Annotated in this window: 44 protein-coding genes and 3 tRNA genes; 17 read left to right on the forward strand and 30 right to left on the reverse strand. The window is 58.0% G+C overall.

The features are described from left to right. Positions 1 to 226: 226 nt before the first annotated feature. On the forward strand, positions 227 to 649 hold the full coding sequence (gene fliS, locus ABWQ00_RS13085; protein ID WP_353239118.1) for a flagellar export chaperone FliS: 423 nt from the start codon (positions 227 to 229) through the stop codon (positions 647 to 649). A 64-nt stretch (positions 650 to 713) separates the two neighbouring features. Here fliS and ABWQ00_RS13090 read toward each other — a convergent pair. The 13 genes from ABWQ00_RS13090 to lpxK all read right to left on the reverse strand — a co-directional run bounded on the left by ABWQ00_RS13090 (position 714) and on the right by lpxK (position 11913). Next, positions 714 to 790 (reverse strand) — tRNA-Arg (locus tag ABWQ00_RS13090). A 75-nt stretch (positions 791 to 865) separates the two neighbouring features. Further along, a tRNA-Pro gene (locus ABWQ00_RS13095) sits at positions 866 to 942 on the reverse strand. A gap of 112 nt (positions 943 to 1054) precedes the next feature. Further along, on the reverse strand, positions 1055 to 2314 hold the full coding sequence (locus ABWQ00_RS13100; RefSeq protein ID WP_353239119.1) for an acyl-CoA dehydrogenase family protein: 1260 nt from the start codon (positions 2312 to 2314) through the stop codon (positions 1055 to 1057). 42 nt (positions 2315 to 2356) lie between these two features. Then, a complete protein-coding gene (locus tag ABWQ00_RS13105) occupies positions 2357 to 3442 on the reverse strand; it encodes a phosphotransferase (RefSeq protein WP_353239120.1) in 1086 nt (361 codons plus the stop codon). A 64-nt stretch (positions 3443 to 3506) separates the two neighbouring features. Next, positions 3507 to 4226, reverse strand: a complete 720-nt coding sequence (locus ABWQ00_RS13110; protein WP_353239121.1) for a Crp/Fnr family transcriptional regulator — start codon at positions 4224 to 4226, stop codon at positions 3507 to 3509. A 57-nt stretch (positions 4227 to 4283) separates the two neighbouring features. Continuing rightward, entirely contained in the window at positions 4284 to 5063 is a 780-nt protein-coding gene (locus ABWQ00_RS13115; RefSeq protein ID WP_353239122.1) for an oxepin-CoA hydrolase, alternative type, read from the reverse strand. 45 nt (positions 5064 to 5108) lie between these two features. Beyond that, positions 5109 to 6632: a 3-hydroxyacyl-CoA dehydrogenase gene (locus ABWQ00_RS13120; RefSeq protein ID WP_353239123.1), complete on the reverse strand. Its 1524-nt coding sequence runs from the start codon at positions 6630 to 6632 to the stop codon at positions 5109 to 5111. Positions 6633 to 6739: 107 nt separating this feature from the next. Further along, positions 6740 to 7747, reverse strand: coding sequence for a D-2-hydroxyacid dehydrogenase family protein (locus ABWQ00_RS13125; RefSeq protein WP_353239124.1), 1008 nt, complete (start codon positions 7745 to 7747; stop codon positions 6740 to 6742). Positions 7748 to 8251: 504 nt separating this feature from the next. After that, positions 8252 to 8923: a transcriptional repressor LexA gene (gene lexA / locus ABWQ00_RS13130; RefSeq protein ID WP_353239125.1), complete on the reverse strand. Its 672-nt coding sequence runs from the start codon at positions 8921 to 8923 to the stop codon at positions 8252 to 8254. A gap of 188 nt (positions 8924 to 9111) precedes the next feature. Then, on the reverse strand, positions 9112 to 9768 hold the full coding sequence (gene adk / locus ABWQ00_RS13135) for an adenylate kinase (RefSeq protein WP_353239126.1): 657 nt from the start codon (positions 9766 to 9768) through the stop codon (positions 9112 to 9114). A 136-nt stretch (positions 9769 to 9904) separates the two neighbouring features. Continuing rightward, positions 9905 to 10681 carry a 3-deoxy-manno-octulosonate cytidylyltransferase gene (kdsB, locus tag ABWQ00_RS13140; protein WP_353239127.1) on the reverse strand — a complete coding sequence of 259 codons (777 nt, stop codon included), beginning with the start codon at positions 10679 to 10681 and terminating at the stop codon, positions 9905 to 9907. A 9-nt stretch (positions 10682 to 10690) separates the two neighbouring features. Then, complete coding sequence (locus tag ABWQ00_RS13145) at positions 10691 to 10897, reverse strand: Trm112 family protein (RefSeq protein ID WP_353239128.1); 207 nt, start codon at positions 10895 to 10897, stop codon at positions 10691 to 10693. A gap of 23 nt (positions 10898 to 10920) precedes the next feature. Beyond that, positions 10921 to 11913 (reverse strand): tetraacyldisaccharide 4'-kinase, encoded by a 993-nt coding sequence (gene lpxK / locus ABWQ00_RS13150; protein ID WP_353239129.1) that lies wholly within the window; start codon positions 11911 to 11913, stop codon positions 10921 to 10923. 410 nt (positions 11914 to 12323) lie between these two features. Between lpxK and xseA the strand changes: the two genes are divergently transcribed. Both xseA and ABWQ00_RS13160 read left to right on the forward strand, forming a co-directional pair. Further along, on the forward strand, positions 12324 to 13679 hold the full coding sequence (xseA, locus tag ABWQ00_RS13155) for an exodeoxyribonuclease VII large subunit (RefSeq protein WP_353239130.1): 1356 nt from the start codon (positions 12324 to 12326) through the stop codon (positions 13677 to 13679). A 221-nt stretch (positions 13680 to 13900) separates the two neighbouring features. Continuing rightward, positions 13901 to 14482 (forward strand): superoxide dismutase, encoded by a 582-nt coding sequence (locus ABWQ00_RS13160; protein WP_353239131.1) that lies wholly within the window; start codon positions 13901 to 13903, stop codon positions 14480 to 14482. A 243-nt stretch (positions 14483 to 14725) separates the two neighbouring features. Here the strand turns inward: ABWQ00_RS13160 and ABWQ00_RS13165 are convergent, their stop codons facing one another. Then, a complete protein-coding gene (locus tag ABWQ00_RS13165; RefSeq protein ID WP_353239132.1) occupies positions 14726 to 15487 on the reverse strand; it encodes an SDR family NAD(P)-dependent oxidoreductase in 762 nt (253 codons plus the stop codon). Positions 15488 to 15650: 163 nt separating this feature from the next. On the opposite strand from ABWQ00_RS13165, the gene ABWQ00_RS13170 reads away from it, so the two are divergent. After that, positions 15651 to 16736, forward strand: coding sequence for an NAD(P)/FAD-dependent oxidoreductase (locus ABWQ00_RS13170; protein WP_353239158.1), 1086 nt, complete (start codon positions 15651 to 15653; stop codon positions 16734 to 16736). Between the two features lie 61 nt (positions 16737 to 16797). On the opposite strand, the gene ABWQ00_RS13175 is transcribed toward ABWQ00_RS13170, so the two are convergent. Continuing rightward, positions 16798 to 17256, reverse strand: coding sequence for a RidA family protein (locus ABWQ00_RS13175; protein WP_353239133.1), 459 nt, complete (start codon positions 17254 to 17256; stop codon positions 16798 to 16800). A gap of 115 nt (positions 17257 to 17371) precedes the next feature. After that, complete coding sequence (locus ABWQ00_RS13180; RefSeq protein ID WP_353239134.1) at positions 17372 to 18148, reverse strand: ferritin-like domain-containing protein; 777 nt, start codon at positions 18146 to 18148, stop codon at positions 17372 to 17374. Positions 18149 to 18234: 86 nt separating this feature from the next. On the opposite strand from ABWQ00_RS13180, the gene ABWQ00_RS13185 reads away from it, so the two are divergent. Together ABWQ00_RS13185 and hslO are read left to right on the forward strand one after the other, a co-directional pair. After that, the gene (locus tag ABWQ00_RS13185) at positions 18235 to 18759 is read left to right on the forward strand and encodes a gamma carbonic anhydrase family protein (protein ID WP_353239135.1); all 525 of its coding nucleotides are present in this window, start codon (positions 18235 to 18237) and stop codon (positions 18757 to 18759) included. Positions 18760 to 18836: 77 nt separating this feature from the next. Next, positions 18837 to 19823: an Hsp33 family molecular chaperone HslO gene (gene hslO / locus ABWQ00_RS13190; RefSeq protein ID WP_353239136.1), complete on the forward strand. Its 987-nt coding sequence runs from the start codon at positions 18837 to 18839 to the stop codon at positions 19821 to 19823. Between the two features lie 9 nt (positions 19824 to 19832). Here hslO and ABWQ00_RS13195 read toward each other — a convergent pair whose 3' ends face one another. From ABWQ00_RS13195 to pyrG, 6 genes are read right to left on the reverse strand one after another with little or no spacing between them, the layout of a single operon-like run. Next, positions 19833 to 20366, reverse strand: coding sequence for a helicase HerA domain-containing protein (locus tag ABWQ00_RS13195; protein ID WP_353239137.1), 534 nt, complete (start codon positions 20364 to 20366; stop codon positions 19833 to 19835). A 34-nt stretch (positions 20367 to 20400) separates the two neighbouring features. After that, complete coding sequence (locus ABWQ00_RS13200; protein WP_353239138.1) at positions 20401 to 20676, reverse strand: septum formation initiator family protein; 276 nt, start codon at positions 20674 to 20676, stop codon at positions 20401 to 20403. A 12-nt stretch (positions 20677 to 20688) separates the two neighbouring features. Then, a complete protein-coding gene (eno, locus tag ABWQ00_RS13205; protein WP_353239139.1) occupies positions 20689 to 21975 on the reverse strand; it encodes a phosphopyruvate hydratase in 1287 nt (428 codons plus the stop codon). Between the two features lie 46 nt (positions 21976 to 22021). Continuing rightward, positions 22022 to 22309 carry a DUF1330 domain-containing protein gene (locus ABWQ00_RS13210; protein WP_353239140.1) on the reverse strand — a complete coding sequence of 96 codons (288 nt, stop codon included), beginning with the start codon at positions 22307 to 22309 and terminating at the stop codon, positions 22022 to 22024. Next, a complete protein-coding gene (gene kdsA / locus ABWQ00_RS13215) occupies positions 22306 to 23160 on the reverse strand; it encodes a 3-deoxy-8-phosphooctulonate synthase (RefSeq protein ID WP_353239141.1) in 855 nt (284 codons plus the stop codon). Before kdsA ends, ABWQ00_RS13210 begins: the two co-directional genes overlap by 4 nt. A 29-nt stretch (positions 23161 to 23189) precedes the next feature. Then, on the reverse strand, positions 23190 to 24836 hold the full coding sequence (gene pyrG / locus ABWQ00_RS13220; protein WP_353239142.1) for a CTP synthase: 1647 nt from the start codon (positions 24834 to 24836) through the stop codon (positions 23190 to 23192). 77 nt (positions 24837 to 24913) lie between these two features. Between pyrG and coaBC the strand changes: the two genes are divergently transcribed. Continuing rightward, positions 24914 to 26137: a bifunctional phosphopantothenoylcysteine decarboxylase/phosphopantothenate--cysteine ligase CoaBC gene (gene coaBC, locus ABWQ00_RS13225; protein WP_353239143.1), complete on the forward strand. Its 1224-nt coding sequence runs from the start codon at positions 24914 to 24916 to the stop codon at positions 26135 to 26137. Between the two features lie 2 nt (positions 26138 to 26139). Next, positions 26140 to 26589 carry a dUTP diphosphatase gene (gene dut, locus ABWQ00_RS13230; protein ID WP_353239159.1) on the forward strand — a complete coding sequence of 150 codons (450 nt, stop codon included), beginning with the start codon at positions 26140 to 26142 and terminating at the stop codon, positions 26587 to 26589. Between the two features lie 27 nt (positions 26590 to 26616). On the opposite strand, the gene ABWQ00_RS13235 is transcribed toward dut, so the two are convergent. Further along, complete coding sequence (locus ABWQ00_RS13235) at positions 26617 to 27150, reverse strand: FKBP-type peptidyl-prolyl cis-trans isomerase (protein WP_353239144.1); 534 nt, start codon at positions 27148 to 27150, stop codon at positions 26617 to 26619. Between the two features lie 85 nt (positions 27151 to 27235). Here ABWQ00_RS13235 and ABWQ00_RS13240 point away from each other — a divergent pair, with 85 nt between their 5' ends. Together ABWQ00_RS13240 and ABWQ00_RS16330 are read left to right on the forward strand one after the other, a co-directional pair. Beyond that, complete coding sequence (locus ABWQ00_RS13240) at positions 27236 to 28357, forward strand: JmjC domain-containing protein (protein ID WP_353239145.1); 1122 nt, start codon at positions 27236 to 27238, stop codon at positions 28355 to 28357. 193 nt (positions 28358 to 28550) lie between these two features. Further along, a complete protein-coding gene (locus tag ABWQ00_RS16330) occupies positions 28551 to 28784 on the forward strand; it encodes a hypothetical protein (RefSeq protein WP_502908136.1) in 234 nt (77 codons plus the stop codon). 80 nt (positions 28785 to 28864) lie between these two features. Here the strand turns inward: ABWQ00_RS16330 and bamC are convergent, their stop codons facing one another. The 7 genes from bamC to earP all read right to left on the reverse strand — a co-directional run bounded on the left by bamC (position 28865) and on the right by earP (position 35774). Then, positions 28865 to 29992 carry an NlpB/DapX family lipoprotein gene (gene bamC, locus ABWQ00_RS13250; protein WP_353239146.1) on the reverse strand — a complete coding sequence of 376 codons (1128 nt, stop codon included), beginning with the start codon at positions 29990 to 29992 and terminating at the stop codon, positions 28865 to 28867. Between the two features lie 12 nt (positions 29993 to 30004). After that, a complete protein-coding gene (dapA, locus tag ABWQ00_RS13255) occupies positions 30005 to 30901 on the reverse strand; it encodes a 4-hydroxy-tetrahydrodipicolinate synthase (RefSeq protein ID WP_353239147.1) in 897 nt (298 codons plus the stop codon). Positions 30902 to 31025: 124 nt separating this feature from the next. Continuing rightward, positions 31026 to 31571: a class I SAM-dependent methyltransferase gene (locus tag ABWQ00_RS13260; RefSeq protein ID WP_353239148.1), complete on the reverse strand. Its 546-nt coding sequence runs from the start codon at positions 31569 to 31571 to the stop codon at positions 31026 to 31028. A gap of 134 nt (positions 31572 to 31705) precedes the next feature. Continuing rightward, complete coding sequence (locus ABWQ00_RS13265) at positions 31706 to 32917, reverse strand: MFS transporter (RefSeq protein ID WP_353239149.1); 1212 nt, start codon at positions 32915 to 32917, stop codon at positions 31706 to 31708. 35 nt (positions 32918 to 32952) lie between these two features. Beyond that, a complete protein-coding gene (locus tag ABWQ00_RS13270; protein ID WP_353239150.1) occupies positions 32953 to 33828 on the reverse strand; it encodes an LOG family protein in 876 nt (291 codons plus the stop codon). 88 nt (positions 33829 to 33916) lie between these two features. After that, positions 33917 to 34471 carry an elongation factor P gene (gene efp / locus ABWQ00_RS13275; RefSeq protein WP_353239151.1) on the reverse strand — a complete coding sequence of 185 codons (555 nt, stop codon included), beginning with the start codon at positions 34469 to 34471 and terminating at the stop codon, positions 33917 to 33919. Positions 34472 to 34631: 160 nt separating this feature from the next. After that, positions 34632 to 35774, reverse strand: coding sequence for an elongation factor P maturation arginine rhamnosyltransferase EarP (gene earP / locus ABWQ00_RS13280; RefSeq protein ID WP_353239152.1), 1143 nt, complete (start codon positions 35772 to 35774; stop codon positions 34632 to 34634). Between earP and uvrC the strand changes: the two genes are divergently transcribed. The 7 genes from uvrC to ABWQ00_RS13315 form a co-directional block, all read left to right on the forward strand. Then, positions 35773 to 37704 carry an excinuclease ABC subunit UvrC gene (gene uvrC, locus ABWQ00_RS13285; protein WP_353239153.1) on the forward strand — a complete coding sequence of 644 codons (1932 nt, stop codon included), beginning with the start codon at positions 35773 to 35775 and terminating at the stop codon, positions 37702 to 37704. The two genes, earP and uvrC, sit on opposite strands and share 2 nt — an antisense overlap. 52 nt (positions 37705 to 37756) lie before the next feature. Further along, positions 37757 to 38326 carry a CDP-diacylglycerol--glycerol-3-phosphate 3-phosphatidyltransferase gene (gene pgsA, locus ABWQ00_RS13290; protein ID WP_353239154.1) on the forward strand — a complete coding sequence of 190 codons (570 nt, stop codon included), beginning with the start codon at positions 37757 to 37759 and terminating at the stop codon, positions 38324 to 38326. Further along, positions 38323 to 39243 (forward strand): DMT family transporter, encoded by a 921-nt coding sequence (locus ABWQ00_RS13295; protein ID WP_353239155.1) that lies wholly within the window; start codon positions 38323 to 38325, stop codon positions 39241 to 39243. The genes pgsA and ABWQ00_RS13295 overlap by 4 nt, the downstream gene beginning before the upstream one ends. A gap of 55 nt (positions 39244 to 39298) precedes the next feature. Continuing rightward, positions 39299 to 40384 carry a tartrate dehydrogenase gene (locus ABWQ00_RS13300; protein ID WP_353239156.1) on the forward strand — a complete coding sequence of 362 codons (1086 nt, stop codon included), beginning with the start codon at positions 39299 to 39301 and terminating at the stop codon, positions 40382 to 40384. Between the two features lie 246 nt (positions 40385 to 40630). Further along, on the forward strand, positions 40631 to 40903 hold the full coding sequence (locus tag ABWQ00_RS13305) for an HU family DNA-binding protein (RefSeq protein WP_019428312.1): 273 nt from the start codon (positions 40631 to 40633) through the stop codon (positions 40901 to 40903). A 13-nt stretch (positions 40904 to 40916) separates the two neighbouring features. Beyond that, a tRNA-Val gene (locus ABWQ00_RS13310) sits at positions 40917 to 40992 on the forward strand. 61 nt (positions 40993 to 41053) lie between these two features. Beyond that, positions 41054 to 41257: SurA N-terminal domain-containing protein (locus tag ABWQ00_RS13315; protein ID WP_353239157.1), on the forward strand; the 204-nt coding region annotated here is incomplete at its 3' end.

Here is a 41257-nt window from a genome sequence, read left to right on the forward strand (position 1 = left end):
GCCTGGGGGAATTTGGGGTGGCCACGGGTGGGGGAATTTGAAGTGGCCATCGGGGTTGGGAACCGACTTGGATGTCAAAGGGCTCGATTCTGTGTAAGGTTTCGGTGTCTTCTGCCCTGATCGTCGTGCACGGTATGATGCTTTTGTTCTTTTGACCCTTTTAGCCTCAAGTTTCCTCAGCAAGTTCCGATTCCTTTATCACTGAAGTTGTAAAGGGGTTTTCTTCATGCGTGCCTATTCCAAGTTTGCCGAGAGTTACGGGTCTGTTCAAGTGGTCACGGGCGTTGCCACTGCTGACAACATCCAGCTGATCCAAATGCTTTTTGATGGCTTGACCGAGAGCCTGTCTTCAGCCAAAGGGCATATTCAAAATCATGCCATTGAAGAAAAGTCCAAAGCTCTGTCTCGGGCAGGCCGCATCGTGGTGGGTTTGCAAGGTGCTCTCGATTTTGAACGTGGTGGGGAGTTGGCTCAAAACCTCAACGAGCTCTATGCCTACGTGACCCGTCGCTTGTTCCATGTCAATGCCTACAACGACTTGGTGGTCTTAGTAGAAGTGCAAAGCTTGATTCAGGACATCGCCCAAGCCTGGAAAACATTGCCCAGTTTGCTCAATCAAACCCAACCCGTTCAGCGCTACGCCAACTGATATCCGACTGATGACAATCTGAAAAGCCTCTTTGTGAGGCTTTTTTGACATGTTGATTTCAAAATGGTCTGCCCGACAGGGATCGAACCTGTGACCCACAGCTTAGAAGGCTGTTGCTCTATCCAACTGAGCTACGGGCAGTGAAAACACAAAAGGCCCTGAAATGGGCCTTTGTTGTTTGGAATAAACCAACGCTCTGGAGATGCGCTGAAAAAATGGTCGGAGCGGCGGGATTCGAACTCGCGACCCTCTGCTCCCAAAGCAGATGCGCTACCAGGCTGCGCTACGCTCCGACTGTCCTTATTCTAACCGTCAAATGTGGAATTTTCAGGCCCCATGTGGCAAAAAATGTCTGGCCGGAGCGCTCGAAACGACTTGTTGTCCTTCCGGCGCTTGCCAAGGTGGTCAGCTGCCGCGGGTGATGGGCATGCCCATGTCACCGGGAAGGGCCAGTTGCTTGGCCAGTTCAAGTTTGGCCAAGGAGTTGCGGTGGACTTCATCCGGACCGTCCGCCAAGCGCAAAGTGCGCTGGTGGGCGTAGGCATAGGCCAGAGGGAAGTCTTGCGACACACCACCACCGCCATGGGCCTGAATGGCCCAGTCGATGATCTGGCAGGCCATGTTGGGCGCCACAATTTTGATCATCGCGATTTCGGCCTTCGCCACCTTGTTCCCCACGGTGTCCATCATGTAAGCGGCCTTGAGGGTCAGCAGGCGGGCTTGCTCGATCATGCAGCGCGACTCGGCGATGCGCTCTTGCCACACGGTCTGGCGCGCCACTTCGCGGCCAAAGGCGACGCGTTCGTTCAGGCGTTTGCACATCAACTCGAGGGCACGCTCGGCAATACCGATGGTACGCATGCAGTGGTGGATGCGGCCTGGCCCCAAGCGGCCTTGCGCGATTTCAAAGCCGCGGCCTTCGCCCAGCAAGATGTTCTCGGCCGGCACACGCACGTTCTTGAGCACAACTTCCATGTGACCGTGTGGCGCATCGTCGTAACCGAACACCGACAAAGCGCGGACCACTGTGATGCCTTTGCTGTTGGCTGGCACCACGATCATGGACTGTTGCTCGTGGCGGCCGGCGTCGGGATTGGTTTTACCCATGACGATGTACACCGCGCAACGTGGGTCACCTGCGCCAGACGACCACCATTTGCGGCCATTGATGACGTACTCATTGCCTTCACGGCGGATATCGCATTCGATGTTGGTGGCGTCTGACGACGCCACATCGGGTTCGGTCATCAAAAAGGCCGAGCGGATTTCGCCGCGCAGCAGGGGCTCAAGCCAGGTGTCCTTGAGGCTCTCGCTGGCGTAACGCTCGAGAGTTTCCATGTTGCCGGTGTCTGGGGCTGAACAGTTGAACACTTCTGCTGCAAAGGGCACGCGGCCCATGATTTCGCACAGCGGGGCGTATTCGAGGTTGGACAAACCTTGCGGAGCGCGGGTCGACTTGGGTAGAAAAAGATTCCATAAACCGGCAGCCCGTGCCTTGGGCTTGAGTTCTTCGACGATTTGGGTCGGGACCCAAGCATTGCCTTTGGCGCGGTTATCAGCGATTTCAGCGAAAAAGCGGGCTTCATTGGGGTAAATGTGCTCATCCATGAAGGCCAGCAAGCGCGCTTGCATGTCTTTGACCTTGGGGGTGTATTCGAAATCCATGGTCTCTCTCCTGAGGGTTGGGTTGTGGTTTTGTAAAAGGGATCAGGCTTGGCAGGCAAAACGCCAGGCCAACTCGGCCATGGGGCGGGCACCCGCTCCGGAAGTTTTGGCTTGCTCGCTGGATGCAGTGCCGTCTTCGACGCGCTTGGCGATGCCTTGCAGGATGGCCGCGATGCGGAACATGTTGTAGGCGAGGTAAAAGTTCCAGTCTTTGGCCAAGGCTTCAGGGGTCGTGAAGCCGGTGCGCTCGCAGTAGCGGCGGATGTATTCGGCTTCAGATGGAATGCCCAAAGCGGCCAAATCGAGTCCGCCAATGCCTCGGAAAGTACCCGGCGTGATGTGCCATGCCATGCAGTGGTAACTGAAGTCGGCCAGCGGGTGGCCGAGCGTGGACAGCTCCCAGTCGAGCACGGCCAGCACGCGGGCCTCGGTGGGGTGAAACATCAGGTTGTCCAAACGGTAGTCGCCGTGCACGATGCCGACAAGTGACTCGTCTTTGGCGCTGGCTGGGATGTTTTTCGGCAGCCATTCGATCAGCTGGTCCATTTCGGGAATGGGCTGTGTGATGGAGGCGGCGTACTGTTTGCTCCAGCGGCCAATTTGGCGTTCGATGTAATTGCCGGGTTTGCCATAGCTCGCTAGGCCTTGTTTGGCCACATCGACCTTGTGCAGCGCTGCCAGCACGCGGTTCATTTCGTCGTAAATGGCGCCGCGCTCGGCAGGTGTCATGCCCGGCAGGGACTGATCCCAGAGCACGCGGCCTTGCACGAACTCCATCACATAGAAGGCACGGCCAATGACAGACTCGTCGTCGCACAGCACATGCATTTGGGCCACAGGCACTTCTGTGCCGTGCAGACCTTGCATGACAGCAAATTCGCGCTCGATGGCGTGGGCCGAGGGCAGCAACTTGGCCACTGGGCCGGGCTTGGCCCGCATCACGTATTGGCGCGATGGGGTGATGAGCTTGTAGGTCGGGTTGGACTGACCGCCCTTGAACATTTCCACGCCCAAGGGACCCGCAAAGCCGGGCAGTCTGGTGCTGAGCCAGTTTTCCAAGGCGGGGATGTCGAAGGCATGGGTGCCGGTCACAGGCCGGGTCCCCACAAAATGGTCAAAAGCACTCATGGGTTGACCCGTTCTAAGTCTGGTGCCGCAGTTCGGCGCGAAAATGTTGAAAAGTCTGACGTCCTCAATGGTCTGCGTTCACGATCAGCAGGAGTGCGTCGCGGTCCAGCACCACCAAGCCACCGGGCTCGATGCGGATGATCTGCTCGCGTTCCATTTGCTTGAGTTCTTGGTTCACGCGTTGGCGCGATGCACCCAACAGTTGGGCCAGTTCCTCTTGCGCCAGCTGCAAGCTGATGCGGATGGCTTTCGCGTCCGACAAACTGGGCACGCCGTAGCTGCGCAACAGATGGTTGAGCTGTTTGGCCAGCCGCGCACGCAGCGGCAATGTGTTGAGGTCCTCCACCAAGCCGTAGAGTTGGCGAATGCGGCGTGCATGCAGTCTCAGCATGGCGTCGTAAAACTCGACGTGCTGCGAGAGGATTTTTTTGAAGTCGGCCTTGGCCACGTTCAGCGTGGTGGTGTCGCCGTGTGCGTAGCAGTCGTGCGTGCGCCGATCTCCGTCGAAGATCGACACATCGCCAAACCAGATCCCCGGCTCCACATAGGTCAAGGTGATTTGTTTTCCCGAGACCGAGGTCGAGCTCACGCGCACCGCACCCTTCGCGCAGGCGATCCACTGCTCCGGCGGGTCCCCCCGTGCCGCGAGCATGTCGCCGTCTTTGTGGCGTTTGACGTAAGCGCATCGAAGTATGTCGTGACGAAGTGAAGGAGAAAGGGTTGAGAACCAGCGACCACCATTGATAGCTTCTCTTTCCTCCATTGTCAGAATCGGTTCGTCCATGCTCTGTCCTTTGAGTGACTGGTGATTGGTTTTTTGTCGCCTGGGGGACCAGTCGACTCAGTTGTAACTTGGCTTTTGCTTGTTCAAAAAAGCTGAAATGCCGATGCCTGCGTTGGCATGGTGCAAATTTTTGACAAAGTGATCGCGCTCTCGTGCCAGTTGTGCATTCAAGTTGCTGGTATCTGCGTCGCTGAGCAATTCCTTGATGCTGGTCAGAGCGTTGGGTGCGCGTGCGTTGATTTGCTCACACAGTTCCAAAGCTTGTCGCAGTGCTTGGCCGGCATCGGCCAAGCGGTTGACGACGCCCAGTTGTTGAAGTCGCTCGGCACCGATGCGTTCGCCGCACATCAGCAGTTCAGTGGCCAATTGGCGGGGCAAAGCGCGTGACAGGCTCCAGCTGCCGCCGCCATCGGGCGACAAAGCAATCGAGCTGTAGGCCATCACGAACACGCTGTTGCGTGCAGCCACGATCATGTCGCATGCCAGGGCCAAAGAGAAACCGGCACCGGCTGCAGGGCCTTCCACGGCCGCGATCACGGGCTTGGGGAAGGTGCGGATCGCTTCGATCCAGTTGTGCAGGCCTTCGATGCTTTGGGCTTGGTGCTCGGGGGGCAGCTGCCGGTTGCTTTGCAGGCGCTGCAAATTGCCACCCGCGCAAAAGATGCCATTGGCCCCGGTGATGATCACGCTGCGCACATCGGCGCTGGACTCGGCCACGCTCAGGGCCTCGACCCCGGCGGCGTAGATCTCGGGCCCAAGGGCGTTTCGAAACTCCGGATTGCTGAGGGTCAAGACCAGGGTCAGGCCTTCGCTGGTGCTGAGGAGTTGGGCGGTCATATTTTTAAGCAGTTGGGGACAGATCTAAAGATCTGTCACGTGAAGTCATTTTTCCTCGGTGTGCATCAGCGACAGGCCAATCGCACCCCGGCGGCGCAACCAGGGGCTGGGGCGATAACGGGGGTCGCCATAAACCGTTTGCAGGTTGAACAACACCTCGAGGATGCTGTCGGGCCCCAATCGGTTGCCCATGGCCAAGGGGCCCATGGGATAGGCCAGGCCCAGCGTGACCGCTGTTTCCAGGTCTTGCGGGCTGCAGATGCGCTGCTGGCAAATGTCGGAAGCGATGTTGACGATGGTGGCCACCACCCGCTGCGTCACAAAGCCGCCGCTGTCGCGTATGACCGAGACCGCTTTGCCGTCGCGTGCAAACAAGGCATGTGCGGCATCGCGCATGTCGGCACGGGTGGCTGGGTTGGTGGCAAGCACGCGGCGCTTGGTGGCGCCATCCTCAAAGAGCATGTCGATGCCCACGGTGCGGGCCGGGTCCAGGCGCTCGACCACGGCCACCGTGGTGATGTCAAAGCCCAAGGGCGCCACGATGGTCAATGCTTCGGGGGAAGGTGAGGCACCCGTTTCGATTTTGGCGCCCAAGTTTTTCAGGACTTGCAGCAGATCCATGCGGCGTGCAGCACGGGGTGAGACCCAAACCGGTGGCAGGTTGTCCACCACGGGCACCGGTGGTTCGGCGGGCACTTGCGCTGTGCCATCGACATATTTGTAAAAGCCTTCGCCCACTTTTTTGCCGACCACGCCACCAGCCAAGCGCTGGGCGGTGATCACATTGGGGCGGTAGCGCGGCTCTTCGTAATACTGGTGGTAGATCGCTTCGATCACATGGTGGGAAACATCAAGTGCTGTCAAATCAAACAACTCGAAAGGTCCCAATTTGAAGCCGACCTGGTCGCGCAAGATGCGGTCAATCGTCGCGAAATCAGCCACACCCTCGCTCACGATGCGCAAAGCTTCTGTGCCGTAACCGCGTCCGGCATGGTTGACGATGAAGCCAGGTGTGTCTTGCGCTTGCACCGGCGTGTGGCCCATTTGACGTGCAAACTCGGTCAAGCGCTCACAAACGGAGGGATCGGTTTTGAGGCCAGCGATCACCTCGACCACCTTCATGAGTGGCACGGGGTTGAAGAAGTGGTAGCCCGCAAACAAAGCTGGGCGCTGCAAGGCCGCTGCAATGGCCGTGACCGAGAGCGATGAGGTGTTGGTGACCAGCACGGCCGTTTTGGCCAGTACTTTTTCCAATTCAGTGAACAGGCTTTTCTTGACGTCGATTTTTTCGACGATGGCCTCGACCACCAGTTCGCAGTCGGCCAAGTCTTTGAGTGCAGTGGCACCCAGCAGGCGGCTTTTGTGGCCGGCCACGGCTTCGGCCGATAGGCGGCCCTTATCTTGCAGCTTGTCCCACTGTTGAAACACCGCTTCACGGGCTTTGGCAATGGCTTCGGATTGGGTGTCGTAAAGCCAAACCTGGCTGCCGGCTTGGGCTGCAATTTGGGCAATGCCCCGGCCCATGGCACCGGCGCCGATCACGGCGACTTTTTGAAATGAAACGGTCATTTGGATGGCTGGGCTCAAAGCCCTTGGCAGGATCGTTGAAAAAAAGAAAAGTTGGTCAGTCTGCGCTGTCAGTCGAAACTCACAAAGCATCAATTATGGAGCGGCTTTCAGCGACGAACTTGCAAGGCACCCGGGTTCACAATGTTGGTGGGCGTGCCTTTGATGTAGTTCACAACATTGTCAAAAGCTGTGCCGAAGTACAGCTCGTAACTGTCTTTTTCCACATAACCGATGTGAGGCGTGCAGATGCAGTTTTCCAGTCGAAGTAGGGCCGAACCCTGCAAGATGGGCTCTGACTCAAAAACATCGATGGCGGCTAAGCCTGGACGCCCGCGGTTCAAGGCACCGATCAGTGCATTGGGTTCGATCAGTTCGGCACGTGAGGTGTTGACCAAAAGAGCCGTTGGCTTCATGAGGCCTAAGTCATCACCCGTCACGATGCCTGTCGTCACCTCGTTCAAACGCAAGTGCAAGGACAGGACGTCGGCAGTTTCAAAAAATGATTCTCTGCTGGGAGCAGCAGTCAAACCGTCTTTGACTGCGCGAACACGAGACTCATCGCTGCCCCAAATCAGAACATTCATGCCAAAAGCGCGGCCATAGCCTGCCACCATTTGGCCAATTTTCCCGTAACCCCAGATGCCCAGGGTCTTGCCCTTTAAAACTGTGCCCAAACCGAAGTTGGTCGGCATGGCGCTGGATTTGAGGCCTGACTGTTGCCAAGCACCGTGTTTCAAGTTGCTGATGTACTGAGGGAGCCTGCGGGCAGCTGCCATGATCAGTGCCCAAGTCAATTCAGCTGGCGCCACAGGTGAGCCGATGCCCTCTGCCACCGCGATGCCACGCTCTGTACAGGCTGCCAAGTCGATGTGCCCCCCCACGCGTCCAGTTTGGGCGATCAGTTTGAGGCGTGGCAACTTCTCAATCACCGCCTTGTTCAAGGCCGTTCGCTCGCGGATCAGGACAATGACATCGGCATCTTTCAGTCTGACAGACAGTTGTCCGATGCCTTTGATCGTGTTGGTGTACACCTTGGCTGAATAGTTCTCGAGTTTGGAGGCGCAATCAAGTTTGCGGACGACATCTTGGTAGTCGTCAAGGATCACAATGTTCATGCCCGACATTGTGCCCTGTGAATGAAGGGCTTTGGGCGGGGTGGCCAGACCAAGTACACCCTTTTTGTATGGTGGGTCAATGCCTCAGGTGCTGCATTTCGAGTGCAGCCAGCCTGTCCAGTTCAGCGCAGACGTCCGCCATGCGACCTGAGATGACCATTCTTCCCGACGCATGTGGGCCATCAGCCGAATCGCGGACCCTCAAAACTTTGAGGCAAGGAATCTTGGGCAAAGAGGGCTTGTTTTTTTGAGCGTTTGTTGTGCCAGCGCGCGTCCTTGTGGCCCAGCTGGGGTGAAGACGAGTAGGTGTGCGAGGCGGGGCCGAGATTTTTGGGTTTTGTGACCCAGAGAAAGTCTTGAAAAAACCAGAAAGAGCAAGCAGTGCGATTCCCATGTGAAACCTTTCAAAAGCATGGAGGTTGGACATAGACAGGATTGCAAAAGACAGTCAATGCGTTCAGGGCTGATGAACAGCGCCCGCCACCTGTACGCAAGACGAATGCTTCACATCAAGGTGCTGTTGCGGATCAAACCCACTGCCAAACCCTCGATGTCAAAGGGTTCTCCAGGGTGAACCTGTATCGTCGGGTAATCGGGGTTTTCAGGCAGAAGTTCAATGCCGCTGGCAGTTTTGTGAAGGCGTTTGACTGTGACTTCATCCCCGAGCCTGGCGACCACAATTTGCCCGTTTCTGACCTCTTTGGTGGACTTAACGGCCAGAAGATCGCCATCCATGATGCCGGCATCGCGCATGGACATGCCGCGAACGCGCAACAAGTAGTCGGGCTGCATGGTGAACAAACTGCTTTCGACTTGGTAAGTGCGGTCAACGTGCTCTTGGGCCAAGATGGGGGAGCCAGCTGCGACACGTCCCACCAAGGGCAAACACAGTTGACCCAAACCGGGCAGACTCATGCTGAAAAGATCGCTGCTGGCTCTTTGGCTGCTGCGTTGGCTGCCTTTGAGGCGAATACCGCGTGAAGTGCCGCTGACCAGTTCAATGGCGCCTTTTCTGGCCAATGCCTTGAGGTGCTCTTCAGCGGCGTTGGCTGACTTAAAACCCAAGACGTTGGCGATTTCAGCACGCGTAGGAGGTGCACCGGTGTTGGCGATGGTGTTCTGGATGAGTTCCAGAATTTCTTGTTGTCGCGCGGTCAGTTTGGGGTTATCGGTCATGCTGACTCCTTGATAGGCTGTTTTTTCATCCAGTGACTGTATTTTTAACCAGCTTTTTGATTTGTGCAAGCAATTTCACGAAAAAAATGCATGGTTTGATAAAACAGGGTGTGCAAAAGCAGCAAAGCCCCTGAATGGGGCTTTGAGATCAAGGCGCTGCAAAGCGGCAGCGAATGGTCAAGAACGGCTCAGGCTGCCAGCGCCTGAAAAGCACGAGCGGTGATGTCCTCAACACTGCCGGTGCCACTGATGGCTCGGTATTTCGGGGCCACGGTGGCGTCGGTGCGTGCCCAAGAGGCGTAGTAATCGACCAATGGGCGGGTTTGGGCGCTGTAAACGTCCAGGCGTTTTTTGACGGTTTCTTCTTGGTCATCAGCACGTTGGACCAAGGGTTCACCTGTCACATCGTCCATGCCCGCTACTTTGGGCGGGTTGAACTTGACATGGTAGGTGCGACCGGATGCGGGGTGCGAGCGCCGTCCGCTCATGCGCTCAATGATGGCGTCAAAAGGGACATCGATTTCCAGCACATAGTCGAGTTTGACGCCGGCAGCCTTCATGGCGTCGGCCTGAGGGATGGTACGGGGGAAGCCGTCAAACAAAAAACCATTGGCGCAATCGCTTTGAGCGATGCGTTCTTTGACCAAATTGATGATCAAGTCATCGCTCACCAAGCCACCTGATTCCATCACGGCTTTGGCTTGCAGACCCAAAGGCGTTCCCGCTTTAACGGCGGCCCTGAGCATGTCACCGGTCGAAATTTGGGGAATGTTGAATTTTTGGCAGATGAAAGTGGCCTGTGTCCCTTTGCCGGCACCGGGTGCACCCAACAGAATCAGTCTCATGGTGATGTCCTTGTCGTTTGTGATCGTTTTGGTCGGTCCGGCCAAAAGACCAGATGCATCTGTATTTTAAGAATAGCATGCCATACTCAAAGTTGGCTTACGGGCCGGATTCAGGGCCCATCAATTGACGCGTTGTTCAGTCCAGTAATTGTCTGACGCGCTCGAGATCTTCGGGGGTGTCGACGCCGGGGCCGGGGGCCAGCTCGGTCACATGCACCGCGATACGGTGGCCGTGCCAGAGGACGCGTAGTTGTTCAAGCGACTCCATGCTTTCCAAGGGCGCAGGCGGTAAATGGGGAAAGTCTGACAGGAATGCTGCTCGGTAACCGTAAATCCCGATGTGCCGCAGCGGGGCAGGGGTAGGCAGAGTGCGCAACGATCCGTTGGACTGGCCATCTCGCCACCAAGGAATCGGCGCTCTGCTGAAATAGAGCGCCGATTGGCGAGCGTCCATGACCAACTTCACCACGTTCGGGTTCATGAATTCTTCGAGTGAACCGATGGCATGCGCTGCGGTGCTCATGCTGGCTTCAGGCCTTTGGGCCAACAGCAGTGCCACATTGTTGATCAGTTGCGGAAGGATCAAAGGTTCATCGCCTTGCACATTGACCACCACGTCATCCGCTTCAAGTCCCAAAAGCTGAGATGCCTCGGCCAATCTATCGGTTCCACTGAGGTGGTCTTGGCGAGTCAATAAGGCGGTCACGCCGTGTGACCGGCAGGCTTGTACGATGCGCGCATCGTCTGCAGCCACCACCACTTGCCGAGCATTGGATTGAGACGCACGCTGAGCCACGCGAACCACCATGGGCAAGCCACCAATGTCGGCCAAGGGTTTGTTGGGTAGGCGGCTCGAAGCCATGCGGGCCGGGATCACCACCGTGAATTCCCGCTCGGAAGCGCTGATTTGCATGCTGAGGCCTTAGAGCGGTGGACGCAATGCTGCGAGTTTTTCGATTTCTTCGTCGCTCAGCGAGCGAGCTTCGTTTTCCAGCAAGATGGGAATGCCTTGACGAATCGGATAAGCGAGGCGGGCGCTGCGTGAAAGCAGTTCCTGACGCTCGCGGTCAAAATTGAGCGGGCCTTTTGTAACTGGGCAAACCAGTAATTCGAGCAATTTGATGTCCATGGCGCAATGATAACGGGCGCTTGTCAGCGGGTAGGAAGCGCCAAAACCAGGCGGTCTAGAGCCTGCCAAAAGGCGGGCTCTGGTGTCAGCCTCAAAGGCACTGCCAAGGCCAGGGGTTGGTGTTGCCAAAGTTTGGCGGCGTCTTTTTCGGTGCAAAGCAGAGGGCGTGTCAAGGGCGAGTTTGACCATGTGACGAAGTCAAAGTGGTCGGGTAGCGGTGTGGTTTGGTGCAGAGTCAAACCTTTTTCGCGGAGCAAATTGAAAAATCCTGCGGGTCTGGCGAGACCGGCCAAGGCATCAACGGGTTGACCTATCAGGCTGTCCAGCGCCACACGACGACCCAGACCATCTTGGGCCCAGTCCTCCAGCTCGCGCTGGGCTTGAAATCCACCGCCTATTGAATTGACACCGGTGTGCAGCAAGAGGTCGACCTTTTTGGGCCATGCTTCTCTCAAGGGGCCTGCAGGCAACAGCCATCCGTTGCCGATGCCACGTTCGTCCATCACGCAAATCTCGAGGTCCCGGGCCAAAGCCCAATGCTGTAAACCGTCGTCACAAATCAGGATGTCGGTTTCGGGCTGTGTTGCAAGCAAGCCGAGCCCTGCACCGGATCGTTTTGACCCGACCCAAACGGGCACGCCTGTCTTTAGGTGAATCAGCAGGGGCTCATCGCCCACATCGGCAGGGTCGCTGTCCATTTGAACCGCGCGGATGTCCCTCGTTTGTCTGCCGTGCCCCCGGGATATGACGCCGGGGTGCCAACCTTGGGCCAAAAGATGCTGCACGATGGCGATGGTCAACGGGGTCTTTCCTGCGCCGCCGGCCACCACATTGCCGACCACCAGCACAGGCACCGGCAAACGGACGTTTGGCATCACGCCACTGCGGTATAGACCCTTTCGGGCCGCAACCAGACCGCCGAAAAGCATGGAAAAAGGGGTGAGTATTCTGGCCAAGCCGTTGCGCGATTGCCAGGCCATGGGCAAGCACTGATTCAACCAATTCTTCAGTGGCATGTCACCCCCAGCGCTTTGGGGTTCATAAAATCTGACAAGTCAGAGACATGAAAAGGGCCCTTTGGCGAGATTTTGGAGGGTGTAAGAGGCATGTTGGGAACCGATTATCGGTGAAGCCAATCCATGAGGTCCCTGTTTCCCCATGGGGCTTGGCTTTCTGTGGATAACTTTGTGAAAAACTTTTTTCTGGTACTTTGATTTGAATACTCTGGTATGGAGATTTGTACTGAAATTTGCACTCTAAAATTTAATATTTTTAATGAAATCAATGGTTAACGAGTATCGCAGGGTCTGTATTTTAAAAAGTGCCCCCCAACAACACAAATGGCGGGGCTTGTGGAGTACTCTGTTGCGTCGCGCGTGGTTTTGCGATCAAAACGTCTCTCAAACCCCCATACTTGCTCAAGCCCATGTCTGAACTTAACGATTTGAAGCCGCGCGCCTGGACAGTTTCAGCGCTGTGCCGCGCCGTTGCTGATGCCTTGGATGGGCAATTCAACCCTGTCAACGTGCAGGGCGAGATTTCGAGCTTCTCGCGCGCAGCCAGTGGACATTGCTATTTTTCGATCAAAGACGCCACGGGGCAGATTCGCTGCGCCATGTTTCGACGTGCCGCCACTTTGATGGACTTTGCACCTCGCGATGGCGAATTGGTGGAGGTCAGGGGCCGCTTGGGTGTGTACGAGGCTCGGGGAGACTTGCAGTTGATCGTCGAGTCCATGGAGCGGGCCGGGCAGGGTGCCTTGTTTGAGCAATTTTTGCGGCTCAAAGCCAAACTCGAAGCCGAGGGCATGTTTGACCCGGCGCACAAACGGGCTGTGCCTGCTCAGCCCCGAGCGATTGGCGTGGTGACGTCTTTGGGTGCCGCCGCATGGCACGACGTGATGACCGCCTTGCAGCGGCGTGTGCCTCACATCCCCGTGTTGATGGCGCCGGCCTTGGTGCAAGGTGGCGGTGCAGCGGCGACCTTGGCGCAAGCCCTGAAAAGCCTGTATGCCTTCAGTGCCGAAGACAACCCTCTCAGCCCGCCTGTGGATGTGATCCTTTTGGTGCGAGGTGGCGGTTCGATGGAAGACCTGTGGGCTTTCAACGATGAAAATCTGGCCCGCGTGATGGCCCAAAGCCCCGTGCCGCTCATTTGCGGCGTGGGTCACGAGACCGACTTCACCATCGCAGACTTTGTGGCCGATGTGCGCGCCCCAACGCCCACAGCGGCTGCCGAGATGGCTGCGACCGACCGCGGTGTGGGGCTGGAGTCCTTGAGCGTGCTGGAACACCGATTGAACCGAGGGCTGCTGCGCCAGCAAGACCGACAGGCCCAAGCTTTGGACAGTGTGGCTGTTCGTTTGGGCCTGGGGCTGGCGCGCCAGCAAGACCGCCAAGCTCAGCGCCTGAGTGCCATTGCCACCCGTTTGAGCCGCCCGCAAGCCTTGCTGGGCCAGCATAGCCAGTGGCTGGAGCGGTTGGCGCACCGTTTGCATGCAGGCGTCCAAGGCCAATTGACAGGCCAAACGCACCAGTTGGAGCGGCTGAGCGACCGTTTGAGTTTTAACCGGGCTCAGCAGGTACCGCAACGCGCCCAGCGTCTGGAGCGTGCCGCTTTGCGTTTGTCTTCGGTCGACCCGCACCGGGTGCTGGAGCGTGGTTACGCCTGGTTGAGTGATGACCAGGGGCAGGCCTTGACCCACGCCGGGCAGTTTCAAGCCGGTCAGAGCGTGCAGGCCACTTTGTCCGATGGCGTGGTGCCATTGACGGTGTCGCGTTGATTCGGCTTTTTGGGTAAGCCTTGGCAGGGCCAGGGCGGGGCCAGGGCTCCTCATGAGGGAGTCCCCAAAATCGTCGCCCTGGCCCCACCCCGCCAAGGCGATGCCTTTCAGATCACCATCCTGACATTGCCCATGAGTGACCCTGAATACGGTAAGGGGCATCGCACTCCCCTAAAATGCGACTAACCATTTTTCAACCCTCTACAACAAAAGGAACCCTCATGGAACACACCTTGCCCGCACTGCCTTATGCGATTGACGCTTTGGCCCCTCACTACAGCCAGGAAACTTTGGAGTTTCATCATGGCAAGCACCACAACGCTTATGTCGTGAACCTGAACAACCTGCAAAAAGGCACCGAATTCGAGAGCATGTCCCTCGAAGAGATCATCAAAAAGTCCAGCGGCGGCGTGTACAACAACTCGGCCCAGATCTGGAACCACACTTTCTTCTGGAACTGCATGAAGCCCAATGGCGGTGGTGAGCCCACAGGCGCTTTGGCCGCGGCCATCAACGCCAAGTTCGGCAGCTATGCCACCTTCAAAGAAGCCTTCGTCAAGAGCGCCGTGGGCAACTTCGGCTCTGGCTGGACATGGCTGGTCAAAAAAGCCGACGGCTCGGTCGATATCGTCAACATGGGCGCTGCAGGCACCCCCTTGACCACTGGCGACACCGCCTTGTTGACGGTGGACGTGTGGGAGCACGCCTACTACATCGACTACCGCAACATGCGCCCCAAATTCGTCGAGACTTTCCTCGACAAACTGGTGAACTGGTCGTTTGCTGAGAAGAACTTCGGCTGATCTACGTCTTTTCCAACGCAAAAAGCCCGCTGATGCGGGCTTTTTGCTTTCTGACCGAAGGTAAATGGGGCCCTTGGATAAGTCTCTGCTTTCGAAATGTCCTTTGAGTGTCCTGCGATAGACCAGTGAGCTGAGCATGGGCTGGGGCCGGGCACCGATTTTGGGTACCCCCTCATGAGGTGCCCGGCCCCAGCCCATGTTCAGCGATGCCTGCAGTACAACGCACCATCCATCAACAGCGAATCAGCGAATCATCATCCCGCCATCGGCCACAATGGTCTGCCCGGTCACGTAACGCCCCGCAGCACTCGCCAAAAACACCGCGATGCCACCGATATCATCCGGTTCCCCCATGCGGCGCAGAGGCGTCTCGTTGTTGTACTTGGCACTCAGCACCGGGTCCTCATGCAGGGCTTTGGCAAAGTCGGTCTTGATCAAGCCCGGTGCAATGCAATTGATGCGGATATTGTCTGGCCCCCATTCCACCGCCAAGTTGCGCGCCAGTTGCATATCGGCCGCCTTGGACAGGTTATAGGCTCCGATCACGGATGAACCATGTAAACCACCGATCGATGACACGATCACTATGGCACCGTCTTTTTGGGCCTTCATGTCCGGGTAGACCAGGTTGCACAGCCAAGCATTTGACAGCACGTTGTTGCGCATCACCTTGTCAAACACCTCGTCACTCATGCCCATGGCCGGACCGTAATAAGGGTTGGTGGCTGCATTGCATACCAAAATGTCCACGGGTCCCCAGGTTTCACGGGTTTTGGCGATGAGGTGTTGCAGTTGTTCTTTGTTCGAAATGCTGGCCGCAACCGCCATGGCCTTACCACCTGCGGCCTGAATCTCTTGAACCACCACCTCACAAGCGTCGAGCTTGCGGCTCGACACCACGACCTTGGCGCCCGCTTTAGCCAGTTGGTGTGCGATGGACCGGCCAATGCCCCGGCTGGAGCCCGTCACCACCGCCACTTTGCCTTGCAAATTGAACAATGACATGTCTGTTTCTCCTTGTTGGTATGGCCTGCAGTCTGCACGGGGGCGCTGCAGCTGTCTGTCTTGCGGGCGTCAGCCCTGACGCTGTGAGGATGAATAGGCTGCGCCACAATCGTCTTTTTCAAATACTTTTGAGGTCCAAGTGGAACAAGTCGATGCAGTCGTGATGGGTGCCGGTGTGGTGGGCTTGGCTGTCGCGCGATCTCTGGCTTTGGCGGGCCAAGAGGTCATGGTGCTCGAATCGGAGAATGCGATCGGCACCGGAACCAGTGCACGCAACAGCGAGGTCATCCACGCGGGCATTTATTACCCAGCAGGTTCGCTCAAAGCGCGTTTGTGTGTACAGGGCAAGCAGATGCTGTACGCCTATTGTGCCGAGCGGGGCGTCTCGCATCGGCAACTGGGCAAATTGATCGTGGCCACCAGCCCCGAGCAAGTTCAGGCGCTGGATGGCATCTTGCGCAAGGCCGAAGCCAATGGCGTGCATGACCTGAGACAGCTCAGTGCCGCTGAGGCGATGGCCATGGAACCTGCTTTGGCCTGCGAGTCCGCCTTGCTTTCGCCCAGCTCCGGGGTGGTGGACAGCCACGGCTTGATGTTGGCCTTGCAAGGCGATATGGAAAATGCAGGTGGCTTGCTGGCGCTGCTCTCGCCAGTTCAGCACATTGGCCTGCAGCAAGGCACGACCAGCCACCCGATGCGGGTGCAAACGCAGGACGGCACTGAACTGGCTTGCCGAGTGCTGGTCAATGCGGCGGGCTTGCAGGCCGTGGCGATGGCTCGGGGCATGCAAGGGCTGAACCCCGATCTCTTGCCCCAAGCCCATTACGCCAAAGGCAACTACTTCACCTTGGCGGGCAAAGCACCGTTTTCACGCTTGATCTACCCCGTGCCTGAGGCTGCTGGGCTGGGTGTGCACCTCACGCTCGACTTGGGTGGGCAGGCCAAATTAGGGCCGGATGTGCAATGGGTGACGGACCCGACCGATCTCCAGGTCGACCCTAGCCGGGGGGATGCGTTTTATGCCGAAGTTCGCAAATACTGGCCTGGATTGGCCGATGGCGCTTTGCTGCCTGGCTATGCAGGCATTCGTCCCAAAATCAGCGGCCCAGGCGAGGCGTCGGCCGATTTTCTGATCCAAGGGCCCGCTGAACACGGTGTGCCCGGTCTGGTGAACTTGCTGGGCATCGAGTCACCCGGCTTGACGAGTTCTCTGGCGATTGCGGCCGAAGTCAGCCGTCGCCTGGCTTGAGCTCGCCCAAGAGTCTCAGGCCACCCAGCTCAAGCCACGGCCCTCGGGTGTTCTCCAAGAGTTAACCGATTTCAGCAATGAGTTCGATTTCGACGCAGGCCCCGAGCGGGATTTGAGCCACCCCGAAGGCGCTGCGGGCGTGGGCGCCGACTTGTGGACCAAACACTTGACCCAGCAATTCGCTGCAGCCGTTGGTGACCAGGTGTTGTTCGGTGAAATCACCCGTGGAGTTGACCAAGCTCATGACTTTGACAATTCGGGTGACCTTGTTCAGATCGCCCACCGCTGCGTGCAGCGTGCCCATCAGGTCAATGGCCACAGCGCGTGCGGCCTGCTGGCCTTCGGCCGTGCTGATGTTTTTGCCCAGCTGGCCAGCCCAGACTTGGCCTTCTTTTTTGGCAATATGACCGGACAAGAACACCAAGTTTCCCGTTTGTACATAAGGCACATAGGCCGCAGCGGGCACAGCCACGGGGGGCAATTCGATGTTCAGAGATTTCAGTTGGTCGTAAACGTTCATGGTGGTCTTTCTGGAGGGTTGATCTGAAGGGTGAGCTTCGTTGGGGGAGGGTGTGTTTGGAGGGTGAAAAGGCGGCCATTGTTCAGCCCATGCAAAGGCTTGCTGAGGCTAGGGTTTAGTCCAAGGCCGCCAATTCGGCCTCTTCAAACCCAGCCAAACGACGCGCCGCCATGTTGTAGGGCGGGCGCAGTTTGGGGGCATCGTATTGCGCAATCAATTCGGCATAGGTGCTGACCGGGTCCAGGCCGCGCCCCTGGCACAGGTGGCGGTACCAACGGTTGCCTGCGGCCACGTGGCCGATTTCATCTTCCAAAATGATGTCGAGGATCTCGCCCGCGCGGTGGTCGCCCACGCTGACCAGTTTGTTTTTGACGCCGGGTGAGGCGTCCAGGCCCCGCGCTTCCATGGTGCGCGGCACGATGCCGATGCGCGCGAGGATGTCGTCCTTCGTGCGCTCGGCCATGTCCCACAAGGTGTTGTGGGCCGGAAAGTCGCCGTAGTCAAAGCCCAAGTTCAGCAAATGCTGGCGTAGCAGGCTGAAGTGCTTGGCCTCTTCCTGGGCGATGTGTACCCAGTCGGTGTAAAAAGCCTCGGGCATGCCCGCAAAGCGCCAGACCACATCCAGCGCCAAGTCGATGGCGTTGAGCTCGATGTGGGCGATCGAGTGCACCAGCATAGCCCGGCCTTCGGGTGTGGCCATGGACTTGGCTTTGAGCTGGGTGTGCGGCACCAGCAGCGGACGGGCAGCGCGGCCGGGGCCAGCAGAGGGGGCGCTCAGGCTGTCCAGCGCGCCCACGGGCAGGCTTAGGTCCAGCGCCAAAGTGGCCTGGGCTTTCAGGTTCGGGTCGGTTTGCGCCCAAGGGAGCAGGGCGGCGGAGCGCAGGGTGTGCATGGTGATCGTTGGCAGCGCCCACGCAAGGGTGTGGGCATCCCTACAATTGTAGGTTTTCAAGAAAACCCAACCGACAGGAGACCGCCTTGGCCATTTACCAATTGGATGATCAAACCCCCGATGTGGCCGACAGCGCTTGGGTGGCTGACAACGCGCAAGTCATGGGCGCCGTCAAAATTGCAGCTGACGCCAGCATCTGGTTCGGCGTGACGGTGCGTGGCGACACCGAGACGATTGAGATCGGCGAGGGCAGCAATATCCAGGATGGCAGTGTGATGCACGCCGACCACGGTAAACCGATCAAGCTGGGCAAGCACGTGACGGTGGGCCACATGGTCATGCTGCACGGCTGCACCATTGGCGACGAGTCGCTGATCGGCATAGGCGCTGTGGTACTCAACGGCGCCAAAATCGGCAAAAACTGCCTGGTGGGTGCAGGCTCTTTGGTGACCGAGGGCAAGGAGTTCCCCGATGGCTCCATGATCTTGGGTACCCCCGCCAAGGTGGTGCGTGAACTCAGCCCCGAGCAGATTGAAGGCCTGCGTCAAAGCGCCCACCATTACGTGGAAAACGCCCGCCGCTTCAAGTTGGGCCTGAAAAAAATCAGCTGACATGGGGGACGATGTTTTGGCCAGCCCGACGCTGTTTAACTTTTAAGGATCGGCCCCCTGGGGCTGTTGATTGCACTTTGTCCGAACTCCATAAATTTATTTTCGAAGGCCTGCCTGTGCGCGGCATGCTGGTGCGCCTGACCGATGCCTGGCAAGGCATCCTAGCGCGCCGCGCTGCCAACTCCGAAACCGGTGCCTACCCTGCGCCCGTGCGCCAGTTGCTGGGTGAGATGGCGGCTGCGGGTGTTCTGATGCAAGGCAACATCAAATTCAATGGCGCATTGGTGCTGCAGATTTTTGGCGATGGCCCTGTTAAGCTTGGCGTGGTGGAGGTGCAACCCGATCTGAGCCTGCGCGCCACCTGCACCCAGGTGGGCGAGGTGGCCGAGGGCGCAAGCTTGAGCCAGATGGTGAACGTGAACAACGAAGGACGTTGCGCCATCACCCTGGACCCCCAAGACCGCCTGCCGGGCCAGCAGCCTTATCAGGGTGTGGTGCCGCTGTTTGGGGATCGGGGAGAAAAACTGGAAAACATCAGTGAGGTCTTGGAGCACTACATGTTGCAGTCGGAGCAGTTGGACACGGTGTTGGTGCTGGCGGCCGATGACAGGGTGGCGGCCGGTTTGTTGATCCAACGTTTGCCGGTGGAAGGCGAGGGCAATTTAGCCGGCAAAACCGATTCACTCATGCGCGAGTCGGTGCTTGGCCAAAGCGAAGATTTCAGCCGCATCTCGATTTTGACCAAGAGCATCAAGCGCGAAGAACTGCTGGGGCTGGACGCCGAAACCATCTTGCACCGCCTGTATTGGGAGGAACCGCTGGCGCGTTTTGAGCCCTTGATGGGCGAGACCGGCCCGCGCTTTGCCTGCCGCTGCAACCGCGAACGCGTGGGCAACATGATCCGCAGCTTGGGCACCGATGAAGTCGAAGGCATCATCGCCGAGCAAGGCCAAGTGGAAGTGGGCTGCGACTTTTGCGGTGCGCAGTACCGGTTCGACCCGGTTGACGCCGCGGGCCTGTTCACCGGTTTGCCAGCCGATTTGCCGCCTGGCGCAGTCCATTGAAACCGTCACTCAAATGGAGCGCTTGCCCAACAAACGGGTGAACAGCTTGTGTTCGCAAGCCGGATCGCTGCAATCGTTGCAAATCCATGTGTCTCGGCCACCATTGATGTTGAACTGAGAGTGCTCCCGCTCTTGCCATGCCGCGATGTTGACCTCGGTCAAACCCATGGCGATCAAGGCGTTGTTCAGGCGGTGAACCCCCAGACCGTAGACCATCTTGAAAGAGGTTTGGCTCATACTCAATGCTTGTCGCAATAGGCGGTCTTCGTGCTGCTGTTTGGGGCCGAGCCCCGGCAAATCCAAGCCCATCAAGAAAGTGCTTACTCTAGGTCCTGCCACGGGTGAGGGCATGGAAGCTTCGGTGATCCACCAATCCACCGATGCCAGCGTTGTGCCATCGGTCTTATTGGATGAGGAGGCGCCCGGCCTATCCGAGACCAGAACGGAATGACCGTGGGCCAACAATGCGCTGTTCAAGGCCTGGACCAGCCAAGATTTTCCGCTCCCAGCAGCACCCACGATGGCCACTCGTCGAGGGCTCATGGCAGTGGGCCGTTCCAACCCATTTGGGGAAACATCATTTGGCCACTTGAACGAATATTTCGTTGGTCTTGACCATGCCCAACTCATTTCGGGCACGTTCTTCCACCATGTTCAGGCCTTGCTTCAGGTCGGTGACCTCGGCGCTCAGTTGTTCCATTTTGCGTCGGGCTTCTTCGTTGGCCAGTTTTTGCTGATCCAATTCCTGCCGCAGCGCATTGACATGGGGCAAGCTGCCTTGCCCCCACCACAATTGCACTTGAACGATGACGAACAAAGCAAACAGAACGGCAGGAATCAGACGATTGCCCATGGCTTAAGGGATTCAGCGCAGGTTGTAAAAAGCAGATCGCCCTGGGTACACGGCCACATCACCCAAGTCCTCTTCAATGCGCAGCAACTGGTTGTACTTCGCCATGCGGTCTGATCGGCTCATGGAGCCGGTTTTGATTTGGCCTGCGTTCAGACCCACGGCGATGTCGGCGATGGTGGAGTCTTCTGTTTCGCCCGAACGGTGCGAAATCACGGCGGTGTAGCCGGCGCGCTTGGCCATCTCAATGGCTTCGAAGGTCTCGGTCAAGGTGCCGATCTGGTTGATCTTGATCAGGATCGAGTTGGCGATGCCTTTGTCGATGCCTTCTTTGAAAATCTTGGTGTTGGTCACGAACAAGTCATCACCGACGATCTGTACGTTCTTGGCCAGGCGGTCGGTCAGCACTTTCCAGCCGTCCCAGTCGCCCTCGGCCATGCCGTCTTCCATGCTGATGATGGGGTATTTGTCGCACCAGGTGGCCAGCATGTCGGTCCACTGCTCCGAGGTCAGGCGGAGGCCGCCTTCACCGGCCAGCACGTAATGGCCGTCTTTGTAGAACTCGCTGGCAGCGCAATCCAATCCGATGGCGATTTGCTCGCCTGCGGTGTAACCGGCTGCGGCAATCGCGTCGAGCACCATCTGGATCGCGGCTTCGTGGCTGTCCACGTTGGGGGCAAAGCCGCCTTCGTCGCCCACGGCAATGCTCATGCCTTTGTCGTGGATGATTTTCTTGAGGGCGTGGAAGACCTCTGCGCCCCAGCGCACGGCTTCGCGGAAAGAGGGTGCGCCCACAGGGATGATCATGAACTCTTGCAAGTCCAAGTTGTTGTTGGCGTGCGCGCCGCCGTTGATGACGTTCATCATGGGCACGGGCATTTGGTTGGCGTGCATGCCGCCAAAGTAGCGGTAAAGCGGCAGACCGGATTCTTCGGCCGCCGCGCGGGCCACGGCCATGGAGACAGCCAGCATGGCGTTGGCGCCCAGGCGGCTCTTGTTGTCGGTGCCGTCCAGGTCGATCAGGGTGCGGTCCAAAAAGGCTTGCTCGGAGGCGTCCAGGCCGAGCACGGCTTCGGAGATTTCGGTGTTGATGTACTCCACGGCCTTGAGCACGCCTTTGCCAAGGTATCGGCTCTTGTCGCCATCACGCAGCTCAATGGCTTCGCGGCTGCCAGTGGACGCGCCAGATGGCACCGCAGCACGGCCCATGACGCCCGACTCCAGCAGCACATCACATTCGACGGTGGGGTTGCCACGGCTGTCGAGGATTTCACGGCCAACGATATCTACGATTGCACTCATTTTTGAACTCTTTCAATTGAAAAAACGGGTCTTTGATGCCAGCGGGTCAAATGCCTTCGACGGCCACCATGCGCATGATGGCGGCACCTTCGCGCGCTTCGCGGGCTTTCATGTATTCGGGCAGTTCGTAAAAGGCCTTGGCGGCCTCGAACGATGGGAATTTCAGGACGACGATGCGCTGGGGAGCCCAGTCGCCTTCGAGCACTTGCACTTGGCCGCCGCGCACGCACACTTCGGCACCAGCGGTTTTCATGGCTACAGTGGACCACTTTTTGTACTCTTCATACTGAACAGGGTTGGTGACCTGAACGTGGGCGATGATGTAGCCGCTCATGCGAAGTTGTCCTCTAAAAATGGGTTCTTCTTGGTCACGGCATCGAGCTGAACCAAGGTTTCCAGCAGGGCCCGCATTTGGCTCAGGGGCACGGCATTGGGGCCATCGGACCAGGCCTCAGCAGGCTTGGGGTGGGTTTCCATGAACAGACCCGCAACACCTGCGGCCACGCCTGCGCGGGCCAGCACGGGCACCATGTCACGGGCACCACCACTGCTGGTGCCTTGCCCGCCCGGCTTTTGCACCGAGTGGGTCACATCAAACACCACCGGGGCGCCGGTCTTGCGCATCTCTGCCAGACTCGTCATGTCGGCCACGAGGTTGTTGTAACCAAAGCTCACACCACGCTCGCAGGCCAAGAAGTTGTCTTCGGGCAGACCCATTTCGCGTGCCGCGCTGCGGGCCTTGTCGATGACATTTTTCATGTCCCAAGGCGCCAAGAACTGTCCCTTCTTGATGTTGACGGGTTTGCCCGATTGCGCCACGGCGCGGATGAAATCGGTCTGGCGGCACAAAAAGGCAGGGGTCTGCAGCACGTCGACCACGCTGGCCACCGTCTTGACCTGTGACTCGTCGTGGACATCGGTGAGGATGGGCACACCGATCTGGCGGCGCACCTCGTCCAAAATCTTCAGACCCGCATCCAGGCCAACACCGCGTTGGGTATTGCCTGATGAGCGGTTGGCTTTGTCAAACGAGCCTTTGTAGATGAGGGGGATGCCTAAAGAAGAGCAGGCCTCTTTGAGGCGACCCGCCACCTCCATGGACATTTCCAGGCCTTCGATGGAGCAGGTGCCCGCGATCAAAAAGAAGGGCTGGTGCAGGCCAACGTCAAATCCGCAAAGTTTCATGGGGTGTCCTGTCGAATGGTGCTGTGGAATCAGGCCTTGGCCTTTTTCTCAATGGCCGCCTTGACAAAGGCATTGAACAGCGGGTGGCCATCCCATGGCGTGGATTTGAATTCGGGGTGGAACTGCACCCCCACATACCAAGGGTGCACGGTTTGTGGCAGCTCAACGATTTCGGTCAGTTGCTCGCGCTGGGTCAGCGCCGAGATCACCAGACCGGCCTTGCGCAGGGCGTCCAGATAATTCACGTTGGCCTCATACCGGTGGCGGTGGCGCTCGGTGACCACGTCACCATAAATCTGGTGGGCCAAGGTGCCCTTGGCCACGTCGGAGCTTTGCGCGCCCAGACGCATGGTGCCGCCCAGGTCCGAGTTCGCATCACGCACTTGGATGGAGCCGTCGGCGTCTTTCCACTCGTTGATCAAGGCGATCACTGGGAAGGGCGTCTCGGGTTCGAACTCGGTGCTGTTGGCGTCCTTCATGCCCGCCATATGGCGCGCATATTCGATGGTGGCCACTTGCATGCCCAGGCAGATGCCGAGGTAGGGCACTTTGTGGGTCCTGGCGAATTGCGCGGTTGCAATTTTGCCTTCGACACCGCGCTTGCCAAAGCCGCCGGGCACCAGCACGCCGTCGAAGTGGGTCAAGCTGGCCACAGTCTCGGGGGTGATGGTTTCGGAGTCGATGTGTTCGATCTTGACGCGCACATGGTTGCGCATGCCCGCATGGCGCAGCGCTTCGTTGACCGATTTGTAGCTGTCCGACAATTCGACGTATTTGCCCACCATGGCGATCGTGACTTCACCTTTGGGGTGTTCTGTGTCGTGAACCAAGTCATCCCAGCGCTTGAGGTTGGCAGGTTGGGTGTTCAAGCGAAGCTTGTCGCAGATGAGGCCATCGAGGCCCTGTTCGTGCAGCACGCGGGGCACTTTGTAAATGGTGTCCACATCGGGCATGGAGATCACGCCCCAACTTTGCACGTTGGTGAACAGCGAGATTTTGTCGCGCTCATCGTCCGGAATAAAGCGGTCGGCGCGGCACAGCAGCGCATCGGGCTGGATGCCGATTTCGCGCAGTTTTTGCACCGTGTGTTGGGTGGGCTTGGTTTTCAGCTCGCCGGCAGCCGCAATCCATGGCACGTAGGTCAAATGAACAAAGGCCGCGTTGTTCGGCCCCAAGCGCAAACTGAGTTGTCGAACGGCCTCAAGAAAGGGCAGCGATTCAATGTCGCCCACGGTGCCGCCGATCTCGACGATGGCCACATCGACCGCTTCGGGCGTGCCGTAGCCCGCTCCGCGCTTGACGAAGTCCTGGATTTCATTGGTGACGTGGGGGATGACCTGCACGGTTTTGCCCAGGTAGTCGCCACGGCGCTCTTTTTCGAGCACGCTTTTGTAGATTTGGCCGGTGGTGAAATTGTTGGCCTTCTTCATCCGTGTGTTGATGAAGCGTTCGTAGTGGCCCAGGTCCAGGTCGGTTTCTGCGCCGTCGTCGGTCACAAACACCTCGCCATGCTGGATCGGCGACATGGTGCCAGGGTCCACATTCAGGTAGGGGTCGAGTTTGATGAGGGTGACAGACAGACCGCGCGATTCAAGGAGAGCGGCGAGCGATGCGGAGGCGATTCCCTTGCCCAGGGAAGACACCACACCGCCGGTGACGAAGACGAATTTGGTCATGTCCAAGACGGGGGCCAACAGCCCCCGGTAGGTGGAAATCGTGATTATAGACAGTCACTCTGCTACATTCCCCAGCCATGAGCACATTGGCTGGTAAACACATCGTTCTGGGCTTGTCCGGCGGCATCGCGGCCTTCAAGTCGGCTGAACTCTGCCGCGCCTTGGTCAAGGCGGGCGTCACGGTCCAGGTCGTGATGACCGAGGCGGCCGAGCACTTCATGACGGCCGTGACCATGCAAGCCCTGTCGGGTCGGCCTGTTTACACCTCGCAGTGGGATCCGCGCGAGGCCAACAACATGGCGCACATCAACCTGAGCCGCGAAGCCGATGCCATTGTGGTGGCCCCGGCCAGTGCTGATTTCATGTCCAAATTGCTCCACGGCGGTGCCGATGAGTTGCTCAGCCTCATGTGCCTGGCACGGCCCATCGACCAAGTGCCATTGATTGTGGCCCCGGCCATGAACCGGGAAATGTGGTCCAACCCAGCCACCCAGCGCAATGTGGCGCAACTCAAGGCAGACGGCGTGCACGTGCTCGACGTGGGGCAGGGCGATCAGGCTTGTGGTGAAACGGGTGACGGGCGCATGCTGGAAGCCGAAGACATTCTGGAAGAGCTTGAAGCGTTTTTCGCACCCAAAGTGCTGGCGGGCAAATCGTTGCTGGTCACAGCAGGCCCCACTTACGAAGCCATTGATCCGGTGCGCGGCATCACCAACTTGTCGAGTGGCAAGATGGGCTTCGCCATCGCCCGTGCGGCCCGCATGGCGGGGGCGCAAGTGACCTTGATTGCTGGACCGGTGAGCCTGGCCACGCCACTGGGCGTGAAGCGTGTCAATGTGCGGTCTGCCCGCGATATGCTGCTAGCCGTCCAGGCGCATCTGCCCAGCCAAGGCGTATTTGTGGCCACGGCGGCGGTGGCCGACTGGCGACCCGCCAACTCGGCCGACCAAAAAATCAAAAAAGACGGGTCAGGCCAGTCGCCTGAGCTGACCTTTGTTGAAAACCCAGACATTTTGGCCGCCGTGGCCCAGTCGGCTGCGGCACAACAGGGCAAATTGTTTTGCGTCGGCTTTGCCGCAGAAAGCCATGACCTTTTGACCCATGCAACGGCCAAGCGCGAGCGCAAACAGGTGCCCCTGCTGGTGGGCAACATCGGTCCAGCGACCTTCGGGCAAGACGACAACGCCTTGCTCTTGGTGGACGCCCACGGTGCCCGCGAATTGCCGCACGCCAGCAAGCAGGTGCTGGCCATTCAACTCATTGAAGACATAGCCCAGCGTCTGGGCGGAGCACCAACATGACCATGGACATCGACGTCAAGATACTCGATCCGCGCATGGCCGCGCAATTGCCTGCCTATGCCACGTCCGGCAGTGCGGGCCTTGACCTGCGTGCTTGTCTGGACGCGCCATTGACCTTGCTGCCCAACGCCTGGCAGCTGGTGCCTACAGGCATGGCCATTCACCTCAAGGACCCAGGCTACGCGGCCATGTTGCTGCCACGCTCTGGCTTGGGCCACAAGCATGGGATTGTCTTGGGCAATTTGGTCGGTTTGATCGACAGCGATTACCAAGGCCAGCTCATGGTCAGCTGCTGGAACCGCAGCGAAGTGGCGTTCACCATCGAGCCTTTGGAGCGTATCGCGCAAATGGTCATCGTCCCGGTGGTGCAGGCCAAATTCCGAGTGGTGACCGAGTTCGATGCGGCCACCGAACGCGGTGAAGGTGGTTACGGCTCGACAGGCAAAAAATAAGCGCCGGTCAAGGCGCTGTGAAAGAGGTCAGTGCAGGGTAGACCCACTGGGCATGCCTTCATCCCTCACCTCGATTTTGAAAAATCCCGTGCCGCAGCTGCCGCTGCCGACTTCGGCCTCAGTCGGCTCGCGCACCGATTCGACTTTCAGGTGCAAGCGCAGCGCAATGCCCGACAGCGGGTGGTTGCCGTCGAGCACCACATGCTCGGGGTAGATTTCGGTGACGGTGTAGAGCACGTTGCGTGGTGCGTCGGGGTGGCAGCCTTTGGGCAGGGCCGTGCCTTCGATCGTGAGGCCGGGCTCCAAGCCCTCGGGAAAGAGGGCCAGTGGCTCCAGAAACAGCAGGTTTTCATCGAAGTCGCCAAAGGCATCTTCGGGTTCCAGGTGCAGGTCGACCTTTGCACCGCGTTCGTGGCCTTGCAGGGCTTCCTCGATCTTGGGCAACAGGTCTTGGCCGCCGATGAAAAATTCAACGGGCTCGTCCAAGGTGTCCAGAACTTCGCCCAGCGTGTCTTTGAGTGTCCAGGTCAGTGCGACCACAGAAGGTGTCTTGATTTCCATACGACAATTGTCGCAGTTTGGAAGCTTGTTTTTGCTCGCCTTGTCTTTGAGCGAGGTCATTTTGGCACTTGCCACGGGATCCACGATGAACATAGAAAAACCACTGACCCTCCTTGGCGGCCTGAGCCCCAGTCAATTCATGAAGCGCCATTGGCAAAAAAAACCTTTAGTGGTGCGCCAGGCTATCCCGGGTTTTGTGCCCTGCGTGGGCCGTGCCGACTTGGTGGCTCTGGCGGGGCAAGAGGGTGTGGAATCTCGTTTGATCGTGGATTCGCCCAAGGGCTGGAAGATGAAACACGGACCATTTTCCAAGCGCAGCTTGCCGCCTTTTAGCCAAAAGAAGTGGACCTTTTTGGTACAAGGGGTCGATTTGCACGACGACGGCGTGCACGCTTTGTTGCAACAGTTTCGGTTTGTGCCCGATGCCAGATTGGACGATGTGATGGTCAGTTATGCGACCGACGGCGGCGGCGTGGGGCCCCACTTTGACAGTTATGACGTGTTTTTGTTGCAAGCCCATGGCCAGCGCCGCTGGCGCATTGGCCGCAACAAAGACCTGAGTCTGCAGCCGGGCGTGCCGCTCAAGATATTGCAAAACTTTGAAGCCGAAGAGGAGTTCGTGCTCAACCCTGGCGACATGCTGTACCTGCCGCCTAAATATGCGCACGAGGGTGTGGCCGAGGGGGAGTGCATGACCTGGTCGATCGGCTTTCGGGCACCACAAGAGGGCGAATTGGCTCGAGAGTTACTGCTCGGTCTGGCCGATGAGGCCTTTGAAGGTTTGGGTCATACGCTTTACCGTGACCCCAAACAATTGGCCGTGGTGAATGCCGCTGCTATTCCACCGTCTTTGGCATGCTTCGCACGGCAAGTGATCGATAAAGCGCTTCAAAACCCGCGTTTGTTAGACAGTTTGCTGGGCGAGTCGCTGACTGAGCCCAAAGCTCAGATCTGGTTTGAGAGCACAGATGTGGCGGCCGATATGTCTGGCGGTGTGCAACTCGATCGGCGCACCAAAATGATGTACGACGATCAGCATGTCTTCATCAATGGCGAGTCTTTCAAAGTCGGCGGGAAAGATGCGGGTGTTTTGCGAATTTTGGCCGACGATCGCTGCATTTCGGGTGCTCAAGTCAAAAAATTGAGTGCGGATGCACAGGAGGCATTGCTCGATTGGGCTTCCGAGGGTTGGTTGCGTGCACGCTGACACCTGGCATTTGCCGTTGACTTTCGTCCCTTTTGGCCTTGTCGAGCATAGCCCTGCATAAATTAGGGAAAACGCTATAATCTGCGGCTGGGTAAAAAGAGCTCGAGTGCTTTTGACCTGGTTTGGATGGCATCCCCGCCATCCGAGCAATTTCCGGAAATTGTTTTCTCATTCTCACATTAGGAAAATCAAAATGAACAAGTCCCTCGTTCTGACCGCCATCATCGCTGCTGCTGCTTTGTCTGCTTGCGGTAAAAAAGAAGAAGCCGCTGCTCCAGCCGCCCCTGCGCCTGCTGCTGCTCCAGCACCTGTTGCAGCTCCAGCTCCTGCTGATGCTGCTCCTGCTGCAGCGCCAGCCGCCGCTCCTGCAGCCGGTGCACCTGCTGCCGCTCCTGCGGCTGCCCCAGCTGCTCCAGCCGCCAAGTAAAGCGCTCACCTCCCCGGTGCAAACCGGGGTGGCCAACAAAAAACCCCGCATTGCGGGGTTTTTTGTTGGTTGAAGCGATTTCAGCGCAGTTCCGTCGCCAGCAATTTGAGGATGCGATCGGCCTCGCCGGATTGCTCTGGCTGACCGCTGGCATTCAGCACACGGATCAGTGTTTGACCAGTGGCCGAGGCGCTCAGGCTGATCGTGTACTTGGCCAAGACACTTTGCTCTTTTTTGCTGGTGAAGAGTCTGGAGATAAAGCCGGTTTCCTGTTTGCCGCTTTGTGGCGCAACGTAGCGCACAAAGTAGCGTCCAGCAGCCATGTCGCGGTCTTCGACGGTGAATCCACTTCGGTCGAGGGCAACGCCTGTACGGCGCCATGCACGGTCGAGTGCCTCGTTCAGGCTGATGGTAGGTTGACCATCGATCATGCTCACTGGCGTTCCTGCTGCGCCCTTGGGCGTTGCTGCGGCTGCAGTACTGGCTTCTTGGGGGGATGTTCCCAGTTTGACCATCAACCGACGCAAGAACTCAATTTCCAGTTCGGGGTCGCTGGGCCTGGCTTGCCAAATCGTGCGGTCTTTTTGCGCAGTGGCATAGTTTTCTACCATGCCGCGGTGGGTGATGAAAATCTCGACCTCGCCTTTGGCATTGCGCTCAACGCGTGTTCTGTATTTGTCGCGCTCGCCTGTGGAGTAGAGCGAGTCGAGCACCCTGCCCAAGGTTTTGCGAATGAAGTCCTGCGGCAACTTGGCCCTGTTTTCGGCCCAGTCGGTCTCCATGATGCCCAGCTCAGGGGAGTCGGTGGTCAAAGGAAAACCGTTGGCCGTCCAAAATTCGCGCAATGCGGTCCAAACCTGGTCTGCGGGTATGGCCGCTACCAGCCAGCGTTGGTCGCCTTGGCGCTCCATTTTGACTTTGCCCACGGCGTTGGAAGCTGTTCCGGCATCGGCTACTCGGGTGCTGGCGCCTTGAAAGCCTGCTGCTGTGGCCGAGGTGCTTTCAAAAGCAAAACGGGACTCTCTGCGCAGTTGTGTCAGGTCGGGTGGTATCTCCAAGGTAGGTGCTTTTACGGCACTTTTGTAGTCGATCTTGTCTTCCTTCAAGACCGAGCAGGCGCTGAGAGCTGCTGTGATGGTCAATACGGTGACCGTGCGCAGAAAGGGGAATTGGGCCAATGAGGCGATGGTGGCGTTGTTCACAAACATCCTTGGGGTGTATCAGATCAGTCTGCTGGCTTTGAGGGCCGCTTCAACCAGAGGTTGTTGGGATTCAGACAAAACGGTCATGGGCAGTCGCAGCTTGGGGCCGCACAGCCCCATGCGTTGCATGGCCCATTTGACCGGTATGGGGTTGGCTTCAACAAACAGGTTTTTATGCACGGGCAGAAGCTGAAATTGGATACGCATGGCCTCTTGGACCTTGCCTTGGGTGGCTGCGACGCACAGCTCGTGCATCAGACGCGGCGCCACGTTGGCGGTCACGCTGATATTGCCAGCGCCGCCACAGAGCATCAGCGCTACCGCGGTGGCATCGTCGCCCGAAAAAACAGCAAAGTGTTTGGGAACATCACGGATCAGCCACTGTGCGCGTTCAATGTTGCTGGTGGCTTCTTTGATGCCAATGATGCCGGGCACCTGTGCGAGGCGAAGGACGGTGTCATGCTGCAGATCGGCGACGGTGCGACCAGGCACGTTGTAAAGGATCACAGGCAAGCCGGGTACAGCTTCGGCAATCGCCTTGAAGTGTTGGTACAAGCCTTCTTGGGTCGGCTTGTTGTAATAGGGCACCACTTGCAGCTGCGCGTCGGCACCGACTTTCTGGGCAAACTTGGCCAACTCGATGGCTTCTGCTGTGGAGTTCGCACCGCAGCCGGCAATGATGGGGATGCGTTTGGCGGCCTGCTCGACCGAAACTCGGATGATTTCACAGTGTTCTTCCACCGTGACCGTGGGGGATTCGCCCGAGGTTCCTACAACCACGATGGCGTCTGTGCCTTCTGCGATGTGCCAATCGATCAGTTTGCGCAAAGTGGCGTAGTCCACTTGGCCGTCATCGAGCATGGGGGTGATCAAGGCAGGAATGCTGCCATGGATGGGGCGGAAGTCGGTGGTCATGTCAGGCGTTTCTGATCAGGAAAAGAACCCATTCTAACGAGTGCACAGGACCAGGATTCTGGATGAGATGCCCCGGGCTTGGGGTCGCGGGGCTAGACTTGCAAAGCCCTTTGAAGCCGACTTTTCAAGGAAGGCTGAGGAGCCAGCGGGTGCTGTCGGTCAGTGAGGCTGGAAGTACGGCCACGATGCGTTGAACAAATCGATCGGGCGATGGCTCAAAACCATCCTCATAGGCCACGGTGCGTAAACCTGCCGTGGCGCTCAACAGCTCACCAGGCTGTAGCAAAAAATCTGGCCTAGAGGGTTTGCCTACCGTTTCGTTGCCTGCCGCAAAAGTTTCGTACACCAAGACGCCACCCGGTGCGAGGCTTTGCACAATGATAGGCAGCAAAGGGCGCCAAAGGTAATGGGTCACAACGATGGCGCCAAAAGTTTGTCCTATAAAGGGCCAAGGTCCGTGTTCAATGTCGGCACAGGTGACTGTGCCATGCACTTGGGCCAAAGCCAGGGCTTCTGGATTGCGGTCTACGCCGTGGACGGTGTGACCTTGCTCTGCCAGCCAGCGCATGTGGCGGCCAGCGCCGCATGCCACGTCGAGAATGGTGCTGTGGGGAGGAATCAGATGGGCCCAGCGTTGTAGCCAAGCCGAGGGTTTTTCGGTGCCGTGCATGCTGTTGGGTGCTTGAAGTTAAAAACAGGACCACAGCTGTTCGGACAGCATGATGACCACATCGGGTTGGCTATAAAGCCAAAAACACAGACCCAAAGCCAATGCCCCAAGCCCGAGAAGGGTCTGCCGCTTGCTCATGCTGGCAAAGGCGCTTTTCGCGCAATGGGACTCTCGCGCACGGGCAGGTTCACCAAGGCTGCAAAAATACCCAAGGCGATCGCCAAATACCAAACGATGTTGTAGCTTCCAGTCTTGTCATACAGATAGCCGCCCAACCAAACCCCCATGAAAGAGCCAGTTTGGTGGCTGAAGAAGATGAAGCCGCTGAGCATGGACAAGTGGGCGACCCCAAAAATTTGAGCTACTGCAGCATTGGTGGGCGGTATGGTGGAGAGCCACAACAAACCCATCACCGCCGAGAAAAGATAAACGCTGGTGGGGGTGAGTGGGGCCAGCAAGAACAAAACGATGGCCACTGAGCGGGCGGCATAAATAAAAGCCAAGATGTTTTTCTTGGCCATTTTTTGCCCCAAACTGCCCGCAATGTAGGTGCCAAAGACATTGAACAGGCCAATCAGCGCCAGAGCGTAACTGGCCACTTGGGGGGCAAGGCCATGGTCTTTCAAATAGCTGGGCATGTGCACGCCAATAAAAACGACTTGGAAACCACAAACAAAATAACCCGCCATCAACAACTGAAAGCTGGGGTATTTGAAGGCTTCTTTCAGCGCTTGGCCAATAGTCTGGTCACGCTGGATTTGGCCCGGGGCGCTCAGGGCTGGCTCGCGCAGACCCCATGCAAGTGGCACGATCAGCAAGGTCGCTGCTGCCAAAATCACCAAAGCAGTTTGCCAGCCGGCTTGGCTGATGAGCAAGCCTTCGACAGGGACCATTAAAAATTGGCCAAAACTGCCGGCTGCCGCCGCTACGCCCATGGCCCAAGAACGCCGCTCGGTGGGTACGTTGCGGCCAATGACGCCATAAATCACGGCATAGGTGGTGCCCGCTTGGGCTGTGCCAATGATCACGCCGGTGAACAAGGCGAAAACCCAAGGGTCTGTGGCCCAAGCCATGCCCAAAAGACCCACGCTGTAAATCACGGCACCCAATGCAATCACCCTGAAGGCACCGAACTTGTCGGCCACCATGCCTGCAAAAATGCCCATGAAGCCCCAAGACAGGTTTTGAATGGCCATGGCAAAGCCAAATTCTTGACGCCCCCAGCCTTGGGCCTGGGTAATGGGCTGCAACCACAGGCCAAAGCCGTGGCGAATGCCCATGGACAAAGTGACAATGGCGGCGCCGCAGAGCAGCACTTGAGTCAATGAAAGGGGTTTGTGTTGCATCGTGAGACTTTAACCAATACTGCAAAGAACGGGTGTCACTTCGGAACGCTCAGTTGATAGAAGTCACAGATGGCCTGCCATGCGGCTTCGGGGGTGTCTACGTAATGGAATAAATGCAGGTCACTTGGCGAGATCGTGCCTTCTTCGATCAGCACATCCATGTTGACCAGGCTTTTCCAGAACGCCGTGCCAAACAACAAGATGGGCACTGGGCTGGCTTTGCGGGTTTGCACCAAGGTCATGACTTCAAACAATTCGTCCAGCGTGCCAAATCCCCCGGGAAAGGCTACCAAAGCTTTGGCCCGCATCATGAAATGCATTTTTCGCAGGGCAAAGTAGTGGAACTTGAAGCTCAGTTCGGGCGTGACGTAAGGGTTGGGGTTTTGCTCATGGGGCAGGGCGATGTTGAGTGCCACCGAGGGTGCGCCGGCCTCTTGTGCGCCCCGGTTGGCCGCTTCCATGATGCCGGGGCCGCCGCCTGTGCAAATGAAAAGTTGTTCCGCCTTGGGCAGACAAGAGCATGACTGCGCCACCAAATGCGCAAATACACGGGCGTTTTCATAGTGTTCCGCGTTGCGCACCTGGGCCTGGGCTTTGGCGATGTCTTGCGCTTGGCCGCTTTGCTGTGCGATCTGCAGTTGGGCTTGGGCGGCAGCACGATCGACAAATCGGGCACTGCCAAACACCACCACCGTGTGCTCGATGCCCGCTTCGGCTTGGGCCAGGTCGGGTTTGAGCATTTCAAGCTGAAAGCGGATGCCCCGGGTTTCGCGGCGCAGCAAAAACTCGGGGTCGGCAAAGGCCAGGCGGTGCGCCTCGGGCTCCAGCCAGTCGCTGCTTTTGCCCTCAGCCTGCAAGTCGGCCCAAGCATGAGGGAGAGAGGGTTCTTTGAGGTTTTGAGTGCTTTGCATGGATCTGATTGTGCATCGGCCGCAGTACACGCAAACGCCCATGAAAAAAGCCCCTTGCGGGGCTTTCACGGAGGGCTTGATCGGAAGATCAGACGCGCTTGCGGTATTCGCCAGTGCGGGTGTCGATTTCGATCTTGTCGCCCTGGCTCACGAACAAAGGCACGGGCACTTCCATGCCGGTGGCGATCTTGGCAGGCTTGAGCACTTTGCCGGAGGTGTCGCCTTTGACGGCGGGCTCAGTCCAAGTGATCTCGCGCACCACGCTGGTGGGCAACTCAACCGAGATGGCTTTCTCGTTGTAGAACACCACTTCGAGTTCCATGCCGTCTTCGAGGTAGTTCAGGGCGTCGCCCATGTTGGTGGCTTCGACTTCGTACTGGTTGAAATCGGTGTCCATGCAGACGTACATGGGGTCAGCGAAGTAAGAGTAGGTGCACTCTTTTTTGTCCAAAATGACCTGGTCCATCTTGTCATCGGCGCGGAAAACCACTTCGGTGCCGAAGTTGGCGATCAGGCTTTTGAGCTTCATGCGCACGGTGGAGGTGCCACGACCGCCACGCTGGTATTCGGTACGCAGGACGACCATGGGGTCTTTGCCGTGCATGATGACGTTGCCGACGCGGATTTCTTGAGCGGTTTTCATAGGAATTGAGTCTGAAATGAAAGGGGGTGGCTTGCAGCCAAGCCCGCTATTCTAACCTGCGAGGGCCCGGTTTGGGTCTGGAAGCGGGTTCTGCAGTCAATCCCGCGCCGTCAGTCCATGGGCCAGAGCGCCCAGCGCAATGCCGCACAAAGCCCACAAGTCATTGGATGGGTGTGGGTCCTGAGGCCATCTCGATCAACTGGCTGGTCAGGGGTCTTTGTCCAAGCAGTCTCTCGCGTGCGGCTTGAACAGTTCGGTTCCAGCTGCTCAGGCTGCTTGCACTGGGCACAGGCCATTCGCCCTGAGCAAGTCCGTTCCAGATCCGGTGCGCGGCACTCAGGTCCTGTGGCGCTTGCATCCAATCTAAAAACGCCTCCAGCTTGGCGTGGTGCGCGTTGTCGTCCTGGGGATAGATGTGCCAGATGAAGGGTTGCCCTGCCCAGAGCGCCCGAACCAGCGAGTCTTCGCCGCGCACAAAGTTGAGGTCGCAGGCCCAGAGCATCTCGTCGAAGCCGTTTTGCTCGGTGTAGGGCAGGGCGCTCCAACTGGGGTGAACGGGCATGTGGGCCAGCGCTTGTTGAACCGCCGCCAGCGGGCGGCCGGGTGTGACCAGCAGGTGGTGGGGGGTGCCCACCAAATCCGTCAGCAGCAGGGGCAGGGCGGCGGGTTCGTAGCAGAACAGGCTGATCAGCAGGCCGCCAGGGGCCAGGTTCGGGGCGTGTTTTTGGCGCCAACTGGTGCGGTTCAATTGCTGTTGCCGTTCCAGCAAGTCGTTTTCGCGCAGCAGGCCGCCGGTGTCGTGGGTGAAGCCAGGGTAAAGGAATGTTTTGGTCCAGCCCTTGGCCGGGCCGCTCATCACGGGCGAGGGCAGGCCGTGCATGCGGGGCACCCAGTCTTCGGCGCTCAGGTATTCGAGGTTGATCCAGTGGGGTTGCTGTCTGCGCGAGGCGACGGTACGCGCAACAAAGTGGGCCACAAACGCTTCAGGAAGTGTGCAGCCAAAGGCTTCGACCCACACATCTGCCGCAGGCATGGTTTGCAAGCTACCGGTTTGGCTGGCATCGGCCCACGGGCGTATGTCGATGCCTGGCTCCTTGTGGGCGGTGGGCGCCATCCAGGCGAGGGCCGAGGCATCGTCCACCCAAAGGCGCACGCGCTGGCCTGCATCACGCAACTGGCGCGACAGCCGCCAGCAAACGCCCAGGTCACCGTGGTTGTCGATGACGGTGCAGAAGATGTCCCAGAGTTGGCCAGTTTGCATGCGGCGATTGTCGCTGCTGTTTTCACAGACAATAGCCGCCATGTCGAAAGCCTATGATGAAGCACTGCTCGCACAAGTTGCCGCGCTGCCCGCCTTGCCGGGGGTTTACCGCTATTTCGATGCGCAGGGCAACGTGCTTTACGTGGGCAAGGCCAAGCAGCTCAAAAAGCGGGTGTCGAGCTATTTCCAGAAGGACCACGGCGGCACGCGCATTGGCCACATGGTCAGCAAGATCGCTCGCATGGAGACCACGGTGGTGCGCTCCGAGGCCGAGGCGCTGCTGCTCGAAAACAACCTGATCAAGACACTGAGTCCACGTTTCAACATTTTGTTTCGGGACGACAAGACTTACCCTTACCTCAAGCTCACGGGCGACGGCACGCTGTTTTTGAAGTCAGTCAAGGGCGCACCCGAGCCGCAAACATTTCCCCGCGTGGCCTATTACCGGGGTTCGGTTGAAAAAAAGCACCGTTATTTCGGGCCCTTTCCCAGTGCCTGGGCGGTCAAGGAGTCAATACAGCTGCTGCAAAAGGTGTTTCGCCTGCGCACTTGCGAAGACACGGTGTTTGCCAACCGCACCCGGCCTTGCCTGCTGTACCAGATCAAGCGGTGCTCAGGCCCGTGCGTCAACCTCATTACACCCGAGGCATATGCCGACGACGTTCAGCATGCCGAGCGTTTTTTGAAGGGCGAGACCCAAGCGCTGTTGCAAGAGATGGAGGCGCGGATGATGGCGCACGCTGAGCGCTTGGCCTTTGAGCAAGCGGCCGAGGTTCGCAACCAAATGACGGCTTTGTCTCGGGTGCTGCACCAGCAGTCGGTGGACACCGGCACCGACACCGATGTGGACATACTCGCCGTGCGGGTGCAGGGCGGACGCGCTTGCGTGAACCTGGCCATGGTGCGCGGCGGGCGGCATTTGGGCGATCGGGCTTATTTTCCGGCGCATGTGGAAGATGCCCATGCCTTGCAGGCCATGGATGATGACGAACAGCCCCAAGTGTCCGTGGAGCAGCAGGTGCTCGAAGCCTTTTTGGCGCAGCATTACATCGGCATTCCGGTGCCGGCTGCGCTGATCACCAGCGTGGCGGTGGAAAAAACCTTGCTGGCGGCCTTGTCGCAACAAGCGGGTTACCAAATCGCTGCTGTGCACAACCCGCGCGAGCAGCGTCGGGTGTGGTTGGAGATGAGCGAGAAAAACGCTGACATTAAACTGGCCCGCTTGCTGGCCGAGGAGGGCTCGCAACAGGCCCGCACGCGTGCGCTGGCCGATGCGCTGGATCTGGCCCCGGATGATCTGGACGCTTTGCATGTGGAGTGTTTTGACATTTCGCACACGGCGGGTGAGAACACCCAAGCTTCTTGTGTGGTGTTTCGTCAGCACAAGATGCAAAGCAGCGAATACCGCCGCTACAACATCGAGGGGATCACGCCGGGTGACGATTACGCGGCCATGCGCCAGGTGTTGATGCGCCGCTATGGCAAATTGGCCGAGGCTCTGCGTTCGGGTGAGGGAACTGCACGGCTGCCGGACTTGGTGCTGATCGACGGTGGCAAAGGGCAGGTGAGCATGGCCCGCGAAGTTTTCAGCGACCTGGGGCTGGACTTGTCGCGCATCGTGGGCGTGGAAAAGGGAGAGGGGCGCAAGGTGGGGCTGGAAGAGCTGGTGTTTGCCGACGGCCGCGAGAAGGTTTACCTGGGCAAAGACTCGGCCGCGCTGATGTTGGTGGCCCAAATTCGCGATGAGGCACACCGTTTTGCCATCACTGGCATGCGCGCGCAGCGCGCCAAGGTGCGCATGGGCGGCAGCAAGATCGAAGAGATTCCGGGCATTGGGCCGCGCAAACGGGCGCGGCTGTTGCAGCGATTTGGTGGCGTGCGCGGGGTCGAAGCGGCCAGTGTTGAAGACTTGGCCGGGGTGGAAGGCATCTCTTATGAGCTGGCCGAAAGCATTTACAACGCCTTGCACTGAAGCTTGAAATTTTGTCATCGGGCCTTAGTCCGGGCGTGCCACAATCAAGGCCATGTTTTTCACGATTCCCACGCTCATGACTTGGTCGCGCATCGTCGCGATTCCATTGATCATTGGCGTGTATTACCTGGACAGCCTGAAGGTCGAGACGCAAAACCTGATGGCCACGGTCATGTTTGTCTTGTTTGCCTGGACAGACTGGCTGGACGGGTTTTTGGCCCGCAAGCTCAACCAAACCTCGGCCTTTGGGGCTTTTTTGGACCCAGTGGCCGACAAGTTTCTGGTCTGTGCGGCTTTGCTGATCTTGGTGCACATGAACCGGGTGCATGTGCTGATCGCCTTGGTCATCATTGGCCGCGAAATCGCCATTTCTTCTTTGCGCGAGTGGATGGCCCAAATCGGCGCGGGCAAGAGCGTGGCGGTGCACATGGTGGGCAAGCTCAAAACCACGGTGCAGATGGTGGCCATTCCGTTCTTACTGTATGACGGGGTGTTGTTCGGTGTCATGGATACCCGCGATTGGGGTGCGGTACTGATTCTGCTGGCGGCCATTCTGACCATTTGGTCCATGGTTTATTACATGCAAAAAGCCTTGCCTGAGATACGAGCCCGCGTGAAATGACCCTCGCAGGCACTTCGGGCGCTTGGGTTAAAGCGATGCCCTTGGTGTTTGTGCTGATCTGGAGCACCGGTTTCATCGTGGCCCGCTACGGCATGCCCCACTCCCCGCCATTTTCCTTTTTACTGCTGCGATATGTCCTTTCTATGGCCTGCTTTTTGCCTTGGATTGTGTGGGCCAAAGTGCCATGGCCCCAGACGCGACAGCAGTGGTTCCACCTGTCGGTGACTGGAATATTGGTGCACGCTTTTTACTTGGGTGGCGTTTGGGCGGCCGTCAAGGCGGGCATGGGCTCTGGACTTTCTTCGCTGGTGGTCGGTATTCAGCCGGTGCTGACGGCTGTTTGGTTGTCCTGGATGTCCAAAGCTGCCCCAGCGGCTGACAGGGCCTCACTTGCCGTGACGTCTCGTCAATGGTTGGGATTGCTGCTGGGTTTCGTCGGTTTGTTGATGGTGGTCTGGCGCAAACTCACTATGCCCAGCCCCATGGACCATGTGACGACTGCCAACATGCTGTTCGCTCTGGGCGCTTTGCTGGCCATCACGGTGGGCACGCTTTACCAAAAACGTTTTGTTCAACCCTGTGATGTGCGCAGTGCCAACACAGTCCAGCTCATGGCGGCTGCGGTGGTCACGCTGCCGCTGGCGCTGCTAGAGCCCGAGGCCATGCGTTGGAATGATCAGTTGCTTGGGGCCTTGGCATGGTCGGTTCTGGGCTTGACTTTGGGGGGCAGTTCACTCTTTTACATTTTGATCCAGCGCGGCGCAGCGGCGGTGGTGACCAGTTTGCTGTATTTGGTCCCGCCCACCACGGCGGTGATGGCCTGGATGCTGTTTGGTGAAAGCATCACCGCCATGACCTTGGCGGGAACGGCACTCACGGCCTTGGGTGTGGGCTTGGTTGTCCGGTCACCTCGGTGAATGCATCGCCATTCACTTGTCTGTATTCTCTGTATTTTTAAAAAGGAAATACCCCATGACCCGACACCGTATTGCCGTGATTCCCGGGGACGGCATTGGCAAAGAAGTCATGCCTGAAGGCCTGCGCGTGATGGACACTGCAGCTCGCAAGTTCGGCATCGATTTGCAGTTTGACCATTTCGATTTTTCCAGCTGGGACTATTTTGAAAAGCATGGACAGATGCTGCCCGACAACTGGAAAGACCAGATTGGTGGCCACGATGCGCTTTATTTTGGCGCAGTTGGATGGCCCGACAAGATTGCTGACCACGTTTCTTTATGGGGTTCATTGCTGCTCTTTCGCCGAGAGTTTGACCAGTACATCAATTTGCGCCCAGCCCGCTTGATGCCCGGCATCATCGCGCCCGTGGTGCGACGCGATGGCAGCGCCCGTCAACCCGGCGAGATCGACATGTACATCGTGCGTGAAAACACCGAGGGCGAGTACTCCAGTATCGGTGGACGCATGTTCCCCGGTACCGAGCGAGAAATCGTGATGCAAGAGACTGTCATGTCCCGCATCGGTGTCGACCGAGTACTCAAATTTGCATTTGAATTGGCGCAGTCGCGCCCCAAGCAACACTTGACCAGCGCCACCAAGTCCAACGGCATCGCCATCACCATGCCCTATTGGGATGAGCGCGTGGCTGAAATGGCCAAGGCCTACCCGGGTGTGAGTGTCGACAAATTCCACATCGACATCCTCACCGCCCATTTTGTTCAGCGACCAGATTTTTTTGATGTCGTAGTCGCCAGCAATTTGTTCGGTGACATCTTGAGTGATTTAGGTCCTGCATGCACGGGCACCATTGGCATTGCGCCCAGTGCCAACCTCAACCCCGACCGCAAGTTCCCCTCTTTGTTTGAGCCTGTGCATGGTTCAGCCCCGGACATCGCGGGCAAAGGGGTGGCCAACCCGATCGGACAAATTTGGTGTGGCGCCATGATGCTGGAGTTTCTGGGTTACAAGGCCGCCCACGACGCGGTCTTAGGCGCCATTGAAAAAGTTCTGGCGGCAGGTCAGCATGCCCCCCGCACCCCAGATTTGGGCGGTCAAGCCAGCACTTCTGACGTGGGGCGCGCGATTTGTGAGGCTTTGTGAGTCTTCATCCAGCGCTGTTGCTCTCTTGCATCAAAAAAACTGCGACAGCGTATACGTGGCTTGATTTTCAAGGCTAGAATTCCCACCTTATTTGGTCCACCTGCCATTCAATGATCCACTCACAAGGTGGAAATTTGAACTCGGTGCACCAGTTGCTGAAGTGAAGTGCGCCGTTATGGTTTTTCCATGGAGGTTGCCATTTACAACCACGCCGTGTTGCACGGTCTTAACATCCAGAGGTTTTTTGTGAACAAAACTGAATTGATCGAACACATCGCCAAGCATGCCGATTTGTCCAAGGCTGCCGCTGGTCGCGCACTCGAAGCCACGATGGGCGCTGTCCGTACCACCCTGAAAAAAGGCGGCACGGTTTCTTTGGTGGGGTTTGGTACCTTCGCAGTGGGCAAGCGTGCCGCACGCACAGGCCGCAACCCACGCACTGGCGCTGCGATTAAAATCAAAAAAGCCAATGTGCCAAAGTTCCGTCCAGGCAAGGGTCTGAAGGACGCTTTGAACTGATAGACATTTGAGGGGGTGCTTAGCTCAGTTGGTAGAGCGGCTCCTTTACACGGAGTAGGTCGGCGGTTCGAGACCGTCAGCACCCACCACCTCATGAACAAAGGCGAACCCGTGGTTCGCCTTTTTTATTGATCAACCGAGACTTTGAATATGTTTGACGCCATTCGAAACAAATCCAGGATCCTGATGGGCGTGCTGGTCCTGCTGATCATTCCTTCATTTGTTTTATTTGGTGTTGAAGGCTACAACAACCGGGATGATCGCGGCGCCGTTGTCGCCCAAATCGGTGACTTGGAAATTACCCAGCAGCAATGGGATGCCATGCATCAACAAGAGGTGGACAAAATCCGTGCC

Origin of the sequence: Limnohabitans sp. (assembly GCF_040400975.1) — a bacterium.
Taxonomy (GTDB): domain Bacteria; phylum Pseudomonadota; class Gammaproteobacteria; order Burkholderiales; family Burkholderiaceae_C; genus Limnohabitans_A.

Excerpts from the sequence above, each read along its gene's own strand:
- fliS (WP_353239118.1), top strand. The coding sequence starts at position 227 with ATGCGTGCCTATTCCAAGTTTGCCGAGAGTTACGGGTCTGTTCAAGTG.
- ABWQ00_RS13100 (WP_353239119.1), bottom strand. The coding sequence starts at position 2,314 with ATGGATTTCGAATACACCCCCAAGGTCAAAGACATGCAAGCGCGCTTG.
- ABWQ00_RS13105 (WP_353239120.1), bottom strand. The coding sequence starts at position 3,442 with ATGAGTGCTTTTGACCATTTTGTGGGGACCCGGCCTGTGACCGGCACC.
- ABWQ00_RS13110 (WP_353239121.1), bottom strand. The coding sequence starts at position 4,226 with ATGGACGAACCGATTCTGACAATGGAGGAAAGAGAAGCTATCAATGGT.
- ABWQ00_RS13115 (WP_353239122.1), bottom strand. The coding sequence starts at position 5,063 with ATGACCGCCCAACTCCTCAGCACCAGCGAAGGCCTGACCCTGGTCTTG.
- ABWQ00_RS13120 (WP_353239123.1), bottom strand. The coding sequence starts at position 6,632 with ATGACCGTTTCATTTCAAAAAGTCGCCGTGATCGGCGCCGGTGCCATG.
- ABWQ00_RS13125 (WP_353239124.1), bottom strand. The coding sequence starts at position 7,747 with ATGAACATTGTGATCCTTGACGACTACCAAGATGTCGTCCGCAAACTT.
- lexA (WP_353239125.1), bottom strand. The coding sequence starts at position 8,923 with ATGACCGATAACCCCAAACTGACCGCGCGACAACAAGAAATTCTGGAA.
- adk (WP_353239126.1), bottom strand. The coding sequence starts at position 9,768 with ATGAGACTGATTCTGTTGGGTGCACCCGGTGCCGGCAAAGGGACACAG.
- kdsB (WP_353239127.1), bottom strand. The coding sequence starts at position 10,681 with ATGCAAATCAGCGCTTCCGAGCGGGAATTCACGGTGGTGATCCCGGCC.
- ABWQ00_RS13145 (WP_353239128.1), bottom strand. The coding sequence starts at position 10,897 with ATGGACATCAAATTGCTCGAATTACTGGTTTGCCCAGTTACAAAAGGC.
- lpxK (WP_353239129.1), bottom strand. The coding sequence starts at position 11,913 with ATGCCACTGAAGAATTGGTTGAATCAGTGCTTGCCCATGGCCTGGCAA.
- xseA (WP_353239130.1), top strand. The coding sequence starts at position 12,324 with ATGTCTGAACTTAACGATTTGAAGCCGCGCGCCTGGACAGTTTCAGCG.
- ABWQ00_RS13160 (WP_353239131.1), top strand. The coding sequence starts at position 13,901 with ATGGAACACACCTTGCCCGCACTGCCTTATGCGATTGACGCTTTGGCC.
- ABWQ00_RS13165 (WP_353239132.1), bottom strand. The coding sequence starts at position 15,487 with ATGTCATTGTTCAATTTGCAAGGCAAAGTGGCGGTGGTGACGGGCTCC.
- ABWQ00_RS13170 (WP_353239158.1), top strand. The coding sequence starts at position 15,651 with ATGGGTGCCGGTGTGGTGGGCTTGGCTGTCGCGCGATCTCTGGCTTTG.
- ABWQ00_RS13175 (WP_353239133.1), bottom strand. The coding sequence starts at position 17,256 with ATGAACGTTTACGACCAACTGAAATCTCTGAACATCGAATTGCCCCCC.
- ABWQ00_RS13180 (WP_353239134.1), bottom strand. The coding sequence starts at position 18,148 with ATGCACACCCTGCGCTCCGCCGCCCTGCTCCCTTGGGCGCAAACCGAC.
- ABWQ00_RS13195 (WP_353239137.1), bottom strand. The coding sequence starts at position 20,366 with ATGAGCCCTCGACGAGTGGCCATCGTGGGTGCTGCTGGGAGCGGAAAA.
- ABWQ00_RS13200 (WP_353239138.1), bottom strand. The coding sequence starts at position 20,676 with ATGGGCAATCGTCTGATTCCTGCCGTTCTGTTTGCTTTGTTCGTCATC.
- eno (WP_353239139.1), bottom strand. The coding sequence starts at position 21,975 with ATGAGTGCAATCGTAGATATCGTTGGCCGTGAAATCCTCGACAGCCGT.
- ABWQ00_RS13210 (WP_353239140.1), bottom strand. The coding sequence starts at position 22,309 with ATGAGCGGCTACATCATCGCCCACGTTCAGGTCACCAACCCTGTTCAG.
- kdsA (WP_353239141.1), bottom strand. The coding sequence starts at position 23,160 with ATGAAACTTTGCGGATTTGACGTTGGCCTGCACCAGCCCTTCTTTTTG.
- pyrG (WP_353239142.1), bottom strand. The coding sequence starts at position 24,836 with ATGACCAAATTCGTCTTCGTCACCGGCGGTGTGGTGTCTTCCCTGGGC.
- coaBC (WP_353239143.1), top strand. The coding sequence starts at position 24,914 with ATGAGCACATTGGCTGGTAAACACATCGTTCTGGGCTTGTCCGGCGGC.
- dut (WP_353239159.1), top strand. The coding sequence starts at position 26,140 with ATGGACATCGACGTCAAGATACTCGATCCGCGCATGGCCGCGCAATTG.
- ABWQ00_RS13235 (WP_353239144.1), bottom strand. The coding sequence starts at position 27,150 with ATGGAAATCAAGACACCTTCTGTGGTCGCACTGACCTGGACACTCAAA.
- ABWQ00_RS13240 (WP_353239145.1), top strand. The coding sequence starts at position 27,236 with ATGAACATAGAAAAACCACTGACCCTCCTTGGCGGCCTGAGCCCCAGT.
- ABWQ00_RS16330 (WP_502908136.1), top strand. The coding sequence starts at position 28,551 with ATGAACAAGTCCCTCGTTCTGACCGCCATCATCGCTGCTGCTGCTTTG.
- bamC (WP_353239146.1), bottom strand. The coding sequence starts at position 29,992 with ATGTTTGTGAACAACGCCACCATCGCCTCATTGGCCCAATTCCCCTTT.
- dapA (WP_353239147.1), bottom strand. The coding sequence starts at position 30,901 with ATGACCACCGACTTCCGCCCCATCCATGGCAGCATTCCTGCCTTGATC.
- ABWQ00_RS13260 (WP_353239148.1), bottom strand. The coding sequence starts at position 31,571 with ATGCACGGCACCGAAAAACCCTCGGCTTGGCTACAACGCTGGGCCCAT.
- ABWQ00_RS13265 (WP_353239149.1), bottom strand. The coding sequence starts at position 32,917 with ATGCAACACAAACCCCTTTCATTGACTCAAGTGCTGCTCTGCGGCGCC.
- ABWQ00_RS13270 (WP_353239150.1), bottom strand. The coding sequence starts at position 33,828 with ATGCAAAGCACTCAAAACCTCAAAGAACCCTCTCTCCCTCATGCTTGG.
- efp (WP_353239151.1), bottom strand. The coding sequence starts at position 34,471 with ATGAAAACCGCTCAAGAAATCCGCGTCGGCAACGTCATCATGCACGGC.
- uvrC (WP_353239153.1), top strand. The coding sequence starts at position 35,773 with ATGTCGAAAGCCTATGATGAAGCACTGCTCGCACAAGTTGCCGCGCTG.
- earP (WP_353239152.1), bottom strand. The coding sequence starts at position 35,774 with ATGGCGGCTATTGTCTGTGAAAACAGCAGCGACAATCGCCGCATGCAA.
- pgsA (WP_353239154.1), top strand. The coding sequence starts at position 37,757 with ATGTTTTTCACGATTCCCACGCTCATGACTTGGTCGCGCATCGTCGCG.
- ABWQ00_RS13295 (WP_353239155.1), top strand. The coding sequence starts at position 38,323 with ATGACCCTCGCAGGCACTTCGGGCGCTTGGGTTAAAGCGATGCCCTTG.
- ABWQ00_RS13300 (WP_353239156.1), top strand. The coding sequence starts at position 39,299 with ATGACCCGACACCGTATTGCCGTGATTCCCGGGGACGGCATTGGCAAA.